Here is a 57671-nt window from a genome sequence, read left to right on the forward strand (position 1 = left end):
AACGATTAAGCGGTCAATGCGCCCATAAATGCGACAGCTTTGGCATCTGCTCGCAAAGGTTGAGTACTTAATTGGATTGCCTTAGAGTTTTGTAATAAGTTAATGTAGATTCTATCTTTACAGCATTAATGCATTGGTTGTACACAAAAAGAGCTATCCGCGCCGGAGTGTTCGGATCGACCCATACCAGCAGGAAAATAACAGTGACTACAGACACCGCTGAGCGTTTTAACCCCTCCTCTTTAAAGCTAGTGCAAAATGAGCTGGTGGCGACTATTGAGTCGGCGGCCAATCGGCTTGAGCGCTTTGCCAGCGACCCTAACGATGGTGAGTTGCTGCAAAACTGCATTGATGACATTAAACAAATTCGCGGCACTTTAAATCTACTTCAGCTGAGGGGCGTTGACACCCTGGCGAGCGAGCTGGTTGAACATATTACCGATATCCCCTTGGGCGATGGCGCCGCAACTCACGAAAAACTTGAACGCATCACCTCGGTGTTTTTTATCCTGCCGCGTTATTTAGAGTACTGCACCCAGACAGGCCGCAGTATGGCGGTACTCTTGATTCCCCATATTAACGACTTGCGCGCGGCACGGCGCGAGCCGCTGCTGCCCATGAGCTACTATTTTCAAGTCGATTTAGAGCACTGCCAGCGACCCGAGCAGCCCGCCGCCGATATCCCCGAAGACTTTCGCCACTTTGTCCGCCGCATCCGCCATATGTATCAGGTGGCCATGCTTAGTGTGTTACAAGGCAAGCAAGTAAAGCCTTCTCTGGGGATGATGGTGCGCGCCTTAGAGCGCCTCGATAGCGTCACAGCTGGTCGCCCCATGGCCCAACTGTGGTGGGTGGGCGCCGAGATGATTGGCGCCATTGCCGAAGGTAAACTGCAGCTTAATAAGTCACGCAAGATGCTGCTAGGCGCCATCGACCGCGAGTTCAAGCGGGTGCAGTTTGAAGGCGATGCGGTGCTAGATCGCGCGGCTGCCCCAGCGCTGTTAAAAGAGTTGGTTTATTTGGTGGCGCTGGCGCATCGCGACAGCTCTAAAACAGATGTGATTTTAAAAGCCTATAACGTCAGCCGGCTGGCGTATAGTGAGGTAGAGCTGCTACGAGAACAGGAATACCTAAAAGGACCCAGTGCTACCACGGTAACCTCCATGACTGCCGTGCTCCAGGAGGAGTTACGCGCGAGTAAAAACATCTTAGAGCGCGCCGCTCAGGGCGGTATCGAGATGCTTAAAGAGACCCCCGAGTTACCCGAAACGTTAAAAAAGATTGCCGAAATACTCTCGGTGGTCGGTCTGGTGGCCCCAAGCAACTCGTTACGTACAGAAATTGAAAAAATATCCGGCTGGCAAAATGAAACTATCGAGGCAAGCCCCGATGACCTGCTCGGTGTTGCCGACACACTACTGTATATCGAAAGCACCGTAAGTGGCTTGGCGCGAATGAACCTGTCAGAAGAAAAGTTGGCAGCGCTCAATGCGTTATCCCGCGAAGAGGTTTTGTCGAACAGCCAAATTCACGAGGCCGAAACGCTGGTGATCGAGGAGGCCGAGTCGGGTCTGGCGATGATCAAGCGTGCGCTTAATAGCTATTCAGAGTCTAACTACGACATAGGCCACATCAAAAACGTCTCATCAACACTCTCTACCGTGCGCGGTGGAATGTTAGTGTTGGCGCTGCCTCGCGCCGCTAAAGTGGTCGCCGCGTGCGAGGCGTTTGTCAACGAGGCGCTGCTGGGCGGCGAGCAGTTGCCCGCAGTGCAGCATTTGCTAGAAACCTTTGCCGATGCCGTGATTAGCCTTGAGTACTACTTGGACGCGATTAAATCGGAGAAGGGTGCCGATACCAGTGTGTTGCAAATCGCCGAAGAAAGCTTACAAGCGCTAGGCTACCCCGTCGCCCCATGAGAGGGCCGCGATAGTTGTGAGCCTGAATAGCTCTGCTGCCACTGATTACTATTGGCCGGTTAGCGGCGGTCAGCTATGGCTGCCCGCGGGCCGGCCTAGTCAGGTAAAGCCTGGCGGCACTAGTGCGTGCTTTCGGATCGATTTGCCCGAAACCGACAGCGCGGCAAAGCACTGGATTGCACTTTCAGATGCACCAGAATGGTTAGCGAAAGAGCACTGGATCAGCCTCCGGGAGCTGCTTGATGAGCTTGACTCCGACGCTCTGTTTTGGGCGAGTCGGGCGCTACAGATTGGACACTGGTGGCAACGTCATCGGTTTTGTTCTTGTTGCGGTGCCGAGCTGCCTGCACCGCAGTCAGAGCTGCTGGCCAAAGGCGAGCTCGTACGTATTTGCGCGGTTTGCCATATTCGTTATTACCCGGCCCAAACTCCCTGTATCATTGTCTTGGTCACCAAGGGTGAATACTGTCTGTTGGCTCAGCACCAGCGTTCGCGTACCGGCACCTATACCGCATTGGCAGGGTTTGTTGAGGCGGGCGAGAGAATCGAGCAAACCGTTGTCAGAGAAGTGCAGGAAGAGGTTGGCTTAAACGTCACTCAGCTCACCTATATGAACAGTCAGAGCTGGCCGTTTCCCGCACAATTAATGCTGGGTTTTTACGCCCACTACAATAGCGGTAGTATTGTGCCGCAGCCGGATGAAATTAAAGAGGCGCACTGGTATCACTATCGTGATTTGCCCAAGGTGCCGCCCGTCGGGACGATTGCACGCCAACTCATCGATGGTTTTGTACAACGCTGTGAGATGTCAGCGGATGATAAAGCCCGCTAGCGTATTGGCTAAAGGAGGCCAGTCACTATGGTTTATAGCGTAATTGCGGTTGCGGCGGCGCTGTGCTGCTTGCTCGTGGCCTATTCGGCGGCCAAATTGCTGTTTAAGGACTCATGGGTTCTTGGCTGGTTGCGCGGCATGTTTGGCTTAGCACTGCTAGGGCTGGCGGTTTTGTTTGCTTTTGTTGCTTTGGATATTTTTAGTTATCGGCAAATACAAAAGGAGCATATGGTGGCCACTTTAAGCTTCGAAAAGGTTAAAGATGCGCTGTTCAATGTGACCGTTGCCGACGAAGAAGGCAATGAGCAAAAGTACCAAATTGCCGGCGATCAATGGCAGCTAGACGCGCGCATCATTAAGTGGACTGGTATTGTCGCTAATTGGGGCGTAAAGCCGGGGTATCGGCTCGATCGTCTCAGTGGCCGCTACTACTCATTAGAGCAAGAGCGCAACGCCGACCGAACCGTATACTCGTTTCACGAAAGCCGTTATGGCGTCGACGTATGGCGCTGGTTGCGCGAAGGCAGAGACGCTTTGCCTATTGTCGATGCGGTGTACGGCAGTGCTACTTATTTGCCCATGGCAGATGGCGCTTTATTTGAGGTGAGTTTATCGGGCACCGGCCTGGTTACCCGCCCCATGAATGACTCCGCGCGCGAGGCTGTGGGCGCTTGGCGCTAACGCGTAGGTTAATAACACTGAGAAAGACAAACACGATTGATTTGGGGAGTAAAATTTTTGGAATTTTTAGCAGATTACGGAATGTTTTTAGCAAAAGCTGTCACCATTGTGGTGGCTTTTGCTATTGTTTTAGCGCTTATTGTGAGCAGCAAGCAGCGCGGCCGAGGCTCAGATAAAGGCCACATTGAAGTTACTAAGCTCAATGACACCTACGATGAGTACTCTGACATTATTAAAGCTGAGGTGCTTGATTCGGCGGCTATTAAGTTAGAGCAAAAACTTAAAAAGAAAAAAGAAAAATTACTGCAAAAAGACAAAAAGCGAGAACAAAAAAACGCCGACAGCAAAGCGATCGAAGAGGCGGCCAACACACCAAAACGCCTGTTTGTTTTAAATTTTGATGGCGATATTAAAGCGTCGGCCAATGGCAGTTTACGCGAGGAAATTACCGCGATCTTAGGTGTCGCAACCGAGCGCGATGAAGTTGTGGTAAAGCTCGAAAGTGGTGGGGGCATGGTGCACAGTTACGGCCTGGCAGCGAGCCAGCTGACGCGTATTACTGAGCGCAACATACCGTTAACGGTTTGTGTCGACAAAGTCGCGGCCAGCGGTGGCTATATGATGGCTTGTGTGGCCGACAAAATTGTCGCAGCGCCATTTGCCGTACTTGGCTCGATAGGTGTGGTCGCGCAGCTGCCTAACTTCCATCGTCTGCTAAAAAAGAACGATATTGATTACGAGATGTTTACCGCCGGCGAATACAAACGCACGGTAACCATGTTTGGTGAAAACACTGAGAAGGGGCGTGAAAAGTTTACTGACGACTTAGAGCAAACCCATGTGCTATTTAAGGCGTTTGTTGGTGAACATCGGCCCGCTGTCGATGTCGATAAAGTAGCCACCGGTGAAATCTGGTATGGTTCTAAGGCGCTAGAGATGCAGCTGATTGATCACATTCAAACCAGTGATGGCTATTTGTGGTCCCAATACCCCGACACCGATATTTTTGCCGTAGAGTTTACCCACAAAAAGTCATTACCCGAACGTCTCGGCATAGCTGCCGAGAGTTCAGTAGACCGTTTGTTTAGTCGCTGGATTACCCGTATGCAACCAAAGCGTTGGTTTTAAGCTAACGCTTTACTTGACCCTTACCCCGGGTCAAGTAAGAGCTTTGGGCATGAGGCACAAAACTTAGTGCTGGCGGCGGCTTAACGATGGACCTTAATCGCGAGAGAGAACCGCTATGCAAGATTACCGTGCCTTTAGAATTCATCGTGGCGACGATAACGACTTTAGTGTCGCCGTTGAGTCAGTTCCTGCAAGCACGTTGCCAGATGGCGATATTCTGGTTCGTGTGCATTACAGCGATTTAAACTACAAAGACGCGCTGGGTGCCATCGGCAACCCGGGCGTTAGCCGTAACTTTCCTCATACGCCCGGCATTGACGCCGCCGGAGAAGTCGTCTCAGACAGTACCAATCAGTATCGGCCGGGCGACCGGGTGCTTATCAGCGGCTACGATTTTGGCATGAATACCCCCGGCGGCCTGGCTCAGTATTGCCGCGTGCCGCTGCAGTGGGTGTGTCCGTGCCCACCGCAGTTAGATTTACCTGAGGCAATGATCTTTGGTACCGCGGGGCTCACCGCCGCCATGTGTCTCGATAAGCTGGCGCGCCTGCAGCATAAAGCCATTAGCGATACCCGCTTGCTGGTTAGTGGGGCATCGGGTGGGGTTGGCTCGCTTGCCACCGCGATGGCGGCAAAGCTTGGCTTTCAAGTCATTGCCATGAGCGGTAAAACTCAGGCGCACGATAGCTTAAGGGCGCTGGGGGCAACCGAGGTGATTTCATCGGCCGAATGGCTAGAACCCAACAAGAAAGCGCTGTTAAAACCCCAGTGGGACTGCGCGATCGACACCTTAGGCGGCGATGCGCTGTTTAATATTATTAAAGCGACCGAGCGCGAGGGTGCCGTAGCAGCGTGTGGCTTGGCCTCCGGCGCGGACTTTGCGGCAACCGTGTATCCGTTTATTTTACGGGGGGTCGCGTTGCTGGGTGTGGATTCGGCCGAGCAAGCCAACGATTATAAACGTAAGTTGTGGCTGCATCTTGCGACCGATCTTAAACCTGCATCGCTTAGAAGCATGTGTGAAGAAATCACCCTCGAGCAGGTTCCCGATGTGCTTGCTAGTATGCGCGCCGGGCGTTCTCGTGGGCGCTACCTCGTGCGTGTTGATTAACAACCCGTCAGCTAAAAAACAATTTCTTTTGGAGGATTGCCGTGTTTCAAAATCGCCAAAAATCGATAATGCCGTCACCTGAAAATGCACTACCCGGACGTGACCAACCTATCACCGTATCGCCGACACACGCGGTAAACGGCACCAGTATCAAACCGCCGTTTCCTGCCGGATATGAACAACTGGTGGTCGGACTTGGTTGCTTTTGGGGCGCTGAACGTTTGTTTTGGCAAACGGCCGGCGTTTACACCACTGCGGTCGGGTATGCCGGAGGGTACACGCCAAACCCGACCTATGAAGAGGTTTGCAGCGGCATGACTGGGCATAACGAAGTTGTGCTGGTGGTGTTTGACCCTGCCAAGGTGAGCTTTGAAGCGTTGCTTAAAGTGTTCTGGGAGGCTCACGACCCCACTCAGGGTATGCGACAGGGCAACGACAGTGGCACTCAGTATCGCTCGGGCCTGTACCTTTCCAGTGAGGCGCAACGCGCCGCTGCAGAGCAAAGTCGGCAAGCCTACCAGGACGCGCTTACAGCGGCAGTGCGGGGCGATATCACCACAGAAATAAAGGTCGGTGTCGAGTTTTATTATGCCGAAACTTATCACCAACAGTATTTGGCGAAAAACCCCAACGGCTATTGTGGCTTGGCCGGCACCGGGGTTAGTTGCCCCGGTTAGGCATCTAGAACCTCTAGCACTAACTTGTAGTAGACCGTGTAGATTTTTGCGGCGCGGTTATCTTCTTGCACAATAAAAAACGGCGCGCGGTCTACGTTATATTCGCGCGCTAGCTTCATGCCCTCACTGTTTGGGTCGGTCTCATCGGCAATCACAATCTTATCAATACGCTCGATATGGCCGCTTTGCTCAAGCTTAGCCATGACGTCAGCACATTTACGGCAAGGCGAGCCGTCGGCGAGTACTTTTTTGACCATGGTTATCGTCACAGAGTTAAGGCCTCTCGGTTAAGCTGCTGACATTATGACTAAGGTCACTGTTATCACCGTCTGAGATGTTGTTGGCGTGCAAGCCGCACTCTTTTTTGGTGGCTTCTTCCCACCACCAACGGCCTTCGCGCTCGTGCTGACCTGGGCCGACAGGGCGGGTGCAGGGTTCACAGCCGATGGAAATATATCCCCGATCATGCAATGGATTGTAGGGCGCCTCGTACATGCGAATATAATTCCAGACCTCCTCTGAGCTCCAGTTTGCCAGCGGATTAAACTTGGTTAATTTCGCGCCGGGGCGAGCAAACGCTAAATCATTCTGTATGACCGGGATGTCGGCGCGGGTACCGGGGCTTTGATCTTTACGTTGTCCGGTAATCCACGCGTCTACCTCTAACAATTTCTTGCGTAGAGGGGCAATTTTGCGAATACCGCAGCATTCTTTGTGCGTATCTTGGTAAAAACTAAACAGACCTTTTTCTTTTACCAGCGCGCGCACTGCCTCGCCATCGGGCGAGATAACGTCAATATCAATGCCGTAATGTTTTCGCACTGTCTCGATAAATTGGTAGGTTTCGGCGTGTAAGCGGCCGGTATCAAGGCAAAACACTTGGAGGTCGGGGCGAATACGGCTTGCCATATCGATCAGGGCCACATCTTCGGCACCACTAAAGGAGATCGCTATATTTTCAAACTGCTCAAGCGCGTAGCGCATAATGCGGTAGGGGCTTTGCCCTTGCAGTTCGGTCTCGACGTTGACGATATCAATGCTTTCGCTCATGTGCTGGCCTTTATTTACATCTCGGTTGCAGGCAGTTGCCCAAGGGGACTACCTGTTTGTTGTGAGTCTTTTAATGCAGCGAAGGATACCAGAGCCTTTAACAGCTGCCCAATAGCGCTCAAGCATTAACTTATAACCAATGATTACCACTTCGTGGAACAGTGTGCAAAACTCGCCCGAAAAGCTTTAAAAATAACCACACCTATGGTGTCTGCATAGCTATTGGCACTACATGTAGGATTTTTGTCTGCATAATTGCTGAGTTGTAGGCGGCTAAGGGGGGCGATGTCCGGTATGTTTTGGTTATATCTAGGGTTGTCGCCTTGTAAATTCGTACTATGTTCCACGTGAAAACCCATCGTGTTCAATTGCTTTTATGCGCGTGACGGGTTAGATTCGCGTTTTTTCTTTGACTGTATGCTGGAGGCGGCTAGTGGAAATCGCGTGCTTGGATCTTGAAGGGGTTTTGGTCCCTGAAATTTGGATTAAATTTGCAGAGAAAACCGGTATCGAGGCGCTAAAAGCAACGACCCGTGATATTCCCGATTACGACGTTTTGATGCGTCAACGCCTGAAAATTCTGGAGGAGAACAACCTCGGCCTTAATGAAATTCAGGAGGTCATCGCAACTCTAGAGCCCCTCGAAGGCGCGGTTGAGTTTGTCGATTGGCTGCGCGAGCGCTTTCAGGTCATTATTTTGTCGGACACTTTTTACGAGTTTTCGCAACCGCTGATGCGTCAATTAGGGTTCCCGACACTGTTGTGCCACCGCTTAGAAACCGACGAAAAGGGTAAGGTAATTAATTACCATTTGCGCCAAAAAGACCCTAAGCGTCAATCAGTGCTCGCCTTAAAAACCTTGTACTACCGGATTATTGCCGCCGGAGATTCCTACAACGATACTACGATGCTCGGCGAAGCTGATGCCGGCATCCTGTTTCATGCCCCGCAGAATGTTATCGATGAGTTTCCACAGTTTCCCGCTGCGCACACTTATGAGGCACTGAAGCATGAGTTTCTTAAAGCGAGTAATCGCGATTTAACGCTTTAATTACTGCTTATTGCAAAGCAAGGCGCATCTAAAAAACCGGCCACTTGGCCGGTTTTTTTATGGGCTTAAAGAATGTGCCCCGTTTTAATGCATTGACGAAAAAATGAATAATGTGTCAATTTTATTTCGCTCTGTCCGCGGTTAGTGTTAACTGCTATGGTAAAAAAGCAAAAGTGAGAGATCGCTTATTAGCGAGAGTCCGTTTAACGGATTTTTTAAACGACGTTTTCTCAAGCTGTCTTGCTAATAACAATAAAAAGAGGGATTCATGGAGGACGCGTTGCCACGCATAAAAAGGAGTAACACATGGAAAAAACGAATCAACCTGGCAAAAAGTTTCGACGCGGGTATTTGCCTAAGCAGGTTTTGTTAGGCTCATTATTTGTCAGTAGTAGTTTGTTAGTATCGCCATCATTTGCCGCTCAGTCGGTTATTGAGGAAGTGCTGATCACGGCGCAAAAGCGCGAGCAGGACTTGCAAGATGTATCGGTTGCGGTTAGCGCGTTTTCTGGTGATGCCATTGAAAAAATGGGCTTTGAAGAGGGGTTGGATATCACTCAGCAAGTGCCCAACATGAACTTCTTTGCCATATTCGGTGAAGCATCTAGCCCCTCTGTTAGTTTACGCGGCATTAGTCTGGTTAACTTTTCCGACTCTTGGGAGTCACCGGTTTCTATTTATGTTGACGACGTCTATCGTGGCAACCCGGCGGGTTCAGCCATTCAGCTGTTTGACCTACAGCGGGTAGAGGTTTTGCGTGGCCCGCAGGGGACTCTGTATGGTAGAAACACAACTGGCGGCCTGGTGCATTACATCTCGAGAAAACCTACCGACACACTGGATGCCAGCGCCAGCATCAGTTACGGAAGCTACGACGAGACGGTTGTCGAGGGCATGCTGAGTGGCCCGTTAAGCGATAATGTGCGCGGCCGTGTCGCACTTAAAAAAACAGATAATGACGGCTGGCAAACCAACACTGTTACCGGGGAAAAGCTTAATGACACCGATAGCTTTGGCTACCGGGCGCAACTTGATATCGATTTAAATGCAGACGCAGGTTTGTTGTTAAATATTCATGGCAGCGAAGCTGATCAACAGTCCGTGGGTTTTGCTCACATGGGCTACCTTGAATCCGTAGGGGAGGGCGCGGCGACTTGCTCGATTGATCGAATTCAAAATGGTCTGTGCACCAGCAACAGTTTTGAGATGACCGGGGCCGAGGCCGTTAACGGTCAGTTTGATCCTGAGCATGTTGCCAGTGGTGCTAAAGATGGCTTGCAAACAACAATCGATACCTTTGGGGTTTCTGCAACGCTAGACTGGGAGCTTGACCCATTCACTGTCACCTCCATTACCGCTTATGAAGAGCTGGATAAATTTCTCCAAGATGACGGTGATGGCACCGAAGTTGTGTTTTTTGATGAGCAGTATAGTGTTGATGCCGAGCAATACACGCAGGAGCTGCGTTTAAACGGCAGCACTAACGCAAGCAAGTGGGTCGGTGGCGTATATTACTACAAAGACGATCGCGGCTTAATGACTCAGGCGCCCACTACCGCTGATGGTTTGTGGCACCAGGAGATTGTCTCGCTTGACTCTGAGTCTTGGGCTGTATTTGGCCAATATGAATACGACATTCTCCCCGAGTGGACTTTAATTCTGGGGGCACGCTATACCGAGGAAGACCGCGATTTTGTGCAAGACTCTGGCCCTTCATTTTACGATGAGATTGATGTAACTCGTGACTTTAGCGACGATGCTATTACCGGTCGTATTGGTCTAGACTGGCGCCCTACAGATTACTCGCTAGCCTACATAAGTTTGTCTACGGGTTTTAAAAGTGGCGGTTTTTCGGGCAGCTACAACGCCTCTGTCGAGGCTACACTACCGGTCAGCTCGGAGGATGTTACTAATTTAGAGCTCGGCTACAAAACCAGCTTTGCCGATGGCCGTATCAAACTTAATGCCGCCGCCTTTACTTACGAGGTCGAAGGCTATCAGGCGCAGGTATTTTTGACAGTGGCAGACGGTAGCGTAATCACTAACGCAGGGGATGTGACCGGTACCGGCGCCGAGTTTGAAGTTACCGCACAGGTAAGTGATAACTTTGAGCTAATTGGTGGTTTGGGGCTGCTAAAAACTGAGTTCGATTCGGATCAGATTTTTCTTGTGGCAGGCGATGAGTATACCTTGGATGGTAACGAACTGCCTTCGGCACCCGCACTTACTTATAATCTTGTGGGGCGCTACTATATTCCCTTGGGCGATGCCGGTGAAATTGCGCTGCAAGCGGATTACGCATGGCAAGATGATCATTATCTACAGATTGAAAACGATCCTTACTCTAAACATAGTGCGTACGGGATCGCCAACGCGAAAGTTAGTTGGTTATCAGCCTCTGAGCGGCTAACGGTCGAAGCGTTTGTCAAAAACGCCACCGACGAAGAGTACTTCACTTACCAAAATACCCTAGGTAGCGACTGGGGTTACGGTGTGTGGGGGCTACCACGTACGGCAGGCGTTAAAGTGAGCTGGAAGATGTAGCCCGTCTCGCATATGCCAAGGTCTACCCTCAAAGGGGTAGGCCTTGGTGTTTTGGGCAGGTTTACGTTTCATGGCTATGTTTAAGGCTGTGGTGTTGATTTTACCCTAACGCTTGACGTTAAAAGCCGCTATTATTGCTTTACACAGAGCACGGCCAAAAGGAACGCCGCCGTCATGCAATCTAAAAAGTCATCGCATTTTACATTGTCCATTCGGGTTATCGTACTGGCTTTGGTTGCCTTAGCCGTCTTGCTAACGGCGGCATGCGCGATATCCTTGCAATATTATTTCAGTCGCCAAATGGCGATCGAGCATGGGGTAGAGCGGTATCAAAAGGCGGCCGTAAGCGCCGGGGGCTTTATCGAAGCCATCGAGCGCCGCGCAGAGCAGGTCAGCTCATTATTGACCCGCTATCCATCTCTATTAAAAGTTGACTCCCCCTCCGAGGTGGCCAAGGTCCGCAACTTGTTTGCTGAGGTGCTCGGTAACAATGAGCTTTTTTACAGCATATACCTTGGCTTTCCTAACGGCGATTTCTTTGAGGTGGTCAATTTAGATACCGATGCCTCACTTCGCAGCGCGGTTAAAGCGACTAAGGATGACCGCTGGTTGGTCAACCGGGTTCGAGAGTCAGCGCAAGGCCGTATTCGCGAGTTTTACTACTTCGACAAAGATTTTAACCTGCGTGCCGAAAGGCAAGAGCCCAGCCGTTATGATGTACGTCAACGGCGGTGGTTTAATGAATCAACCAGCGTTGAGGTTTTAAAATCGGAGCCTTATGTATTTCAATATATTCAAGCGCCAGGACAAACTTATTCGGTTCGCTTTCCTGATAGCGATGTCGTTTTAGGCATCGACATTACTCTACAGTCTTTTTCGCAATACCTACGCGACCAAAACTTAGGCGATAACGCAGAGCTGTTTGTTTACGATGACTCGGGGGAGGTGCTCGGGTCCAATTTGCTCAGTGGCAATAGCAGCAGCAACGCCAACACTGCGCCGATTTCGTTAAGCAAGCGCGACCGCGCCTACCTTGATTCCCTAGGGCCAATACGGGTCTCAAATGAGCTGGACTGGGCTCCCATCGATTTTTCAGAGGCGGGTCGCCCAAAAGGTTATAGTATTGACCTGTTGCGGTTATTGGCACAGAAACTTCAATTAAACCTGCAGTTCATCAATGGCTACCGATGGCAGGAGCTAGTCGAGAAGTTTTCTGCTGGCGAGCTGGATGTCTTGCAACCGCTGTTTTCCTCTAGCGCCAACCGACGTTTAGGGCTTTTTAGTGATGCTTTAGCTGAGCTGCCTTACGCCGTGGTGAGTAAGTCCGGGAGCGCGCCCATTACCAACGTGATGGATCTTAAATCGTTAAAAGTGGCGGCCCCTAGCGGCTGGACTATCACTCACTTTTTACGTCAGAGCATAGGTGTAAAGAATATTGTCGAGGTCGAGGACACCCAAGAGGCATTGTTGGCAGTACAGTCTGGTCGCGCGGATGCCACCATTGATTACGACGCTGTATTACGCCATACGGCAGGAAAATTATTTTTAAACAGCTTGCAGTTTGGTCCCCAGCTAACCGATCAGAGACTGCCCCAAACGCTCTATTTAGCGGTTCACCCATCGCAAGAGCGACTTTTAGGGCTGATTAATTTGGCCTTGATGTCAGTCACAGACGACGAGTGGTTGCAGCTCGAAAATAAATGGCTCGGGAGTGACGCTAACCCTGATAGCGATCTTGCCCGCGTGCCGTACCCGTTTTTACTTGGGGTAGGGCAAGAGGTGCGTTTAAAAGAAAAAATGATTAAACGAAAAGTGCACGGCGTTGATCACTTTGTGCTTATTACCCCGATAGGTTCAGGCGCGGGAAAACAGAGCTACTTTGCCGCCGTCATTCCGGTTAAAGAGGTTCTGGCCAGCACGTTGAATCGGGTTCGTACGGCGATATGGATTACCGCGCTGTGTTTATTGTTGTTACTGCCATTCGTATGGCTTTTGGCGCGGCCAATTGTCAGGCCGATTTTAGCGCTTGCAGAAAAAAGCAATCTGGTCAAAGAGCGCCGCTTTGATCACGTCATTTATACCCGCTCACGAGTTACGGAGTTAAATGAGTTGGCCATCTCGATGACCAATATGGCCGATTCCATTTGCGCGCACGAGGAAATCCAACGCACGCTAATGGACTCTTTTATCCAGCTTATTGCGGAGGCTATTGACGAGAAGTCTCCCTATACTGGTGGTCATTGCGCCCGCGTGCCCGAGCTGGGGTTAATGTTAGCGGATGCTGCACACGCCTCATCGGCGCCCGCTTTTGCCGATTTTCAGTTTAAGAATAAAGAGCAATGGCGAGAATTTAAAATTGCGGCATGGCTGCACGATTGCGGAAAAATTACCGTCCCCGAGTATGTTGTCGATAAATCCGTAAAGTTAGAAACGATCTACAATCGTATTCACGAGGTGCGGACCCGGTTTGAAGTGCTTTTGCGCGATGCCGAGATTGACTATTGGCAGGCGCGGGCGCAGGGCCTGTATAGCGAAGTCGAGCTGCAAGCGCAGCGTGATGGACGCGTAGCACAGCTGCACGAGGACTTTGCGTTTGTTGCCAAGGCGAATATTGGCGGCGAATTTATGGATCAGGACGACATCGACCGGTTGACGCAAATTGGCGCGCAAACGTGGCAGCGCCATTTTGATCGCAACTTGGGTATTAGTGCCGCCGAGCAAGCGCGTGTTGAGCGCCTCCCTCAAGAGCTGCCCGCTACGGAGAAGCTGCTTGACGACAGGCCCGAGCATATTGTCTTGCGTACCCGCAGTGTGGATTATGAACCGTATTTAGAGATCGATATGGAGGTTCCCGAGTACCTGTACAACCGTGGCGAGCTTTACAACTTGTCGATCGCACGTGGCACTTTAACGCGAGAAGAGCGCTTTAAAATTAACGAGCACATGATTAGCACCATAAGAATGCTCGACCGCTTGCCTTTCCCGCCCGAGTTGGCGCGCGTACCGCGCTATGCCTCGACCCATCACGAGGCGGTAAACGGCACCGGCTACCCCAGAAAGCTAAAAGGCGATCAGTTGTCGGTGCCCGAAAAGGTATTGGTTGTCGCCGACATTTTTGAGGCGTTAACTGCTGCTGATCGCCCCTACAAAGAGGCGAAATCCATTGCCGCGGCCATCGATATTATGGCGGGAATGGTGGATCGAGGGCATATTGATGGCGCGGTGTTCGAGCTGTTCCTAACCAGCGGGGTGTACCTAAAATACGCCCGAGAGTACCTGTCGCCGGTGCAAATCGTCGATGTTAACATCCAGCAATATATAGGCGATCGCTAAGCGGTTAACCTAGTTCGCAGCTCGCCCCTATTGGGCCGGCGCCGCTTCGTGTAAGCTTGGCCGTTTGCTCTAGTGGTAGGTTTTATGTCTCCCTCCGTAATAGGCACTACCTTGTTGGCCATGTTGGCGTTTGCGGGCAACTCGGTGCTGTGCCGGCTCGCTTTGTCGCCCGACAGCTCGGCCATAATTGACCCTGCAAGCTTCAGTGCGATCCGCTTGCTTAGTGGCGCCGTCACTCTGATACTGATTGTACTTTGGCGAGAGCGCCGCTTGCCGCCCATGGCGGGGTCCTGGGGCGGTGCGGCTTCTCTGTTTGTGTATTTGTTGGGGTTCTCTTACGCCTACGTGCAGCTCGATACCGGTGTTGGCGCTCTTATTCTGTTTGGCGTGGTGCAGCTGGTTATGTTGTTTGCAGCTTTGCGGGCAGGCCACCGGTTACAGCTTGCCGAGATCGCCGGGCTGATGCTGGCACTGGTTGGTTTGCTGCTGCTATTGCTACCCGGTGCGACGCGCCCCAATTTGCCTGGCGTTTTGTTAATGGCGTTGGCGGGCGCTGGTTGGGCGCTATACAGTCTGGCCGGGCGCGATGCGGGCGCACCGTTATTAGCCACATGGGGAAACTTTATGCGAGCCTTGCCGCTACTGGGGTTGCTACTGGTGGTTCCCGTATTTTTGCCCGATCAGCCGTTGCGGTTCAATACCGCTGGGGTGTGGCTGGCTTTGGCCTCCGGCAGTGTCACCTCGGCACTGGGGTATGCCATTTGGTACCGGGCACTGGCTGGGCTCGAAGTAACGCAGGCCGGCGTTGTACAGCTGTCAGTTCCGGTGCTGGCAGCGCTCGGCGGGGTGTGGTTTGTGGGCGAGGCGTTAAGCCTTCGCCTGCTCTTTAGCGGCGCCTTAGTACTTGGTGGAATTTATTGCGTTTTACAGGTGCGTGAGCGCCGCCAAGCTTAACTTTAAACCCCTAATGTGTAACGAATTTGCAACCTTTTGCTCTGTGCTAAATTACAAGCATATTTATAGTTGACAAGGCTAAGCAGGGGTATATACTCGATATTGCTTGAAAGTAAGTCCTATATTTATGCCACACCAAAGTATCGGTACGCCTTTAGTTCTGGTCCGTTTAGTCATAAGTAATAGCAACACTTTTAGCGCACAACCGCCTCACAAGAGGCTTACTCATTGATTGAACAGGATTGACACTATGTCTACTACAACAGGTACCGTTAAGTGGTTTAACGAAGCAAAAGGTTTTGGCTTTATCGAGCAAGAATCTGGTCCAGACGTTTTTGCCCACTTCAGCGCTATTGTTGGTTCAGGTTTTAAAACCTTGACCGAAGGCCAAAAAGTTGAGTTCACCGTAACTCAAGGCCAAAAAGGTCCTCAGGCTGAGAACATCGTAGGCCTGTAAGGCTTAGATTTCGAAGTCTCAGACCTCTGAGTCTAAAGACTCGCTGCCACGGCAGCTACTTGCTCTAAAAGGGTAGGTAAAAAAAGGGTAGGGCATTTGTCCTGCCCTTTTTTATTGCCGGTCTGTTTTGGGTTGCGCAGTAAATCTCGAGTCTATAATTGACGCGCCAGCGCACAACGCAAACGAATTGATAGGTAAATGCATTGCAAGAATTGAAATTTTCCAGCCTAGCGCTGCGCCCCGAGCTGCTGCAGAGCGTTGCCTCGCTGGGCTACAGCGCCATGACGGCGATTCAGGCCGAAAGCTTGCCCCCCGTGCTGGCGGGTAAAGATGTTATCGCTCAGGGTAAAACCGGCTCGGGTAAAACAGTGGCCTTTGCGCTGGGCTTACTGGCGCGGCTAAACGTTAAACGCTTTGCCGTACAATCGCTGGTGTTGTGCCCGACGCGCGAACTGGCCGATCAAGTCGCCAAAGAGATTCGTAAGCTGGCCCGCAGTATCCACAATATTAAAGTACTGACCCTGTGCGGTGGTATGCCATTTGGCCCTCAGGTAGGCTCGCTGGCGCACGGCGCGCACATTGTGGTGGGCACGCCGGGACGCATTTCCGATCACTTGCGAAAGGGCAATTTGCAGCTCTCTGAAGTCCACTCGCTGGTGCTGGACGAAGCCGATCGCATGCTCGATATGGGCTTTGCCGAAACACTGGATGAGATCGTTGCTGAAATTCCTGTCAGCCGTCAAACGCTGCTGTTTAGCGCCACTTACCCAGACACAATTGCCAAAGTGGCCAGTCGCGTTATGCGCGATCCGGTGATGGTCACCGTTAAAAGTACACACGATACCTCAAGTATCGAGCAGCATTTTTACAGTATTAACGACGCAAACCGCGATCAGGCGGTCATGCAGCTATTGCGCGATCACCGGCCAGACTCGGCGGTCATTTTTTGCAATACCAAGCGTGAAACTGCGGCATTGGCCGAGCTATTGCGTAACAAAGGCTTTAGCGCTGCAGCGCTACACGGCGATTTAGAGCAGCGCGATCGCGACCGGACGCTGGTGATGTTTGCCAACAAAAGCTTAACCGTATTGGTGGCGACGGACGTCGCGGCGCGAGGCTTGGATATCGATGCGTTGGATGCGGTGATTAATTACCAGCCCGCGCGCGATAGCGAAGTACACGTACACCGTATTGGCCGTACTGGCCGCGCGGGCAATAGCGGCTTAGCGGTCACTTTGGTGGGCGAGAAAGAGGCGTTTAAGGTTGCGCGTATCGGCCAGTATGCCGGGCAGGAGTATCACTGCGAGCCGTTACCCGGCGCCGGTGGCGATAGCTCAAGCTATTTGCCGCCAATGATAACCCTACAGATTGATGGTGGTAAAAAGCAGAAAGTACGGCCGGGAGATATCTTGGGCGCGCTCACCGGCGCTGACGGCATTGCCGGCACCGACGTGGGTAAAATTCAAATCTTTGATCAAAGTGCGTTTGTCGCGGTAAGGCGCAAAGCGAGTGATGAAGCGCTGCGTAAGTTATCCGCCGGAAAACTCAAAGGACGCAGCTTTCGGGCGCGACGCGTCACCAAATAAACTTGCTGGCTAAATCGCTTAGTGGCACCGTCATGGCTGCCACCAAGCGGGTGTTTTAGTTAATTAACGATTACCGCTGGGCCGGGGTGAACGATTAGCCGGTGCTTTTTTCTTGGCAAAAGGGCCGCTTTTCGCTTCAACATTTTTACCTGCGCCGGATCGCCCGCCACCGGGTTTGCCGCTGCGAGGTGAGCCGTCACGGCGCTGGCGACCACCGCCTGGGCGCTTAGGGGCTGCCCCCTGAGGTTTTTTGGGCTTGGGAGCGCGGCGCGTCAAGCTAGACTCGGGCACGTCGTGGGTTGGCTCAAAACCATCGACAATCTGGCGGTCCAGTAAGGTTTTGGTCAAGTGCTCGATATCGCTTAGCTGCTTAAACTCGTCGGCACTTACCAGCGATACTGCTTGTCCTGTCGAGCCCGCGCGACCGGTACGGCCGATACGGTGAACGTAATCTTCCGGGACGTTTGGCAGGTCAAAGTTCACCACTTGTGGTAGCTGGTCAATGTCTAGCCCGCGAGCGGCAATGTCCGTCGCAACCAATACCCGAATCGCACCCGCTTTAAAGTCGGCCAGCGCTTTGGTACGCGCGCCCTGACTTTTGTTGCCGTGAATCGCGGCAGCGCGAATATGTGCCGCCTCGAGCTGCTTGGTAAGCTTGTTGGCGCCGTGTTTGGTGCGGCTAAACACCAGCACTTGCTCCCATTGGTTATCCATAATCAGGCGGATTAACAAGTCGGGCTTTTGCTTTTTGTCTACCGGGCATATCCACTGCTTAACCGTGGGCGCTGTGCGGTTGCGTGGGGTCACGGATATTTCCACCGGCTCGTGCACCAAGCCTTTGGCTAGGGCGCGAATCTCTTCAGAGAAGGTGGCCGAAAACAACAAGTTCTGCCGTTTTTTGGGTAGCACCGCCAAGATCTTCTTAATATCGTGGATAAATCCCATATCCAGCATACGGTCCGCTTCGTCCAACACCAGCACTTCTAAGTGGTCAAACTTAACGGCGCGCTGATTGTACAAATCCAGCAGGCGACCGGGGGTGGCGACCAATACGTCGACGCCGCCGCGCAGCTTCATCATTTGCGGGTTGATCTTAACCCCGCCAAACACAACGGTAGAGCGCAACTGCAAGTATTTGCCGTAGGTGGCAACGCTCTCGCTCACCTGGGCGGCCAGCTCACGGGTGGGGGTAAGCACCAGCACGCGGGCTTGGTTGGCACCGGCTGATTTACCTTGGCTGAGCTTTTCCAGGATCGGCAGAGTAAAGCCTGCGGTTTTACCCGTTCCCGTTTGCGCCGCCGCCATCACGTCACGGCCCGACAATACCGCCGGTATTGCTTGCGCCTGAATAGGCGACGGCTCGGTATAGCCTTTTTCATCAATGGCTTTAAGGATTGGGGCGGATAGGCCCAACTGGGTAAAACTCATAGGTGGTAAATCCTGTGGTGTGACCGGTACGCAGATGCGAATGCTCGCCATTGCGTGAAGTATGGAGTGGCCGCGCATATTACAGTATCTCCCCGCCGTGCGCTATGCTTAACAGCCTGCCACCCTTAACTGTTAACCCGAAGCGAGACCGGTACCCCAATGAATATCGACCAGCTCAAAGCAACGATTACCACGATCCCTGATTACCCCAAGCCAGACATTAATTTTCGCGATGTAACCAGCTTGCTGCAAGTACCGGAGGCGCTGCGTGAAACTATACGGCTAATGTGCGAGCCAAACCGCGACTCGGGCATTGATAAAATCGTCGCCATCGAGGCGCGAGGGTTTGTGTTTGGCGCCGCCATGGCGCTGGAGCTTGGCTGTGGCCTAGTGTTGGCCCGCAAACCGGGCAAGCTGCCAAGGGCCACTCGCGCGGCCGCTTACACGTTGGAGTATGGTGAGAATACTCTGCATATTCATACCGATGCGATACACGCGGGCGAGCGGGTGCTATTGGTGGATGATTTGATCGCTACGGGAGGCACGGCAGAAGCTGCCGTCGAGCTAATAAAGGGCTTTGAGGCCACCTTGGTGGGAGCCGCTTTTGCGGTAGCTTTGGTAGATTTACCCGGGTTGGCTAAACTTTCAGCATTGAGCGTTAAAGTACACCATGTCATTGAATTCGAAGGAGATTAACAGTGAGTAGGTTAAAGAGTGTGGCTTTCTTAACGTTGCTAGTCGCGGTGCAAGCAGCCTGCACCAAACAAGCGGTGTACGAGAGTGCTCGCAATGAGTCGCGCTGGGACTGCGGCAAATTACCGCTCAGTCAGCAAGCAGAGTGTCGCGAACAAAGCTCTGTAAGTTACCAAGAGTACGAACGTGAGCGGCAGGCGCTGCTTAAAAGTCAGGCGCCCTCAACGGAGCAATAGAGTTGGTCGCGGGCGTGGTTTTGAGTATGATACGCAGCCCCAGCCGCTAATAGCGAGGAGCTGGCGGTCAACTATGAGGTCGGTATGGCGGTAATTATTGGGTTAATCGTTGTTTATATTCTGTGCATTGTGTTTGTGCGTACGCGCAACCGGGCAACCTTTCCTTTAACTCGGCAACTGTCTGATTTCTCGACCTTTATGGTGCCTTTTAACTTGCCGGCTTACGGCTTGTCTAAAGTGCCCACCACGCCGCGCGTTAGTATCGAGAACTTCCCTGAGTTGGCGATTATTCAAGATAACTGGGAGGTAATTCGCGACGAGGCGCTGGCCCTGTACGAAGGTGGCAACATTACTGCCAAAGAAGACTTGCCCGCCAGCAGCTTTTACAAAGATAACCGCTGGACCAGTTTTTACTTAAAACTCTATGACCACCGAATTCCCTCGGCCTACGACTTGGCGCCCAAAACGATGGCACTGTTAGAGCAGGTCCCTTACTTAAACTTGGCGCTGTTTGCGGTATTAAACCCCGGTAAAAAGCTCAACCAGCACCACGACCCATTTGCCTACACCTTGCGCTACTCTTTGGGTTTGAGTACACCCAATAGCGACAAATGCGGTTTGCAAGTAGATGATTTTCACTACGTTTGGCGCGATGGCGACAGCATTATTTTTGACGAGACTTACCTGCACTCGGCTTATAACGAGACTGATACGCCACGTATTATTTTAATGACGGACATTGATCGCCCCCTTAAACTCGGTTTTGTGCAAAAAGGGTATTGGTATTTTGGTCGCTTTTTTAACCGTCTTTTTATGATCGATAATGTCGACGCGACTAACTCAGGTATTGGCAATAAGTTGGGCAAGGGCTTGCTGGGCTATCAAAAACTACTAAAGTCTATCAAGCGCAAAAACCGTACGGCTTACTATGCTGGCAAGTGGGTGGTGATAGGCGCCTTACTATTGCTGATCGCCAGCGCCATCTGGTAAACAGCTTAGTGGTAAGTGGCTTATAGCCTGCCAAACTCCCGCTCCAAGGTGCGCAGCAGTAATGCCACCTTGGTGATGCTCTCTTGATATTCACTCTCGGCATCGGAATCAGCCACAATGCCGCCGCCACCGTAACAGTGCATCCGCCCCTGATCGCAGATAACCGTGCGAATCGCAATATTGCTGTCCATGCGCCCGCAGGTGCTAATATACCCAAGGCTGCCGCAGTAGGGGCCGCGTCGATAGGGCTCAAGCTCATCAATGATGCTCATGGCGCGCACCTTTGGCGCACCGGTAATCGAGCCACCGGGAAACGCCGCGCGCAATACATCCAGAGAGCTAACTCCGGGGCGCAGGCGGCCGGTGATGGTGCTGACCAAATGGTGAACGTTAGCAAAACTCTGTAGCTCAAACAGTGTCGGGGTTTTTACCTCACGGCAGGTTTTGCTTAAATCGTTACGCAGCAAATCGACAATCATCAGGTTTTCGGCGCGATCTTTATCGCTGTTGCTCAGTGTTACCTGATGTTTTTTATCTTCCTCCGGTGTGCGGCCTCTCGCGATCGTCCCTTTGATGGGGCTGGTGGTTGCGATGCCATCGTCACAGGCGATAAACCGCTCGGGCGATAAACACAGCAATGCGCCGTTTTCTAAGGGCACATAGCCGGCAAAAGGTGAGGGCAGTTGGGCGCGCAATGCCAGGTAGCCGGCGAGTGGGTCGCCTTGGTAAGTGGCGCTGAAGCGCTGGGCAAAGTTAACTTGGTAGCAGTCGCCCTCTAGGATGTGCTTTTGGATAGTATCGAATTTTTGAAAGTAATGCTGTTTATCAGAACATCCTTCGAAGTCACTGATATTAAGCGATTTACTGTCGTATTCTAGAATTAACTTTAAGTCATGCAGGGCGGTAAGACGCGCTAAAACAGGGCGGGTGTCCACCTCAGGCTGTGCCACCAACACACTTTTTTGCCGTTGGTGATCACTAATTACCGCCCACGAATAAAGGCCAAAGTGCATATCGGGCAGCGACAAATCTGCCTCGGCGTGAGCCGGAATTGACTCCAGCCGGCGGCCTAGATCGTAGCCAAAATAGCCCAGAGCACCGCCACAAAACGGGAGTGCTTCGCCATCGAGCACAGCGGCTTCGCACGGCGTGGGCAACAGTTGCTCGAGTAGCCTAAAAGGGTCTTCCTGGCTTTGGCTGGTGTCGCCGTGCCGCACGATCGTGGTGATATCGCCCCGCGTGGTAATCCGACTGTGGGGAGCCGCTGAGAGAATATCGTAGCGGCCTTGTTGGCTCATGGGCTGGCAACTGTCGAGCCAAATGGGGTCGGGCAGGGATTTTAGCGCGGTAAAAAAAACCACGCTATCGCGCTGGTACGGGAGTTCTACTACCTGAGGTTGGTCGAGCATGTCAGCGGCAATTACCTAAGCGTGGCATCAATAAGGCAGGCATTGTAGCCCCGTGACCGCCGCTGGCCAACCGGCCATCCATATTACTCCGTAGTGGCAAGTGAGTCGGGTGACGGGGCGGCGGTGCCCGCCTCGCTGGCCAGCGCTTGCATCATATAGTCTTGTAGCACGCGGGGCGACTGCTGCAGCAGCAAATCGATGTTGCGATTATTGCCGCAAAGCCCCTCCGTTGCCTCGGACCAAAGCCTCGCGGCCTCTTCAAGCAAGCGGCTAAAAACTACCGGTCGGTCAAAGAAAGCCTTAGGATTGTTTTGGCAAAATAGCGTGAAGCAATGCAACGCCTCTACCACCGCACTTTTGTAATAGCTCGGGTGTAACGACTGGGTTAAGTGGTCGATAAGCTGGGCAAAGCTCTCCTCGCCAGAGGTCATAGAACTGCGGATCAGCTCGCAATCAAGCGAGTATTCATCGCTGTCACTGTCGCCAAACACTAATGTATTGGCACTCGCCAAGCTCTGCCAAATCGCCTGTAAAAACTCGTCGTCAAAGCGCGTAATAAAACCTCTTGCCAAGCGCCACTCAAACCAATCGGCGCCCACCGCGTTGGCGGCAATGGCGTCACTCCCTTGCAGTAAGGACGACTGCTCGTGGCCCAAGTGAAAGCTATGGTTAACGCCCTGGGAAAACACCTTGCGCTGAGAGTCGAGTACTTTGCGCAGTTTGTTGTAGAGGTACGATGGTGACTGAGTGGCGAGCCACTCAATGGGGGAGAGCGCTTCGTTATCGTAGTGCGAGCACAGTAAAATAAAATTGTGCAACGCAATAGAGCGCAGCCCCTCAAATAAGTAGGGTCGGGTGCGCAGTAAGCCGCCGATGGCGATGATGGCCTCTTGCGCAAGGGCGCGCTCTAACGGGTGCGATAAAACCTTAACCAAACCGTCGATAATCTCATCATTGGTTAGTTGCGAGCTAATGGTCAGCTCACTGTCGTTATCCTCACCAATGGTGATTTTTAAGTGGCGTGCCGCCAGTAAGGTAAGGCTGTTGGCCAGATCATTATGGCCGTGTTGCAAATACGCAAAGCAGATACGCGCGAGCGCCCAGCGGTTGGTCTGCTGGGCATAATGAGACAGCGCGGTAAACATTTCGCGCAAGCTCAGGGTGCCATCGTCACTGGCGATGTCGCTTAAGTTGCGCCCGGTCATGGCGCTCTCAAACGCCTGAGTAAGCGTATTAGGATCATCGCTGTTAACGCTTTCCATAAGCTGACGGGCGCTCGCCGTTAACTGTTGATTGCTAAAAGGCAGCTCAGTTATTACCGGCGTGTGCTGTGTTTTGATGGGCGTTAAACAAATGTCGGGCAATGCAAATTTAGTCGCGCGCGAAGCTCGCAGCGCCAAACTTGCCGATGCGTTGCCGACATGCTCGTGAGTCGTGCGCAACTGCAAGTCTTTGAGTGCTTTAAACAACACGTCTGCATTGGGTACGGCGCATAAGTCGGCGCTAATTTTAAGAGTAAATACCGCCACCTCCGGGTCAATCCAGTGCTTGCGAATATGGTTGATCTCAGAGATTAAGCACTCGGTAAAAAACTCGGCATCAAACAAACGGTAATCGTTTTCTTCGCTTTGTAACCAAGACAAACACAGACACGATTTATTGTTGATGCGAAATGTATGCGATGTCGCCAAGCTTTGTAAGCGCCGGCGCGGCCGACCGGTTAGACCTAACGCATCGTTGGCGCCAACGCGGGTGTAAACCTCCACTAAATGCGGCGCTGTTAGCACAGTGATGGGTTTAATATCCTCCAGCGACTCGGCAATGACTCCATTTTTAGCCAGGGTGCTTTTAACTTGATCGCTCTCGGCCAGTACCACCAAAGCGATTTGGGCCTGAGAAAAGCGCGTCGAGCGGCGCCGGATATACAGCGGATCTAGGTCTTCGGTGTTGAGGTAGCCTTCATCTAAGAGCAAACCGGTATAGTAGAGGCTTTGCGCCCATACCAGCGGAATGTTCTCATTGGGTTGCCTAGGTTGCGAACGAGGTTGTTTCTTCTCGGCGGCAACGTGCTCCTGCTCTAAGTAATAGAGCTCAGGTATCAAGCCAATACCGTCTTTGGTCACCATCAAAGATTCGATTTTTTTGCGGTAGTGAGCCGCCGTAGTGCCCAGTTCATCAAACAGGGCGTTGATGTACAAGTAGGTATAAAACAACGGCCATTCCGATTCGATATGTTCAAATTCGGCCAGCTCGGAATGTTCGTAATAAAGCCGCGAATTTTCCTCGATTGCGGTTTGGTGGCCATCCCACAAAAATCGTTTACAACCGTAATTGCCACCTAGCTTGGATAAAATAGTGTCGCGTGTTTTGGTCAGTAGCTCGACCCGGCCCACCGCAAACGCGGGAAAACCAATCACCGATAACAGCGCGCTATCGACTTCTTTAGACAAAGACTCACGCGGGAGCAGGGCGCCCAACGTATTACGTGCCAACGATACCGCGTCGGGTACCACATGGATAACCGCGCGACGGGTTGCGTGTGGGCCAAATAAATTCAGACCATCCAGTGCTTGCAAAGCCGCTTTAGCCATACCCACAGAGCTGGCGTTTATCTCAGTTAGACCGTTGTTGATTTTATTGCCACGCTCCCAAATACCAAAGTCCGGGGTCCGGTAAGCGCTGGATATGTAATAGACCAAATTTTGTACAAAATCGACTTCGCTGCCGGTGCAGACAATACGCAAACCTGTGGCCGACATCTGTGCGAGCATTAGCAAAAAAATCGAGGTCGCGTCGATCTGCAAGTGTCCCCAGGCGTCATCGGCCACCACGGGTAAGCCCGTCGCTGTGTCGTATTTGGCGTGGAGCGAATCAAAGGGGTCTAGGGTGTGTTTAAACTTTTCGACTTTCTCCGCTTGGCGCATCATAGATTGCAACAAACCACGCATCAGCTTAATGGTGGATTGCTGCAGCAAATCGCAGCGGTTTTTTTGCCCAGCGCGATCCATGGCGATACTGAGCGCCCAGACACTAATAATCGAATAGACGTTGTCCCGTACCCAGGCGTCGGTGTAATCGCCGTGATGGGTTGATGCGGTGCTGGCGGGCAGCAGCCCGGTAACCGGGTGCTGGCGTGCCAGAATAACCGTTTTTATTTCGCGATAAATGCGCTCTAGTGTCTCGTTTTGCCGTTTCATTTACATCTCTTCTGTCGTCAATACACGGAATGGTCTGTGCGAGTCATCGATCACGGGTTGGCGCCGCAAGTGTCGGCTGTGCAATCGGCAAGCCAATCAAACTCGTAAGACAGCCCCTGTTGAGTGTAATGTGAGTATCTGTCGCGATTGTGACGAAAAGAAAGGTATTGCGACCAGTTGCTTGAGTATAACGCCGGACTACCACACGGGTGCAAGTGTCATCGGCCTAGAAACGGCACTTTTTGACGCGGTTGCACATCCGTTATTGGCATCTCGTTACCCAGTGCACAGCGCCCGTGCAGGTCGCGATATTGTGGGGCGTGAGGGGTTACCCTTAAAGCGCCTCGGTTAGCGACTTGTCACACTGCTTGATACGGTTTTTCAGTTGCGTGTTTTCTTGCCGGAGTCGCTTTAGCTCACTTCGTAAGGCATCTATCGCATCAATGCTATGCACCATAAACTCGCGCCGCCAGCGGTAGATGTTAGACTCGCGAATATTCTGTTGTCGCGCCACCTCGGCGGGCGTCAAGCCGCTGTCGAGCAGTGCCAATGTCTGGCGTTTGAAGTCACAGGTGTAATGTTTGCGTTTTTTCGGTTTACTGAGTAGTCCCACGTGGCATCATCCCTGTGTTGGTGAGTGTTCTTGGATAAATATAAAGCGGCAAAGACGGTATTCTAGCAATAATACGAGTGATAACCACTATCGTTGTTTGATGTAATTAACAAAAACTCGCTATGCTGCCGTCAGGGAGGGGTGCCGTTAATAAGAGTGCATAATCTGAGCTTGTGATAACCACGTGGGCTGCTGTAGGACTGGAGATACACAATTTAACATAATATACATTATGCGCATAATAGGTTTTGAATGCTGGGGTTGGCATTCGGCAAATTTTGGTTAAAATCGAGCCTTGGCATTATTAGATGCAAATACAATAACAGCAGCACATTATGTTGGTACCCCAGTAAGGTAAGGAAGCACACATTTGAACTATTGGACTATTCTCGAGATCTCGCCCACCAACGACCAAAAAGTTGTCAAGGCCGCTTATTCTCGTCTTTTAAAGCAAATCCGCCCAGATCAAGATCCCGATGGTTATCAGCGCTTGCGCGAGGCGTTTGATTGGGCGCGAAGCCAGTGCAAACGTATGACGGCTGAACCGCACAATCAGAATAATAGCACCGTCACGACAGAATCCACAGAATCGCGACATTCACCGCCAGAGCGGCCATCGCCATCAACGCACCGGGATATTGCGAAACAAATGGCCCATAACCTTCGGGAACGGGACGGCTCTGTTGATGCTGACGCAGCCACGGCGCAGGCCGTGCATCTGCGCCAGGAACAAGAGCAGACTGCACATGACGAAGCCAGCGCGCTGGCTTCGCATTTATTTAATTTGCCATCTGCCGACGCTAAGCTCGCCTATTTTGAATCCCTCATCGAAGGGACCCGATTACTTCACTTAAAAACCCGGTCATATTTTGAAGTCATGCTCGCCAACGGACTTTGTTCGTATCGCGGTGTCGACATGCCCTATGCGCTTGTCCAGTCGGCGGCAACGGAATTTAGGTGGTTTGACGAGCAACACTCAGACCCGGATAAGCGCGCCAAACTGGGCTACCTTGCGGCACGTTTAAATACCTATCGCCACTATTATAATCATCTGATTCTCCAGCCTAGCCAAGGTCGCGGAGAAGAGCTTCCGGCCTCCAAGCTTTTACTCGGAAATTACCGGCCGCGGTATTTTGAGTTTATGCGTTTTCTGGGGCTCCATAACCGCCCCACTCGGGTTTTTACCCGCCAGTTTGCGCACGCAGTTGACAGCGACATGTGCCCCGAGCTCGATACCGATAGTTTTCACTGGTGGCGCGTCCAGTTGGAGAAAACTCGGTTCTCGGTCATTCATATCGTCGTGGCACTTGCTGTTCAATTTTTCTTAATGCCATGGACAACAAGCGTCTCGTTAGAAACTTATCAGCCTTATCTTACGTTGAGCCTCTGGGGTGTTACCTCTGTGGCAGTGTGGGCGTTAGATCGACTTTATCATCGTTACCGACAGAGCCTTGCGCAACGCTGGAACAGCCTAAAAGAAAAACGCAGCACCAATGTTGCCATTTCAATTGCCTTTGTATTATCTGTGTATTGCTATCGCCACACATCGACGCTGGAGATGCAAGAGCTGACCTTGGCGCTGGTTGCGTTCGCCCTACTGCTCGGTTTTTTGAGGTTTGGTGTTCAGGGCTTACTGTTACTGATTTGGGCCAGTGCCATATACTCATTTAGCTTTGTACTGCTGGGTTTTGAAGAGCAAAATCCACACCTTGGAGGTTACGCATTAATTTTGGGGTTTGTTTCTGTCAATGTATGTTTAGCATTAATGGATTATTTGCCCGAGAGAGTATCGGACTTTATCGCTAAAAAGGGATTCACTATTTTCCTGTTTGGCACGTTAGTGTCATTTGTAACCTCTTTTGCGTATTTAAAACTTATCACTCTTATATAGTCAGGGGACGACATGGCCTTAATTGGTATAGACCTTGGTACAACAAACAGCTTAGTTGCCTACTGGATCGCCGAAACTGGCGAGGCAAAGCTAATACGAAATGCATTAAATAAAACCATGACGCCGTCGGTTGTAGGACTCGACGATCAGCAGCGTATTATTGTGGGCGACATTGCCAAGCACCGTTTAATTACGCACCCCAACCTGACGGTGTCGGAGTTCAAACGATATATGGGTACCGACAAGGAGTTTACGCTGGGCGCTAAAAAGTTTCGCGCTGAGGAGCTCTCTGCCCTACTCTTAAAAAGTCTAATCGCCGATGCCCAGACACATTTAACAGAGAAAATTGACAGTGCCGTCATCAGTGTGCCGGCCTATTTTAGTGATGCACAGCGCAAGGCAACGAGAGATGCCGGGCGCCTGGCGGGAATTGAGGTTAAGCGCCTAATTAATGAGCCAACCGCGGCCGCTATTGCTTACGGACTACACAACAACGAAGACGATACGACCTTTTTGATATTTGATATCGGTGGCGGTACGTTTGATGTGTCAATTCTCGAGTTATTTGATGGCGTCATGCAGGTCAATGCAACAGCTGGAGATAACCGCTTGGGCGGCGAAGACTTTGTCGACGCATTGCTCAGTCATTTTTTACAGAAGAAAGATATTGTGCGCTCCGACTTGTCGGCAAAACAGATCGCTCAGTTGCGATCACAATGCGAACAGGCCATGAAGCAGCTCTCCACCGAACACAATACCTGCATTGAATTTTTTGTAGGTGAAGAGCCCCTCCAACTGACACTAACTCGCGATTCTATTGAGACTTGCTGTGTGGATTTACTGCGCCGCCTTAGGCTCCCTCTAGAGCGATCACTCCGCGACGCCAATTTGCAAGGCGATGACTTAGACGCGGTGGTGTTGGTAGGCGGCGCATCGCGTATGCCAGCAATTCGCTCGATGGTGTCAAAAATGCTGGGTAAAATTCCTCAGTCGCACATCAACCCCGATGAGACAGTCGCCCTTGGCGCTGCAATTCAGGCCGCCTTAATTGAGGGGGATGCCTCGCTATCTGAGGTGGTTTTGACGGATGTTGCGCCTTACACCCTAGGCGTTGGCGTAGTGAATGAACAGGGATTTTTTGATAGTGGCGAATTGTTCCATCCTATTATTGATCGCAATAGCCCGGTCCCCGTAAGTCGAATGGACCGTCTGGTGACCGTGCGCGATAATCAAACCACACTACATATCGTGATATATCAAGGCGAAGCGCGCTTAGTAAAAGATAACATCAAACTCGGCGAACTCTCTTTGGCCGTGCCTCCTGCCGCTGCCGGAGAAGAGTCGGTAGAAATTCGCTTTACCTATGACATCAGCGGCTTACTGCAGGTAGAGGCAGAGGTCACGTCAACCGGCGATAAGCAGCAAGCGATTATCGAAGGTAACCCTGGAACCTTAACGGAAGCGGAGATTAAAACCCGGCTCGCCGAGCTTGCGTCCCTTAAGATTCATCCGCGCGAGAACGAGCGCAATGCTTTATTAGTTGCCCGCGGCGAGCGCCTTTACGAACTCGCTCTTGGAGGCCTGCGGGAGTACATAAAAGATATGCTGGGAAACTTTGAGCAAATTCTACACGGCCAAAATATCTCGGAAATTGACGCGGCCGCTAAAGAGCTAACGATTATTTTTGATCAAATAGAAAGAGAGTCGCCACTGTACTAGCGCGCTTTTGCCGCGAGTTCAGTGGCGCAGTGCGATGCGAAGGACGCTAAGCTTATTATTAATAAGCCTCGGAAAAAGTACTTTTGAACGTGCAACCGTACGGTACCCGGTAGTACCCTAACGGTTGCAAGGTGATGTTGTAAGTAATGACATGATCGCTATCGAGGTTCGCATATTCTTTATAAGATTCGGTTTTAGAGTACCTGAACTGCTCACCACTGTTAGAAAGTGTGATCTCATCCGAGGTTTCCCTCCACTCCAGAGCTGCCAGTTTGGCCTTGCCGATCGGCAAGCTAAAATCGCTGGCGACTAGACTGCCATCTTCAAACAGCTCATATACGTACTCCGTGTCACAGTCGGTACTGACAAACTCAAAATCGGTTACCGTTATGGGAAAGACAGCTCTAACCCTGTTGCTCGTTGATGCATTGGCAGTGACGCCTTCGGGCACAAGGTAGAGCCCAATATTGCCTGCGGTGTATTCGTGTTTGCCAAGCTTATCGGTGTAGACGGAGTAATTGTGTTCAGCCCATAACCCGTTCGCGTCTAATACCGCATCGATTGCTTGCAAGTCGGCGTCAATGCCGTCGTGGGGATAATAAAGAATAGCGTTATTGTTAGACGGCGGCTCATTATCTCGCATTTTGACCGAGAAGCCTCGCGCTTCAAGACCTGTGCGAATGGCTTCCTGCTCAACGTCGGGAAGGTTTTTGGCGTGTAGATGAACAGTCGTACTGGAGCACCCCACTAAAACACTAAGGGCGATCAATGCACAGACTTTTAATACCGCCATAACAGTGTCCTAAACTCAGTATGTGATGTGTTTAGCCTGAATAAATCAACACTCGGTGCCTATTTTTTACATAAGCTCCATATTAACAAGCTTTTGTTTTAAGTGATCGAGCGCGTATTTGGCTCTTGCCGATAACGGCCATTCGGCGCGATGAATTAACCATAGCGTATCCATAGCTGTGTAATCAAATTCCGCTACACTTATCGCTTCGTTACGGACAAACGCTTTGCGTGCGTATCTGGGTAACACGGTAAAGCCTAGGCCACGCGCCACTGGCTCGAGAATCAAGCCGACTTGGTTAATAAACCCATGCACTGGTATATCGCGAATACCGCCGGCATTTGGGTAGGCACGGCTCAGTATACGGGTTGCCATACTGCGCCCGTCGGGGTGATCAATAAAGCCAAGCCGCTGTAAATCTTGCCACGAGTTGACAGTAGCCCCCGCTGGTGTCACGAGTTCAAGCGGCTCTTGTGCAAAGTGACTTACCGCTACGTGTGGATTGTCAGGTTTAGTGCTGAGCAAACCAATTTCATACTCGTTGTTTAAAACCGCGTTTAGTACATCGGTATCGGGAGCAAACTTGTGATGAATCGCAAGTCCAGGATGTGCGCTTTGTAGCTCTAGCAATAGCGGGTATAAAAACAAACCGCTACTACCCGGAGTAACTAGGCTCACCTGCCCTTTACTTTGCTCCCCACCGGACAATCGCAACGTTAGTCGCTGCCCTGCTTGTTCTAGTTCAGCACAGTATGCCAACAAAGAGTGTCCGGCCGGCGTGAGGTCTATCTGGCGGGTACGGCGAATCAACAAAGGGCCGAGCTGTTGCTCCAAATGGTTGATGTGCTGGCTAACGGCCGCTTGAGTGAGTTTTAACTGCTCTGCGGTACGGGTAAAGCTACCCACCTCAGCAAGTACAGTAAAGGAGCGGAGCCATTGCGGATTCAGCATAAAAATAACTTATCAAGGCTATAAGTGGTTGATGGTTTTCATTATAGCTTATTGAGCCTAAGCTTAGGTTACTTTATCCCTAACCACCAAATTTGGAGAGTCGGCATGACCTACCCCCGCAGCTTTTCTCATATCGGTTTATCGGTCACTGACCTGGAAGCCGCCGTAAAATTTTATACCGACGTATTAGGTTGGTACCTGATTATGCCCCCAACCACTATTGAAGAAGACGATAGCGCCGTAGGGGTTATGTGTACGGATGTGTTCGGCGCGGGGTGGGGCTCGCTTAAAATTGCACACCTGTCTACCGGGGATCGTATCGGCGTTGAGATATTTCAGTTTAACAACGCCGAGAGGCCGGACAATAATTTTGAATATTGGAAGACAGGAGTGTTCCACTTTTGTGTGCAAGACCCAGACGTAGAAGGTTTAGCCGAGAAAATTGTCGCCGCCGGCGGTAAGCAAAGAATGCCAGTGCGTGAATACTTCCCCGGCGAGAAGCCCTACCGCATGGTTTATATGGAAGACCCTTTTGGCAATATTTTAGAAATTTACAGCCATAGCTATGAGTTAACCTACTCGGCCGGTGCTTACGGTTAAAGGCATGAGCGGACTATTGGCATTGCCTTTAGCGGCGATGCCAATAGTTTTAATACTCGATTACATCGTTGTCTCTAACGCTACTTAACTCGAGCACCTTATTGTTTTGGAGTGTTTTAGGCCAGTCATCTTCTGGAGCGCATGAATTGTTACCGATTGAGCTTCTTTCTCGAAAAGGGCTGAATTGATAAATACGTTCCGCTGCGCCACAACCACTCTAGGGGGCCGTATAAATAGTGTTTAAGCCATATATAGCTAAAAATACCCTGAGCGATATAAATTACTAATCCCAGAATGACGAGAGCGAATGCCCCCCAATCGCTAAAGGTATAGCCCAGCGCCCAAGGAGCAAACAAGATACAGCCGATCACTCCCTGCATAATGTAATTGGTCAGGGCCACCCTGCCATAAGGCGCGAGTAATTGCAGATAACGGCTGATGCGCTCGGAGTAGTAAAGTGCGAGGAAGCCACTTACCAGAGCGCCTGAAAATGTGATTAAACTGAGGTCATTAAGCGTCTGAGCCAGAACAAGCCCTCCTGACAAATGGACGCCCTCGGCCCTAAAAAACACGCGTGTGTTTTGCTCAGGCATTACTGCGTGCAATGCGGTTATGGCGGCTGTGGCCGCGGTGAAGCCCAGAAATATCAGTAGTAGTTGCCTTCTGTGGTACTGCGCTCGTTCCAGGAACCGGCTGCGCCCTACCAATAACCCCAAAATAAACAACGCGAAGGTCACGTAGCCTCTGCCAATAAAGCCAAACTGGTAGTTAAGCTTTCCCTCTAAACGTTCGGCATAGTTGTGCTTAGCTGAATTGATAAAAGAAGGGTTGGCGATGTGCTCGGGCGGAGATCTTCTCGCCTGTGGCTCAGTGTCGGTAGCGCGCTCCGTTAGGCTAGTCTGCTCGGGAAGTTGTTGGTTGTGATGGTAGACCTGAGCGATGCGAGGCGCTCCCAAGACGAGTGCGGCACACAATAGCAGCAATACCCATGACTTTACCCGGTAAAGTGTTAGTAGGAGTATGCCAAACAGCCCATAAACAGAAATAATTTCAACGCTGTAAAAGGAATGGCACAGCAGGCCGAAAAACATTAAAAGCAGCATTCGCCACACAAAACGACCACGAAAATCTATGCCTTTTTGGGCAGCCTTATCCATTTGAATAAACAAGCTCATGCCAAATAGAAAAGCAAAAATATTGATAAAGCGGCCCATGACGAGATTACTTCCTATCCACTGCACCGCGGCATCCATGTGTGGATAATGAAGGATCTCCTCCGCTGACGGGGCCAGTCTGTAGCCAAATTGTTGCAGCATATGCATAACAATAATGCCAAGTAAGGCAAAGCCACGCAGCGCATCTAATGCACTGATACGCTTTAGGGGAGAGGATAAAGATTCGGACATAGATGTTTCGCTCATGGAAAATTTACAGTGTTTAATGAATGGTGTTGAGAAGTTTTTGCGCGCCTTGCGCGGACTGCTCGCTTAGGCGTGCCCCATTGTCGCGTTTGCCCTCCCCCTTCAATAGCAACTACGTATTGACCGTTAGGGTGAATATGCCAGTTGCTTCGGCCTTAGCCGAAAAGCTAATCACCGCAGGAGCCGCATCGTCAGCAGAAGGTATCACGGGAAATCGAATGCTCCTGAGGGCTCTATGAGGCCTGATGTCGTTTTGCGTAAGGTTGCAGGTACTGCCGCTCGCCTAGCAGTTGGTAAAGGGCATTGGCCAGCGCCGGGAATACCGGTGGGAATGGCGGCTCACCCAGTCCGGTTGGGTCTATTGAGTTTTCGACAAAGTGGACATCAATATTGTCGGGGATTTCGTTTATGCGAATGATGCGATAGCGGTCAAAATTTTTCTTATCTGGTACGCCGTCGGTAAACGTCATCTCACCAAACAAGGCATTGCCTATGCCATCAATAACGGCACCCTCGACCATATTGATGGCGGAATCTTTATTGACGACGATGCCGCAATCGAGCGCGCTGTATACCTTATCTACTTTAGGCTCGCCCTCCCCTTGCTTAACGGTAATAACCTGTGCGGCGTAAGAGTTGTGACAAAAATACGCTGCGACACCCTTGTGGGTTGTGCCGGGCATGGCGTCCCAGCCAGACTTTTCGCGTACCAGCTTTAGTACGCCGGCATAACGCGCCGGATCATAGTCGTTGTTGTCGCCCACTGGGTTGTTTTTTGCTCGATCAAGCAGAGCTAGGCGAAAGTCGATAGGGTCTACACCGGCGGCCTCAGCTAGCTCGTCTAAGAACGATTGCTCGGCTGACGCCATAAAGTTCGAGCGCGGGGCACGAAAAGCTCCAGTGGTGATATTGGAGTCAATGGCCTTTGCCTCCGCCAGGTAATTATCGACCGCGCCGGCGGGAAACCGATTTTCATGCACGCAGTGCTCGGACAGCCCCCCCCCTTTTACCTGATAAGCGACGAGTTTTTTGTCTTTGTCTAAAGCGGCTTTAATACGCACCGTATAGCTTGGGCGATAGATGCCCATGGTCATATCGTCTTCACGGGAATAAATCAGTTTCACAGGTGCCTTTACCTGTTTTGCGATGACGGCGGCCTCGACTAAATAGTGCGAGTAGGCGCGCCGACCAAAACCGCCGCCCATACGGGTGAATTCGATGTGGATTTTCTTTTTGGCAATACCCAAACGACTCGCCAGAGTGTCTTGAATAAACACCGGCGCCTGTAAAGGGCCTGCCACATGCACTCCGTCACCATTGATTTGTGCGAAGAAGTTCATCGGCTCCAGGGTGTTATGCGCCAGATAAGGTGAACGATAGGTTCTCTCTATAACCGTTGCCGCTGAATCAAAGGCGCTTATCACGTCACCATCCTCGCGCAGAGTATTCAGCTCACCCGCCAAAGCCTGATCCATTTTCTTACGATGATCAGTGGTGTTTTCGAGCCCCCCGGGGGTGGTCACACTCACCTCGCGGCCGAAGGCGTTCATGGTTTCCGTACGAGAGGGAAGGTTTTTCCATTGCGGCTTTAACGCTTTTTTGGCTTTCATAACCTGCCAGGTTTTTTCGCCAACGATGGCAATCAAGCGTGGAAAGGCGTTGGTGTCAAAATAGTTTTTTTGCTGTTCGGGGCTTATTGACTCAAAAATAAAGGCATCTACAATGCCCGGCATTTTCTTGATCTCATCGAGATTGGCAGATTCTACGGTCTGACCAAAAGCCGGTGGGTGTTCGATCATGGCGATTTTCATGCCCTCGGCTTGATAGTCAATACCAAACAGTGGCTGGCCGGTAACGATTTTTTGCCCTTCTTGATTGTGACGTGACTTACCAATCAACTCAAAACTGCTTTTGTCTTTTAAGCTGACTTCGTCCGGCGTGGGCATTTGCGATGCGGCGGCTGCCATCGCACCGTAACTGCTCTGTTTGTCGTTTTTAGTGTGGGTTAACGTACTATTTTTAGCGATAATTTCGCTAGCAGGTACTTGCCACTGCTGCGCGGCGGCTTGTATTAACATATGCCTTGCGCTGGCCCCAGCCATGCGTAGACTTTGCCAGGCGCGACGTATAGATTGGCTGCCACCGGTGAATTGTCGCTCGTAGGCACGGGCATCATAGTTGGCTTGTTTGGCGGTAATGCTTTGCCAGTCAGCGTCCAACTCTTCTGCCAAAATCATAGGCATAGAGGTCATTAAGTTTTGGCCAAATTCCGGGTTCGGCACCATGGCGGTAATTTCGCCTGATGAGGCGATCAACAAGTAGGCGTTAAGCTCGAAGGGTTGATCGGGAACCATTCCGGCCGCCGCATCACCGGCACCGGTGGGCGCAACGCCCCAGCTAAAATTAATCATTAAACCACCACCGGCGGCGGCACTGGCCTGTAAAAAGCGGCGACGGCCTAGCGAGGTCTTTATTTTATTTGCAAGGTTTCCTGTTGCGCTGTTCATCTGTACCCCTAGCTTTTAGCGGCTGTTTTGATGGCTGATTTAATACGCCCATAGGTACCGCAGCGGCAAATGTTGCCTGACATGGCGTTGTTGATGGCCGCGTCATCGGGGTTGGCGTTTTGCGCCAGTAGTGCAGCAGCCGACATGATTTGGCCGGCCTGGCAGTAGCCGCACTGCGCCACATCGTGTTCTAGCCATGCCTGTTGCACCGGATGATCCCCGTCCTCCGACAAACCTTCAATCGTTGTTACTTTACTCTCGCCGATCGCTGAAATAGGAAACGAACAAGATCTGACGGCACTGCCGTTAACGTGAACTGTACAGGCGCCACATTGAGCGATACCGCAACCAAATTTAGTGCCCACCAACTGGAGTTCGTCACGCAGCACCCACAGTAAAGGTGTGTCGGCATCGGCCTCGATGTTTCTTTGTTGTCTATTAATCGTCACGGTGTAAGTTGGCATAGCGTGTTCCTCTGGTTGACGCTAATTGAAGTTGCAAGCTTTTAAAGTCGTCCTGTGTATCAATGTCGCGGCATACTCCTGAATCCTCTACCGCAATTGTTTGGTAAGTCGCGTGATAATGTTTGAGTATTTTCGCGGCGCCCTTGTCGCCGTGCAGCTCGGCAAGCTCGGGCCAAAAGCGGCGACCAAAAAACACGGGGTGACCTATTTGATCGGCCCAGATTGGCCGAATAATATTGTCTGGGTTTGCTTTACAAGACAATTGCGTCAAGGTGCTTGGGGTAATATGAGGTATGTCGCCGAGCCAAACCGCGGCGCTCTGAACATTGGCTAGTGCGTCATCCGTTAGCAGTGCCTTAAAGCCGTCTGCCATACTGGCCCCCTGCCCCTGTCGGGCATGCTGTGTGCGGCACACCGGCGTCTCCGGCGCCAGACCCAGTGCGCGGATATCATCATCGTCACGAATAAGCACGCGGCAGTTGGTAAAAAAACGTGCCGCACTGGCGTAGCTCGCAGCCAGTAACGTCTGATGTTTATCGAGCTTGGCGGATCGTTTATCGGCGCTGCCAAAGCGGTTTGAAAACCCCGCCGCGACGATGAGCGCTACTAAGTGGTCGCTGTGAGTGACCCATTGATCAAAGCTCATGACGCGCTTTACCCCGTTGCACTCGCAGTATGTCGGCCATAATTGCCAGTGCAATTTCGGCGGGCGTTTTGCTGCCAAGCGCCAAACCAATAGGCATGTGAATGCGCGCGATGTCTTTTGCCGTTAAGCCGCCGGTACGTTGTAACCGCTCGGCACGAGCTTGCGATGTTTTATGAGAGCCCATCACACCAATATAAAAAGCCGGGGTGTGGATAGCTTCCATTACCGCTAAGTCATCGATTCGAGGATCGTGGGTTAAACCAACAATAGCTGTCGCGCGGTGGCAGGTGTCGGGCGCGGCGATAAACAGCGATGGGAGCATATATTCAGCGCGTATCCCCGGAACGTTAACGTTGGCCCAGGCTTCTTCGCGTGGATCACAAACGACCACTTCAAACCCCATCGCCAACGCAAACTCGGCGCAATAGATCGACACGCTTGAGACACCGGCGATAATCAGACGCGATACGGGACCCACGCGAACATCCACAAACCGATCATCCGGGTCTAACCAGACGCGCGCGCCTTGGGGTTCATCGTGCAGTAACTGTGCGCCTAAACTTTGTGGTGAATTATCAAGCGCAATTCGGCGCGTTTTAACCGTTTGTCCATCAAGAGTCGTTAGTACGTTTTCCAGATGGTTGATGTTTTCCGGTACGGGGGCAAGCTGCTCGATCAACACATCCAGGCTACCGCCACAGGGTAAGGTAACCCGGTGGTTGCCCATATTGCCTTCTGCTCCGTAGCGAATACGCTCGACCGCCTTTTGGAAACGTCCATCACCGAGCTGCTGGAGAAAGTCCTCCTCCACACAACCACCTGAGAGCGAACCCACGTGTTGGCCATCCGCTTTGGCGGCCATTAACGAGCCTGGCTCGCGAGGTGACGAGCCAAAGGTGGCGAGGACAGTGCAGAGCCATGTGGATTCACCGCTGCGCAGCCATTGTAGTGCCTGTGAAATAACGTGTTTATCAAGATTTTGCATGGGTGTTTTCGCGTTGGTTGGCGTTGGCGCTCAACGACGAGAGCCATGAATTTACGTGATTCATGGTATCCCTTTCTTGGTCGCACTCTTGTGAATAAGCATCAAGAATCGTTGCTCTAGGTGCGAGCTGCTTAAGTACTGTGACGCTGTCGCCCAAACCGTATTTACCGTGGGTAATAAAAGGCGCAACGGTTTTATCGGTTAAATCATGCTGCGCCATAAATGATCGAATCACCGGTGGTGCGGTCATTCCCCAGATTGGAAATCCGATAAATACTTGTTCATAACCCATAAGGTCGGGAACCCGTTGCTCGAGTGGCGGTTGATAGCCCGCATCGCGCTCACGACGGGCTTGTTCGACAGTGGCCTCGTAGTCGGCGGGGTATGGCGTTGCGGGCGCAATCACGAATAAATCGGCGTCGAGCGTTCGTGCAAGCTGCTCGGCCACCACCCGAGTGTTACCCGAGCGGCTAAAGTAGGTAATTAACACAGTGCTTTGGCGCGGCTTGGCGTTGCCCGCACGTTCAGGCACAGCCTTGGTTTTGTTGGCCAGAGTACCCAGTGTGCCCAATAGGGGTAGCGACATCAGCCGTGTTAATAGTTGCCGTCGTGGTAGCACCATTGGCTCCTCTTAAAGCATTTAAGAGATAGTAGAAGCCAAGGCGGTAACAGACAAGATCAAAAATAGGGATACGTTGTTGAGTAAAACTCATTAATGCGAGTTGCCACTGTATAATGATTACTCTTTGTGGCGTAACGCTTCAACAATGATAGGAAAAGCCCCAGAGGCTTGTTTTCGGTTGGGGTAATAAAGATGATAACCGGTATAGGGTATACACCACTCGTCTAGTGTACGCACCAATCGCCCGGCTTTTATATGCTCCAGTACGGTATCCTCCGGTACATAGGCCAGGCCCTGTCCGGCCAGCGCCGCGCGCACAATGGGGCTGACACTGTTGTAAATCCACTGCCCGGAGACCTTCACCTTGAATTCTCGTCGGTCTTTATCATCAAAAACCCAAGGCAAAAGTCCGCCGTGGGTGGGCAAGCGAAGGTTGATACAGCTGTGCTCGGTCAGCTGATAAGGGGTGGTAGGTTTCGGGTGTTTGGCAAAATACTCCGGCGAGCCCACGACGGCAATGCGTTGATCGGGCCCAATACGCACCGCGATCATGTCTTTGTCCAGTTCATCTCCCAGCCGAACACCCGCGTCAAAACGCTCGGCGGCGATGTCTGTACGGGCAAAGTTTACCGAGACTTCAACGGTAATGTCCGGGTATAGGGGTAAAATTTTTGCAAGTTTGGGCCAGATAATGCTGTTGGCGGCGTGCTCGGCGGTGGTAATACGTACCGTGCCGGCAGGTTTTTCACGCTGCTCGCGCACGGCCTCCAGGCCTAAATCAATTTCATCAAAGTGCGGGGCGATCCGCTGGTACAGACGCTCGCCCGCCTCGGTGGTCGAGACGCTGCGGGTAGTGCGGGTTAGTAGGCGAACTTCCAAACGTGTTTCCAGCGCTCGAATGGCATGGCTGAGTGCTGATGTGGAAATTCCCATCTTCGCGGCGGCGCGGGTAAAGCTACCCTCCCGTGCTATTTCGACGAATGCGAGTAACTCGCTGTAACTATTTTTTGAGGCCATTGTTGAATAATACTCATTATTTTGAGTTTATTATACAGGTCTCTCAGGTTCTTCTGCGCGCTAAGCTTATAGCCGCCTTGGGTCTCAGGGCGGGGCCTCCCCTACCCTAAGTCGCGCAGTAACGTGCTTTTAGCCCATCACCATTTCTGGCGTCATGGGTAGTTGTCGCAAACGTTTGCCGGTGGCGTTGTAGATTGCGTTGCTTACTGCGGCGGCCACCCCGGTGATACCTATTTCGCCGATACCTTTGGCACCGATGGGCGATGCGTTAAAGTCCGGGGTGTCGATCCACATTACATCGATATCGGGCACATCGGCGTTCACGGGTATGTGGTATTCGGCTAAGTTATCGTTGGTGATTCGGCCATAGCGATGATCCCAATGGGTGGCCTCTTGCAGTGCGTGGCCAAGCCCCATAACCATCCCGCCAATAAACTGGCTGCGCCCGGTGCGGGCATTAAGAATAGTACCGCAGGCGTAACAACCCAGCATACGACGTACTCGGACTAACCCCAGCGCCTCATCCACCGCAACTTCAACAAACGTTGCACCGTATGAGTGAGCTGAATACTTTTGTTCCTCTGGGCCTTTAAAGCTACCGCGAGCCGTAAGGTTCGGTTTGCCGGCTTGCTCTAGTAAATCTTCCATGGGCAACCGTGTTTGGCCGTCCGTTACGGCTCCTTGGACAAAATGGATATCATCGAGGGATGCGTTTTTAAATTCATCTTGCTGCTGTGCAAGGGTCAATAGCTGTTCTTTTAGTTTTTCGACGGCATTGCGAATCGCGCCGCCGACACTTGCCGTCGTCGCGCTGCCGCCAGAGATTCCGCCCGGCGGTAATGCGGTATCGCCTAAGCGCATGTTCACTTTTTTAATCGGTAAGCCAAGCATGTCGGCCGTGAGTTGGCTTTGTGCGGTGCGAGTGCCAGTACCTAGCTCTTGCGTGCAACAGGCGATGTCCGCCGTACCATTTTCATTTAGGGTTACGTCTACCTGGGTGGGAAACACATTGTGTGGATACGTGGCTGACGCGACGCCCATGCCAATTAACCAGTGGCCATCTTTTTGGCTGCGCGGCTTGGCGGAGCGATTGCGCCAACCAAAGCGCTCTGCCCCTTGACGCAGGCAGTCGACTAATAAGCGGCTGCTAAACGGTTTGCCGGTGTGCTGGTCCACCTCTGGCTCGTTTTTAATGCGTAGCTCGATTGGGTCCATTGCTAATTCTGTTGCCAGCTCATCCACTGTAGCTTCCAGCGCGTACAAGCCGGGTGTTTCTGGCGGCGCGCGCATAAAGGTGGGCAACTGAGTGTCTAGCCTGCAGCGGCTCTGCTCTAAGTGCAGTGACTCTGTGCTATACATCATCCGGGTCGCCATGGTAAAGGCTTCGTTGTAAACGTCTTTGCGCGATGTACTGGCGATACCGCTGTGGATGATGGACTGAATGTTTCCGTCTTTATCGGCGCCAAGAGCCACACGCTGACGAAAAGGAGAGCGGTGCCCTGTCCCGCCGTACATTTGTTGCCGGGTTGCCACTAGTTTGACCGGCGCATCAACCAGCTTTGCACATAAACAGGCTAATACCGACTGTGGCCACATGGCGCCTTTGGAGCCAAACGCTCCGCCCACATAGGGGCATATGACTTGTACCTGCTCGGGGGCAAGGTCAAATAGTGCTGCATAAGTAGCCTGCCCCGGGGCTAAGCTTTGCGTGGTATCGTAAACGGTTAAAAAAGGTTTACCGTTCTTTTTGCCAAAGTGCGCAATGGTGGCATGTGGTTCAATAGGGTTGTGATGGTTGCCATACAGCCGATAATCCGCGTCGACTTTCACGGTACTTGCTTGCCATGCGTGTTGCGCGTCCTCGCCTTTGGTAATAACGGCGGGTGCACCCATGAGGCTTTCTGGGCGCTCGTTTGCCGGTGCGTTATCGATGTTGGTGACATGTGATTGGGTGTCATACGTAACCTTCACCAGCAGTGCGGCATCACGCGCAGTCTCAAAGGTATCGGCGATCACGGCAGCCACGTATTGGCCGGCGTAAAATATCTCTGTCTCGGCCGCCGGGAAAACGTTACTGGCCAATGAATGCTTCATGCCAGAGTCATTAAAGGTTTTAATACGCTTAAAGGACGGTACGTTGTCGGGCAGTAATATTGCACGCACGCCCGGGAGGTTTTTTGCCGCACGGGTGTCGATAGATTTGATTTTACCGCGTGCGATATTGCTGGTAACGGCTACCGCATGCAGCATCCGCTCTGTCTGGTTCTCGGCGGTAAAAGTTGCAGCGCCGGTGACTTTCTCCCGGCCGCTTTTACGTACCAGCGATTTGCCGACGGGGCCGCTGTAGTCGATGGATTTAAACGTCATGTCTATGCTCCCCGTTGCGTTGGTTGCGTGTCTGAGCGGCCGTGTTGCATGGCCCAGAGTGCGTCATCATCCAATGGCCCGTCATCACGTAGGGTTTGCAACGCGCGCTCCAGTGTGCGCTGGGCGAGTGTCACCTTGTACTCTAGCCCTGCAGGCGGTTGCGCACTGGCAAGTGCCGCTTGCGCTGCCGCGCGAAACACATCATCAGTGGGGGCTTGGCCCGTTAAGGCTTGCTCTGCGGCTGCGCTGTGCCAGGGGATGGAGCCCAGCCCGCCGATACCGACGTTGGCGCGGCGGATTATTCCGTTTTGTATGTCCAACCCGACCGCCGCGCTGGCGAGTGCAAAGGCGTAGCTGCTTCGCTCGCGAATTTTAAAGTAGTAACTGTTTTTTAAGCTGGCCGATACTGGAAAAATAACGCCGGTTATCACTTCATTGGGTTTTAGTTTGGTTGAGTACTGAAACTCTTTTTGCTGCGGCACTTGATAAAACTCACGCGCATTGACGCGGCGATTTGTCTCGCCGTTGCTTAGCTCCAGCTGCGCATCAAAAGCGACGGCACTGATGGCAAAGTCGCCGGGATACATTCCTACCAGCCGGCCACTATTGCCAAGCACGGCGAGCATTGCGGTGTCGACGCCCTCGCCATGGTTTGTTATGGCATGACCGTCAATGGGCATATCGGGGTGACGGTAGTAAGGCGACCGTGTGCGCTGAAGGAGGTTGCCGCCAATGGTGGCCATGTTGCGTATTTGCGGCGACGCGGCCAGGATAAGTGATTGGCGGATGACGGGAAACGCTCGTCCCCCTTTTTCGGCGTCGGCAAGCTCAGCCATCGTCGTTGCGGCGCCAATGTGTAACACTTGATCGTCAGATGACACACCCGAGGGTAGCGCGTCGCGTACATGCACTAAGGAAGCCGGTGTTAATACATTGAGCTTCATGAGATCGATCAGGGTGGTGCCCCCGGCGATGGCTTGCACTGAGCGGTGATCGATAAGTGCGGCCGCCTCTTTTACGGTTTGCGCATTGTGATAGTCAAAGGGAATCATGAGGTTTGCTCCGCAGGGTCGCTGGCAGGCTCGGCGCCGGAGGTTTGTCTAACGGCGGCTAAAATATTCGGGTAGGCGCTGCAGCGGCACAAGTTGCCGCTCATCCATTCGCGAGTTTCTTCGGCCGATCCGTTCCCGTGCCCTTCCTCAATACAAGCTACGCCCGACATAATTTGTCCAGGGGTACAGTAACCGCACTGATAGCCATCGCAGCGTAAAAAAGCCTCTTGCATTGGGTGCAGCTCGTCGCCGTCGGCGAGCCCCTCAATGGTAGTAACGTCAGCGCCATCGATGGTGGCCGCCAGTGTTAAACAAGACAACACCCGTTGACCATTGACGTGCACGGTACAAGCCCCACAAGTGCCGTGGTCACAGCCTTTTTTGGTGCCGGTCATGGCCAGGTGCTCGCGTAACAGATCGACCAGTGTGGTGCGGTTATCGATAGGCTGAGTTATTTTTTGTTTGTTAATGGTGAGCGTGATTTCACGCTGGGTGGGTGTGGCTGATGAGTGCTCGGTCTGTTGAGATGCCGTGGCCGCCGAGGCCGACGTGGTAGCTGCAGCGCCCGCGGCAAGGCCGACACCTTTGAGAAAATCGCGTCTCGGCCAGACGCCAACGGCGCCTGAAGAGCCACTGGCCTTTTTATCATCGCGGTTCATAAGCACTCCAAATAGTTAGCGGGTGTTGATCCATTTTTACCAACATCATATTTCGCTTGTACAATTTTCAATCTCACTAGCCGAGTTTGTAACTTCCGCAAAGGTTTCAGTCTTGTGGTGCTAGCGGGGCTCAGAGAACGTGCAGCGTCATTAAGTAAGCAAGCGCCGCACAAGCACGCAAACGTTGGTGTCTCGACGTCAGTGGCTGGGTCAGTAAAATTTGATGTGGCTAGAGTGCGCTCCAAATAGCCCCGTAACAAACCTCAGCGATAGGTTGTGAGCAAGGAGTGTTCCAGTAAAATGGAAAGGGTATTCACGGCGCCGTATTGACGTTTTCATGCCGTAAAAACGTTAGGGGTCGCTTAACGCAAGACCTTTTCCTTTCTTTTCTCTTCCCGGTAGCAATGGCCTGTATAATTGTGCTTCTTTTTGGGTGTATTGAGTAACTCGATACGCTGGTACTGTGCTGGAATCATTGTCTATGACACCCCCTGCCGCCTCTCCTGTTAGGCACATGTTGTTAACCTTACTCGGATTGATGTTGGTGGCGCTGAATTTGCGCCCGGCGTTAACCAGTGTTTCACCTGTGCTGCGGCGCATCGGTGAGGATCTGGCGCTAACCACCACGGGTCAGGGCGTGCTCACCACCCTGCCGGTCTTGTTTTTAGGGCTGGCGGCGCCTTTGGCGCCTCTTGTGGCTCGCCGATTAGGCATGGAGCGAACCGTATTGCTGGCGGTGGCGCTACTGGCGCTGTCACTTCTGGCCCGCCCCTATTTGGGTGTCACAGGTTTGTTTGTAGGCTCGGCGACAGCGGGGGCTTGCATCGGAGTCATGGGAGTTCTTCTCCCCGGAATCGTTAAGCGCGACTTCCCCAACTCAGTCAGTTTGCTTACCGGACTTTATACGGCGGTACTGTGTTTTGGAGCATCGATTGCGGCCGGCGCTACCGAGCCATTGCGGTTGTTGTTTAGCAATGACTGGCGCCCCGCCCTAGGCTTTTGGCTGGTGCCCGCCGCTATTGCCGCACTTGTTTGGTGGTCACAGCAAGGCGCCAAGCACTTTCCCAAGTCTGTTAGCGCCCCGAAAAAATCTTTGTACCGCGATTCGTTAGCGTGGCAAGTGACTATTTACATGGGGCTGCAATCGGCACTGGCGTACACCGTATTTGGCTGGTTGCCGACCATCTTACAAGATCGAGGGGTCGATGCCGTTACCGCCGGGTTGGCGTTATCAGTGTCAATTATGGTACAGGTAATTACCGCCATTGCCGCACCTTGGATTGCCAGCCACATGCGCGACCAGCGGTTTATGATTGTGCTGGTGGTATCGCTGACGTTGTTAGGCTTGGCCGGCTGCATATACGCGCCGCTAAGCTTGCTGTGGTTATCGGCCGTTGTGTTAGGCCTTGGCCAAGGCGGCACCTTTAGTATGGCGTTAACACTGTTAGCGGTCAGAGCGCGCGATGCCGATACGGCCGCGCGTTTGTCCGGCATGGCGCAAGGAGTCGGCTATACCCTTGCCGCATTTGGGCCGCTATTGACCGGTGTTTTGCACGATATATTTCACGGCTGGCAAGTGACCGGAATTTTTCTGGGTTTGATTGGCATGGTGGCGATTATCGCCGGCCTTGGCGCCGGGCGAAAATTGTATGTGCTGGATGATCGAAACCCGACCGCCTAAATTGGCTTTAAGTAAGCGGGCAATACTTCACTTAACGTTCAGTTAGGTGTTGCCCTTCCTTTCTGATAACGAGAATTGTTATTAAGAACGCTAGCGGTTATCATAAATCGCCCGTTTTAGTAGAGGATTCTCGGATGGCTCGGCCTCCCACCCTGTTTAGTGCCCCCAAAGCCCGCTTGCTCGCTTGCATCCTAGGCGTGCTTGTTACTGCGACGCTGATCACCGCTGGCGGGGCAACTTATCTGCCGTTTAATGAGATCGACCGTATCGGCGTGCCTATCTTGCTGTTCCCGCTAACCTGGAGCTTACTGTTTTTATATTCGGCTATGGCCAACAGCCTATGGCGGGTGTGGGCAGTACTTAGTGTTTTATCTGTGGTCCATGCGGGCCTTATTTATCAGCATTTGGCCGGGTAACGTTATGCAGCGCGATACAACAAAAAAGTATTACATTATTCACAGCTGGCTGGGTGTGGTTACGGGCATCTTGCTCTTTATTGTGGCCTATACCGGGGCATTTTCAGTGTTTGGCCATAACGAACTTAAAGTGTGGGCTAATGAAGGTGTTCGCGGTGGCGTCACCCACGACTATGGTGCGGTTGAAGATTTAGTAAAGCAGCACGCCAGTGACGTAGGAGAAGATTACCTCGATCATATCCGCATCATGCTGCCGGGCGAAAGCAGCTTTACGCGATTGCAAATTGGTTTTGAAAAAGAGGTGGTGTTAGAGAGCGGCCGCCACGAGCATCACGTTATTGTGTTTAGCCACAACCCTAAAACGTTAGCTCTTGAGGACACGTTTAAAGGCTCGCTAAATGACTGGTTTTTAAATAGGCCACAGGACATGGCCGATTTTATGGTGACCTTTCACGCCGACTTGCACTTGGGTAACCCGTGGGGATTGGTGTTAACCGGTTTGCTGGGTTTAACGCTCTTCGCCTCAGTGATTACCGGTGTGATAATTCACCGAAAAATTCTGCGCGAGCTATTTAGTTTTCGGCCGTTGCGCAGCCTTAGGTTGCTTTTTACTGACACCCATAAAGTGCTTGGGGTGTGGGGGCTGTTGTTTCACGGCACGATTGCCTTTACCGGTGCGTTTTTGGGTTTGGTGTTGGTGCTGCTGGTGCCGGCGGCAGCGTTTGTAAGCTTCTCTGGAGATCAAGAAAAGCTCGTGGAAACTTTTTTGCCAGAAATCGAACCGGCAATAACCGGGGTACCAGCAGAGCCACGCCCCGGTGATATTCTTACGCAGTTTCGCGAGAATAATCCCCACGTCATGCTGATTGATGCCAACATTCATGGTTGGGGCGATGAATCGGCGATTATGGCGATTACCACGTTAGGTGGTGATACGCTGGCGGCCAGTGAAACCTTTGAGTTAAGTGCGGTAACCGGAGAACTGCAAAAAAGTTACAGCACCTTTGGCAAACACGACAGTGTGACCGGGGTATTTTTGGATGCCATGTACCCATTGCATTTTGGTAACTTTGGTGGGGTTTTTGTCAAAGTTATTTGGAGCTTATTGGGCGTTGGCACTGCCCTGCTTGCGGTAACCGGCATGATGATTTGGATCGAGCGCCGAGCCTATGGCCCCGAGGGCAACCTCTCCAAAGCCGCGTACCACCGCATAAGCCGTTTTACGGTGGGTAGCTGCATGGGGCTAGTTGTGGCAAGCCTGACGTTGTTTTACAGTCAATTATTATTGCGGGTAGACGCGGCAGCATTAACCTATTGGCTGGGAGTCGTGTTCTTTTCCAGCTGGGCATTGGTTATTTTCTACGCCCTGTTTATTAAAAACAGTTACCAAAGCATAAAAACACTCTTTTTACTGTGCGGTTTATTGGCCGTTGGCGTTCCCGTACTAAACGCTGTGATTACCGGCGATATTTTGTCGTTAACGCTGTTTAATGGCAAAACGATTACAGCGGGTGTTGATGCAACACTTTTAGTGTGTGGTTTATTTTGTATTTGGGCTTCTCGAAAACTACCCGCCAAGCGCCCTGATAACGACTCACTGAATGTGAGCAACCGTAGCATTCCAGCGGAGGATGTGGCATGAGCGCCGTCATTATTATTTTTGCTTTAGTCGCCAATATAGCCACGATTGTTTTGTGGCGCACCCAGCGAAGTAAACAAGGGGCTATACGGCTTTTGATTGTAGCGTTAGGTGTTATCGCGTTTTTAACCAGCTGTGTGTTATTAGCCATACCATACGCTTGGACGCGTGCGCCGTTTATTGCACTGGGAGTACTTGGACTTAGTGGTTGGCTTTGCGTCTTTGGCGGCGCGCTATTGCCCACGCCTAAAGTGACCGGTTAACAAAGGTATGAAACAAAAAATGGCAGCTTATTCGCTGCCGTTTTTTTGTTAGTACATATTGTATGACGCAATATGTTTAAAATCGATAATCTACGCTGACACCCAACTGACGCGGTGCGCCTAAAGTAATGGATGGCGGCGTACCGGTATTGGCAAGCTCCACATATTCTTCGTCTAGCAAGTTAGTGGCCGTGGCATAAATCGCCAGTTGATCCCACTCGTAACCCACTTTAAGGTTAACCAGTGTGCGGGCATCATTTTCTGGGTCAAAACCCTCGTCGCCCTCTATCAGCCCATTGCTGTATGGGTTTACCACCACACTTGAGCTATCGGCATAGTTGGCGTTAATGTTGGCAAACCAACCTTGGTGCGCGCGATAAGTAGCGCCCATGCTGGCGGTTAACTCCGGTGCCCGCGGAAAAACGCGGCCCGACAAATCAAAAGTTTGCGTCGGCTGCACAATTAAAAATTCATCAAACTCAGTTTTAGAGTAACCCACACCACCGTAAAATTGTAAGGATTCACTGGCCGCGTAATTTAGCTCTACCTCAAAACCTTTAACGGTTGAGCTACCGGCGTTTTGAGTTTCGGTATCATACGAGTTACCCGACAACTGAACCGCAATTTGCTGATCTTGCCAATCGATAAAAAACGCATTGGCATTGGCGGTTAAGGCGCCATCGAACCAGCTGGTGCGTAACGCTAACTCGTAGTTATCAGTAAACTCGGGCTCGTAAGTAAATATAACGCCTTGCCCCACATTGGTACCCACCCCGCCCGAGCGATACCCTTGCTGAAAGGTAAAGCTCAGATTCACGTCATCGGTAAAATGGTAGGTAGTGCCTATTTTAGGAAGCACTTCGTCAAAGCTGGCATCGGCCGGTGGCTCGGTGCCCGAGGCGTTATCAACCAATTGATACAGCTGGGCATTAATACCGGTTAGCAAAGCCGCCATTGGCGGGTTAGCCGCGTAATCGCCTGGGTTGGGCAGTAACTGGGCGTTATCAATGGTGTAAAGCGTATCGCTGCTGTTTTCTTGCTTTTCTTCGTCCCAGCGCAAGCCGGCAAAAATATCCCAGCGGTCTGTCATTTTAAACGTAAGGTCGGCAAATAGCGCCTGGGTGGTGACCGCTTGGGTGACCTTTGAGTAAGTGCCGAGCTGCACCGGATCGATGGGCTCGTACAGTGATAGCACCGCTGCTGCCGTTTGCTCATCAAGGCCAATGCCGCCGTATTCGGGTGGTGTCACCAGCAGCGTGGGCAGGCCGGTCTCTGTCAAGGTCAGTCCGCGTTGACCACTGGCGACATCTTCGACATCAAGGTCCGAGTAGTAGCCGCCAATAATACCGCTTAGACGATCATAATCGAGCACAAACCGAAACTCTTGGCTTACTGTTTCATCGGTGCGATCATCCACTAAAATTGACAGCGGCTGCGCCGTAGCATCACCATCCCACTCATAGGCGTATTGTGAATCCGAGTAACTACTGATAGACGTGAACTGCCAGTTTTTGTTTAACGTGTAATCGAGCTTTAAGATGGCAATGTCGGCGTCGTTACTTTCAAAGGTAGGGTCGTTAAACGTGGTAATCCGGTGATCAAAATGATTGCCGTCGGCGGCGGGCTCTGTCCAGCGCACCCCTATTTCGGTTTCAGTGTGGGTATAGCTTAGTAACGCCGAGAAATCTTCGGTGGGTTCAAACAATAATTTACCGCGAAAGGTTTCGTTGTTGTCAAAGTCAGAGTGGTCGTCGCGGGTGATATTGTCGTTAAAACCGTCGAAATCGTTTTTTTCCGCGCTAACGCGAAACGCCAATACGTCGTCAACAATAGCGCCACCGCCGGCAAACGCCAGTTGTTGTTTGCCGTACTCACCGGCGCCAACTCGCAGCTTACCCTCCCACTCGTAGGTTGGGTCTTGGGTGTTGACGATAACGGCGCCGGCTAAAGCGTTACGCCCTTGCAACGTCGATTGCGGGCCCCGCAAGACCTCCACCTGAGCAACATCCCAGGTAAAGAAACCACCCTTTTGAATGGCGCGATACGGCATGGGCGCCCCATCCACATAGACACTGGCCAAATAGCTGTTGCCGCCGCCCGATACGTTAAAGGTGTATGTAAGTGAGGTATTTGTATTGGGTGAGCGCGATATTTAGTGGGAAGAGCCGGGATTATACGGTATTTAGTGGGACAGAAATGGAAGGGTGTTGCGCAGTGTGGAACCCGAGAGGCCCAGAGAAAACGAGGTTAGAATAGCTTGATTTGAGTGCGGTCGACATGGCGCTGGCGCGCACGTTTGACGACAGAGTAAACCGCTCGAGCTGACATTTTGTATTCGCGCGCCAACTCCGCGTGGTTGTTGCCGGTGAACTTGGCCATCATTTCATCGTCACGCTTAGTAATGTGGTACTTGCGCTCTTTCGGTATTGTGAACTGCTGGCCGCCCCAATCCTCCATTAGATAGTCAGCGACGTGCCAGCCCAGCTGCTCGGCTTTGTCCACATCAAACCCAAAGTCGCCAGCGAGCCGCTTTACATGGGCCGCAACGCCTTGCATTAGCTCGTGGCGCTGCTCAGCGTTGCTCATCTCTATGCTCTCCCTTGGCCCGCTTCTCGTTCGCTACACGTCCCATCCAGCCTTTGAGATGCTCGATTACTTTACTTGCCTGGTCGCTGGTCAGCCACTGAAGAGCCTCAATTTTTACCATACGGCAAACGAAGTGAGCCAGCGCTGTCTCTGAGCGATCGCGCACAACGCCGTCGTCCGCCAGTTGAAGCCATAGGTGCCGAATTAGCTTGGATTGAGAATCATCAGCTAGCGTGCGGCTTTGCGGCTTGGCCTTAGAACGGATTTTAAACCCCTTGGCTTTTAGCGAGTCCAGCACCAGACGCAGGCCGCGAATGGATAGGTCAGCGCTGCTGGTGCGGCCGCCTAGTGCTGGCATGCTGGCCAGCATCATGCGGTAGCTCTCGTCGTCCATCCCGATTTCGCGGCGGCCGACGTGTATTAAGCGTATCAATGTGGTGCGCTCGTTACTTTTCTTGGGAACTGCCACGATTAACCCTCCCACCTGATGAGATGACCACAGAAATCTTTTGCATCAGTCTCAGCCTGCCCCTCAAAATAATCAAAAAAGCTTTCTATCGAGCTGAAACCATCAACCGCCGCCAGCTTCTGGAGCGATTCAGTCGAATCTAGAATCATCCGTTGCGGACTACCTGGATCCATCTGCAGTACAACCTCACCGAAGGCAGGTCTAATCTCAATTTCTAAGACACTGATGCAAGTTACCCGCTTTAATAAACGGCATGATCGGGTGCGCATCCCTGTATATAGTTGTAGCTGAGCACCAACTACTGGTGGTTGCCGCTTTCCACGCTTACGTATAGTTTGTTGCTTTTCGCCAGATTCTACAGAGCCCGCAAATTGAGCAGCAAAGTTATAAGCAACCATGCTCACACCCCCGCGATATCAAGCGGAATTTGCTTGTAGCTATCGGTTTTACCCACCCGCTCATATACGCGTATATAGCTCTTGCTGCCCACCACCTGCAGGGCATCGCTGATAGCCTCCATGGCCTGTATCCAGCGCGGGTCGTTGATGTCATGGCGACGCAACGCGAGTACCCGGTTGGTTCGTAGCTCGCCATGGCGATCGGTTCTGAACGCATCGTTTACCAATGCAACCAAGCCAGGGTGCGCGCCAGCGCTCCACTCCTGCAAGCACTCATCAATCAACGCTTTAGCGGCTTGCAGGCGCTCATCGAACACAACATCATCAGCGTTTGCCCGCACCACTCTGTACCTGCCGTCAAAACTTGTTAGCGTGACATTGCCTTTAGCTCCACCAGCCTTAACACCATATTTTTCCGCTGAAATATCCACAAAAGCCTCAATGTCGCCAAAGACTTCGGCTTTCACCTTTTTCAACGTCTCGCGGGTTGCCAAGGCCTTCTCAACGGTCTCCATAACAATTTGGTCGCGTAGCACATCGATCTCTTTGATCGTGTCCTCGCGTACTAAATCGCCCCGAGCGTTTTCACGGTAGCCTTCTGGAACTTGTTGAACATTCATAACCTGCTCCTAAATCGGTAAAAAGTAAGTGACGGCCACATCAGTTTTAAAACCCTGCGATATAGCCGCTGATCGTTTCTCGCTCAACAACCTACGAAACGCCTCTAACGCCCGCAGCTTGTCTTGTATTGATTGCGCACCCGCCATGTCCGGTACACTAAACGTAGCCGCCGAGCCCGCCGGCTCGGCATTACGCTCTATTAAAAGCCGCACATGCGGCGCGTGACCCCGCGCCAGTGGTAACGCATCTTTGGGCAAGTCCGCACCAAACCGAATCAGGCCCGAGCATGTGCTATACGCGTGCAACTCGCTCATTGCGGCCCCCATCGCGCTCGCGGATTACCATTGCTGCAGCCAAATTGCTGCCGTGGTCGGCATCTTCTTTGATCGCTCTAAAAGCGCTCTCACAGTTGTGCCACTCGCCGGCGGCACAAGCGGCCTGAAGCTTTGCCAGATGCAGCTGCATCATATTGACCGCCGACCCCACGTCCGCGCCATTACAGTACGCAACCATTAGTGAACCCTCCGTAACAGATCGGGCGGCACCATCACGTCGTTGTCTTTTACAGCCCAACGCACGTGCACACGCACACCACTAACCTTACTAATGCGCTCATACCAGCGCACCAACCCTTGTGCCGAGTGTTCAAACCCGCATGTCTCGCCACCAATGCGCTGGTTATCATCATGTGGCCGTAAAAAAACAAAAACCTCGGTGTTAGTGGTGTGCACATTAGCCACCGGATGACGCTCTTTGCGCATCTCAGTCACCACCTGGTTAAGCGCGTTCAGGCGCTTAGCTAGCGGTACCGTAAAATCAGTAACATTAGCCATATCAGTCATCCCCCAATGCTTTCTGAAACGCCTGAGTAAGCGCGTTTGGTTCGCTCGCCGGTGTGAGGTGGCTCACATGAATTTTTTCTCTACGGCCGTTGCCTTTCTTCACAGTAGCCACGTCATCGGTTACCTCCAGTACAGTGACGTCTCTAACAGTCATCCGGCAATTTCCCCGGCGGCAAATCGAATGTACATAGGTAGCCTTGTCGCCTGGCTTAAATGAATTAGCCACTACGCCACCTCCCGGATAACATCCGCATCAATAATCGGTGCACCAATTTCAGCGGCCAAATTCATCGCCGCGACAATAAAGTTACCCACCGCAAGCGGGAATAGATGCGTGTTCCCGTTAGAGTCTGTTAGGCGGTTCACCAACTCAGTCACGCCGCTTTCATCAATTACACTTGCAATTTTTTTATCTGCGCGGGATAAACGGTGTGCTATAAAGCCGTGGATATCACTTACCGCAATGGGTTGCAGTTTTGTAATCTCGCAGCGTTGCACCACCTCACGCACGCCCGCTGAGCGCTGTGACAGCTTAGAGTGCAGCTCAGGTTGGCCCACTAAAATAACGCTAACAAGCTTGGTAAAGCCTACCTCCAGCTCTAAAAACCGCTTTAAATGCTTAAGCGTTGGCAGCGGTAACGAGTGTGCCTCTTCAATTAAAATGCAATGGCGGTAGCCGCTCTCGCTGCTTTCTTTAAGCGCTTTGTGTAACGCATCAAAGCGGTTTTGTGCAGATTGCGGCCGCGATTTATGCGGTGCCACCGCGTTAAAAATAGCGTCTGCGATATCACTCGCCTTTAACGTTTTCCCTTTGTTGTCGTTATCTTCAGCCGCCAAAACATACGGCTGAATCAACACCACCGGCAGTGATTCAATCTCTATGCGCTGCTCCAAGTCGCGACGCAACGTGCTTTTACCCGCGCCGCTTTCACCGATGATCGCTAAAAACCCGCCGTTCTTTGCCGTGTGCACCATATGCTCGCGAATATAACGGATATCCTGGCTCAGCCACATATCATCCGTGCAACGTAAATCCCCAAACGGATCGGCTAAAACACCAAATTGTTTTTTTGCCTCTGGTGTTAACGTCTGACGTCGTAGTAACATATTCTCGTCCTCCTCGGACAATGGGTTGTCATAAGTCTCGGTGCTGGCGCACCGGGGCTTAATTTTTTCAAACAGTAAATCGCTTGCTTTTACATCGTAATCAGCACACCACGCTAAAATCCGTGCGCGTAACCGTGTTGCCAATTTCAGCCTCCGTGGCCAAATTCCGTGGTTTAACAACTGCGCCATTGACGCAGGGCTTACATCGCATACAGCAGCCAACTCCGACTGTGTGATGCATAACCGATTTAACTCAGCCTTTAACTTAAGCATTTCACCGCTCCACGGTTGTTATTGAATAAGCCGCAACGGCGTTGCGACGTTTTCTACAGGCTCGGTCAACTGAGCCGCAATACCATCCAGCGCCTGCTCTGGCACGCCATCGGGATACTGCTGTTTTAACCAGGTAAAATGCTCGGCACCGCTCCACTGCTTACCCAAGCGCGCAGCGAGCTTTTTAGCGGCTTCAACCGGGGTTAAATTGCGCAGCTCAACCTTGGGGGCAATCACATCTAAATCGGTGCCGCGCTTGCGGATGTACTCGGGTAAAGGGGTATCGGTAATCGGCTTCATCGCATCGATGCTGCCGCCAAACGGCACCGCCTTTTTCTTACGTGCGGCCGCCGCTTCGTCGTCGGTCGCCGCGTTCATAACGATGCGCTCAACGTTTTTACGCTCGGTATCAATGCGCGTATCGGGCTTGGCTTTAAACTCGTCACCGATCGTAGCCGCGCCCTCGTTAAAGCCAAACTCGTCTACTTTTTGCGCCTCAACCACCTGGATAACGTTGCGGCCCTCGGCATCCTTGTACACCACCTGGGCACTGTTATCGTCGCGCCAAGGGTTGCGGGTCATCATCACTTTTTCACCAATCGCAACCTCGGGCACATCGCTTACATCGTAGGTATTACCCTTAAAGCTCACAGTTAAATGCACGCTCACCTTGCGGCTTTCTGGCGCGCTTACCGCCAGCTCGCGCAGCACGCTTGCCTCTGGTGCTACACGCAATTGCTCGGCGGTAATTTTTAGCCACACGTTAAAGCGCGTGTTTTTAGTCCGGCTGTGTTTTTGCGTCGCGTTGTACCAGCGCATCCACGCCCAGCCGTATTGGTTAATCTCATCTAGGCTAGTGGGCGGGTTTTCAAAAAAGCGCATACGGTGCTCAAAATCGCACTCCACAATGTTGTTGGCATTTTCCACTTGCCCTTTAGCCCAAGGCTGTCCGGGCTGGTTTACCTGCATATGCACGCCCAGTGCGCGGCACAAATTTTTAAATACCGCACCGGTGTTGGCACTGCCGGGGTCAACCATCACTATCAGCGGCACCCCGTGCACCGGGTCTTGCGGGTGGCGTTTTTGCATCGCATTAATAAACGCATCGCTCAGATTTTGGCCGCTCTCGGCGCCCAACACGTAGTGAACGTAAATCCAACCGCTCGCGTGGTCAGTAATCACGTAGCGCCACACGCGCTCCTTCTCAATGCGCCTAATATTGGCCGGCTTGTTTTTGTAAAACTCTTTTTCACTCATCACCTGCAGCGCCAAGCCCGCTTTGGTCGGCAGGTAATACAGCACACACAACGACGGGTCGATTTGCCAAACATGGTTAGGGTGCTTGCTTGCCAGCTGCGTTTTAGGCGTTGGGCGCGCCAGTTGGTCTGGGTGTAAGCCATTGTTGGTCAGCGCACGGCTTACCGCGCTAACGCTCATGGGTACAAGTTCGCCGGTGGCTTCATCCAAGCGCTCGGCTTTTACGCGGCCATCGGCCCGCAGTATTTCTAGCGCGCGCTCAAAGCCCGCCAGCCGCTTGCCCTGGCCACGCATGCTGCTCATTAAATAACCACTTATAATGCGCAGCTCTTCAACCGGAATACTGCAGCTGCCGGCATCGCTGCGGCGTTTACGGGGCTTTTGCATAGCCACCTCTTTGAGTTTGCGTTGTAACGTGGGCACGCTAATGCCCATCTCATCGGCTGCCCCTTGATAGACAGCCATCTTCTTGCCGTGGCCCGCTGCCTCGGCAGCGCGGGCAACGGCTTGCAGCTTTTCTATCAGTGCCGGGTTCATTTCGAGGGGTCAAACTCCAGTGGTGAATTAACCGTGCGCTCTATGCCAAGCTCGGCGCGCAGCGTTAGCAGTGCGTCGTCTAATAAATCAAGGCGCGACTCTAAATAGCCCAGCTGCTCGTTATCTAGGTGGGGGTTATCGTCATTCGTGGTGCCGTGGTAAAACACCGTGGTAAACGCCGCACGCAGCTGTGTGCGTATACGCTCTTCAACGGCATCGGCGTGGGTACTTGCCTCGGCGCGCAACTCGGCGCCGTCTTGGTCGGCGGGTAGGTTTTTAATGCGAGCGTTTTTTTCCATTAACTCATCAATGGTTTGCTGCTTCGCGCCGGCTACGGCATCTTTAGCGGCAATCGATTCGCGGGCTTCACGCAGTTTTTTGCGCAGCTCGCTGCAACTCATTTTTTCAACGTCGTCTAGGTCAATCCCTGCAACCGTTTTACCGTCGCCAAGTTGCTCCAGTTCATCGTCATCCAACACAAGCAGCTCTAGCGCTTTGGTTTTACTGCCGGCGGATTCCAGCACTTTTTGGCTCCCTGGGCTGGATAGATATTTAACCGCCGCCTGCATCATTTTTTGCGCTGCGCGAGCAGGCAACCCAATACGCGTAATTGATTCCACCCACTCGCCGTGCTCTACGTGCTCTTTAATCACCACCAAGTGCCTGCCGGCATCAACCATGGCGCGGGCGCCGCGCTCTAATGCCTCGCGCACTTTGCTTTCGGCCAAATGCAACGCAAAAAAGTTCTCACCATCGCCGTACTGGTCGAGTATTTTTAGTGAGTGCTCAGCCATTTGGGTGCTGGTGGTGTTCACCTCGTCCACCCAATCTTCATTTGTTTCGGTGTGCTCAATCGTGGTAGCCGTGTTTGCTTTTCTAGCCATGCTATTCCCCTTGGTAATTGCGTCGGAGTCCGACGTTTTTAATGTGTACGACTCAAAAGCGCCGTCAAACGGCGCTTTTGGTTAATGTGCCCCAGCGGCCACCCGCTGAGTCAGTTCGTTAATGCGGCCTTGCGATCGGGCCATCTCGTTGGCGTGCGCTTGCGCTATTTGCAGCAGCTTCACGCTGTGGGCAAAGCGGCCGCTGTCTAGGCGTATCGCAAAACCCGCTTCTATTAAGGTGTTAAGTACCCGGTTAACCGTGGCGGGGCTTTCGCCCAAGGCTTTGGCCAGCTCGCCATTGCTTACGCCGGTTAGGCTGTGGCCCTTTAAAGCATCCAGTACGCGCAACACGCGGGTGCCGCTTTGGCTGGTTTTGCTGCGTGCGGCGGCGCTCATTGCTGCACCGCCTTGTTGTTAACCGTATTTCTCAGCAGGTGGCCGTTCTCGCTGCTTACACCCGCTGGCAGCTGGGTAATGCTGTTGCCGTTGCCAAGCCATGCGGCTAGCTGGTGCTCAATCTCGGCGCGCTCGGCGGCGCGGTGTTCGGGGCGTGTGTCGGCATTAATCATCTGAGCGATCTCCCAGTTCGAGTTGTGGTTGTTGGTGTTGCTGTACGTTGCCTCGGTGCCAGGCTAAATCCTGTATGCCCCGGCTTACGTCGGCGATGGTTTCGTCGGCTTCGGTATCGCCACGGTAAAAGCGCATCAGGCTGTTAACCGTGTCTAGCAAGGTTTGCTGCAGGTCGGGTATGTCGGTCTCTTTAAGGGCGCGGCCGGTGGGTACTTCAATCACCAAGCGGCCACCACGGGTCGCCAGCCAGCGCGATACAAAATCAATGCCGCAGGCCGCCTCAAAAGCCGGTATCAGCACCGCCGGCATACGGCTGGTCTGAAAGTACTTGTACAGAGTGAAGTGGTCGCTAAGGCCCATTACCTCGGCAATGCGCTCTACGCTGCGGTTGTGCACCTCGCGGGCGTGGTCTTTACACAGCTCCATCGCGTGGCGCAGGCTGCGCGGGCTAACCTTCTTCCAATTACGGCGTCTCACTGGAACCCCCAAAAATTCGGCTTTCCAAACAAAAATGGTTTTTGCATCTGTGCAAACTCGTTTCACCC

54 protein-coding genes and 1 pseudogene (1 of these 55 only partly in view) are annotated in these 57671 nt (G+C 52.2%); 22 read left to right on the forward strand and 33 right to left on the reverse strand.

The genetic code is table 11. The features are described 5' to 3' along the window. The 7 genes from dnaQ to msrA form a co-directional block, all read left to right on the forward strand. A protein-coding gene (gene dnaQ / locus AACY82_RS02450; protein ID WP_339615168.1) for a DNA polymerase III subunit epsilon crosses the window boundary here: on the forward strand, positions 1 to 9 show its end. The gene continues 768 nt to the left of window position 1, outside the view; only the last 9 of its 777 coding nucleotides appear in the window; the start codon falls outside the window, past its left edge; its stop codon occupies positions 7 to 9. A gap of 194 nt (positions 10 to 203) precedes the next feature. Continuing rightward, on the forward strand, positions 204 to 1919 hold the full coding sequence (locus tag AACY82_RS02455; protein WP_339615169.1) for a pilus assembly protein: 1716 nt from the start codon (positions 204 to 206) through the stop codon (positions 1917 to 1919). Between the two features lie 16 nt (positions 1920 to 1935). After that, positions 1936 to 2751 carry an NAD(+) diphosphatase gene (nudC, locus tag AACY82_RS02460; RefSeq protein ID WP_339615170.1) on the forward strand — a complete coding sequence of 272 codons (816 nt, stop codon included), beginning with the start codon at positions 1936 to 1938 and terminating at the stop codon, positions 2749 to 2751. Positions 2752 to 2778: 27 nt separating this feature from the next. Further along, positions 2779 to 3432 carry a cation/multidrug efflux pump gene (locus AACY82_RS02465; RefSeq protein ID WP_339615171.1) on the forward strand — a complete coding sequence of 218 codons (654 nt, stop codon included), beginning with the start codon at positions 2779 to 2781 and terminating at the stop codon, positions 3430 to 3432. Between the two features lie 57 nt (positions 3433 to 3489). Continuing rightward, positions 3490 to 4560 carry a protease SohB gene (sohB, locus tag AACY82_RS02470; RefSeq protein ID WP_339615172.1) on the forward strand — a complete coding sequence of 357 codons (1071 nt, stop codon included), beginning with the start codon at positions 3490 to 3492 and terminating at the stop codon, positions 4558 to 4560. A gap of 115 nt (positions 4561 to 4675) precedes the next feature. Then, positions 4676 to 5671: a YhdH/YhfP family quinone oxidoreductase gene (locus tag AACY82_RS02475; protein ID WP_339615173.1), complete on the forward strand. Its 996-nt coding sequence runs from the start codon at positions 4676 to 4678 to the stop codon at positions 5669 to 5671. Positions 5672 to 5739: 68 nt separating this feature from the next. After that, positions 5740 to 6348, forward strand: a complete 609-nt coding sequence (gene msrA, locus AACY82_RS02480; protein ID WP_339615593.1) for a peptide-methionine (S)-S-oxide reductase MsrA — start codon at positions 5740 to 5742, stop codon at positions 6346 to 6348. Here the strand turns inward: msrA and AACY82_RS02485 are convergent. Both AACY82_RS02485 and AACY82_RS02490 read right to left on the reverse strand, forming a co-directional pair. Further along, positions 6345 to 6617 carry a hypothetical protein gene (locus tag AACY82_RS02485; RefSeq protein ID WP_339615174.1) on the reverse strand — a complete coding sequence of 91 codons (273 nt, stop codon included), beginning with the start codon at positions 6615 to 6617 and terminating at the stop codon, positions 6345 to 6347. The genes msrA and AACY82_RS02485 overlap by 4 nt on opposite strands. Positions 6618 to 6621: 4 nt before the next feature. Further along, a pseudogene (locus AACY82_RS02490) lies at positions 6622 to 7401 on the reverse strand (phosphoadenylyl-sulfate reductase); the annotation flags it as partial. 430 nt (positions 7402 to 7831) lie between these two features. Between AACY82_RS02490 and thrH the strand changes: the two are divergent. The 6 genes from thrH (at position 7832) to dbpA (ending at position 17323) form a co-directional block, all read left to right on the forward strand. Then, entirely contained in the window at positions 7832 to 8449 is a 618-nt protein-coding gene (gene thrH, locus AACY82_RS02495; protein WP_339615175.1) for a bifunctional phosphoserine phosphatase/homoserine phosphotransferase ThrH, read from the forward strand. A 306-nt stretch (positions 8450 to 8755) separates the two neighbouring features. Next, entirely contained in the window at positions 8756 to 10993 is a 2238-nt protein-coding gene (locus AACY82_RS02500; RefSeq protein WP_339615176.1) for a TonB-dependent receptor, read from the forward strand. A 174-nt stretch (positions 10994 to 11167) separates the two neighbouring features. After that, positions 11168 to 14326, forward strand: a complete 3159-nt coding sequence (locus AACY82_RS02505; protein WP_339615177.1) for an HD domain-containing phosphohydrolase — start codon at positions 11168 to 11170, stop codon at positions 14324 to 14326. Between the two features lie 84 nt (positions 14327 to 14410). Continuing rightward, positions 14411 to 15280 (forward strand): DMT family transporter, encoded by an 870-nt coding sequence (locus tag AACY82_RS02510; protein ID WP_339615178.1) that lies wholly within the window; start codon positions 14411 to 14413, stop codon positions 15278 to 15280. 250 nt (positions 15281 to 15530) lie between these two features. Next, positions 15531 to 15737: a cold-shock protein gene (locus tag AACY82_RS02515; RefSeq protein ID WP_041523209.1), complete on the forward strand. Its 207-nt coding sequence runs from the start codon at positions 15531 to 15533 to the stop codon at positions 15735 to 15737. 203 nt (positions 15738 to 15940) lie between these two features. Continuing rightward, positions 15941 to 17323 (forward strand): ATP-dependent RNA helicase DbpA, encoded by a 1383-nt coding sequence (gene dbpA / locus AACY82_RS02520; protein ID WP_339615179.1) that lies wholly within the window; start codon positions 15941 to 15943, stop codon positions 17321 to 17323. Between the two features lie 63 nt (positions 17324 to 17386). Here dbpA and AACY82_RS02525 read toward each other — a convergent pair whose 3' ends face one another. Next, positions 17387 to 18751, reverse strand: coding sequence for a DEAD/DEAH box helicase (locus AACY82_RS02525; protein ID WP_339615180.1), 1365 nt, complete (start codon positions 18749 to 18751; stop codon positions 17387 to 17389). Between the two features lie 159 nt (positions 18752 to 18910). On the opposite strand from AACY82_RS02525, the gene AACY82_RS02530 reads away from it, so the two are divergent. From AACY82_RS02530 to AACY82_RS02540, 3 genes are all read left to right on the forward strand, one after another. Next, positions 18911 to 19447: an adenine phosphoribosyltransferase gene (locus AACY82_RS02530; RefSeq protein ID WP_339615181.1), complete on the forward strand. Its 537-nt coding sequence runs from the start codon at positions 18911 to 18913 to the stop codon at positions 19445 to 19447. A 2-nt stretch (positions 19448 to 19449) separates the two neighbouring features. Continuing rightward, the gene (locus tag AACY82_RS02535; RefSeq protein ID WP_339615182.1) at positions 19450 to 19680 is read left to right on the forward strand and encodes a hypothetical protein; all 231 of its coding nucleotides are present in this window, start codon (positions 19450 to 19452) and stop codon (positions 19678 to 19680) included. A gap of 84 nt (positions 19681 to 19764) precedes the next feature. Further along, positions 19765 to 20670, forward strand: a complete 906-nt coding sequence (locus tag AACY82_RS02540) for an aspartyl/asparaginyl beta-hydroxylase domain-containing protein (protein ID WP_339615183.1) — start codon at positions 19765 to 19767, stop codon at positions 20668 to 20670. A gap of 20 nt (positions 20671 to 20690) precedes the next feature. On the opposite strand, the gene pabB is transcribed toward AACY82_RS02540, so the two are convergent. The 3 genes from pabB to AACY82_RS02555 all read right to left on the reverse strand — a co-directional run bounded on the left by pabB (position 20691) and on the right by AACY82_RS02555 (position 25889). Beyond that, on the reverse strand, positions 20691 to 22079 hold the full coding sequence (pabB, locus tag AACY82_RS02545; RefSeq protein ID WP_339615184.1) for an aminodeoxychorismate synthase component I: 1389 nt from the start codon (positions 22077 to 22079) through the stop codon (positions 20691 to 20693). An 83-nt stretch (positions 22080 to 22162) separates the two neighbouring features. Then, positions 22163 to 25276, reverse strand: a complete 3114-nt coding sequence (locus AACY82_RS02550) for a glycoside hydrolase family 15 protein (RefSeq protein ID WP_339615185.1) — start codon at positions 25274 to 25276, stop codon at positions 22163 to 22165. A 334-nt stretch (positions 25277 to 25610) separates the two neighbouring features. Then, positions 25611 to 25889 (reverse strand): transposase, encoded by a 279-nt coding sequence (locus tag AACY82_RS02555; protein ID WP_339615186.1) that lies wholly within the window; start codon positions 25887 to 25889, stop codon positions 25611 to 25613. A 532-nt stretch (positions 25890 to 26421) separates the two neighbouring features. Here AACY82_RS02555 and AACY82_RS02560 point away from each other — a divergent pair. Continuing rightward, entirely contained in the window at positions 26422 to 27780 is a 1359-nt protein-coding gene (locus AACY82_RS02560; RefSeq protein WP_339615187.1) for a hypothetical protein, read from the forward strand. A 12-nt stretch (positions 27781 to 27792) separates the two neighbouring features. Beyond that, a complete protein-coding gene (locus tag AACY82_RS02565) occupies positions 27793 to 29499 on the forward strand; it encodes an Hsp70 family protein (RefSeq protein WP_339615188.1) in 1707 nt (568 codons plus the stop codon). A gap of 58 nt (positions 29500 to 29557) precedes the next feature. Here AACY82_RS02565 and AACY82_RS02570 read toward each other — a convergent pair whose 3' ends face one another. Then, a complete protein-coding gene (locus AACY82_RS02570; protein ID WP_339615189.1) occupies positions 29558 to 30292 on the reverse strand; it encodes a hypothetical protein in 735 nt (244 codons plus the stop codon). Positions 30293 to 30358: 66 nt separating this feature from the next. Beyond that, positions 30359 to 31243, reverse strand: a complete 885-nt coding sequence (locus AACY82_RS02575) for a LysR family transcriptional regulator (RefSeq protein WP_339615190.1) — start codon at positions 31241 to 31243, stop codon at positions 30359 to 30361. 105 nt (positions 31244 to 31348) lie between these two features. Here AACY82_RS02575 and AACY82_RS02580 point away from each other — a divergent pair, with 105 nt between their 5' ends. Further along, on the forward strand, positions 31349 to 31843 hold the full coding sequence (locus tag AACY82_RS02580; RefSeq protein ID WP_339615191.1) for a lactoylglutathione lyase family protein: 495 nt from the start codon (positions 31349 to 31351) through the stop codon (positions 31841 to 31843). A 149-nt stretch (positions 31844 to 31992) separates the two neighbouring features. Here the strand turns inward: AACY82_RS02580 and AACY82_RS02585 are convergent, their stop codons facing one another. The 10 genes from AACY82_RS02585 to AACY82_RS02630 form a co-directional block, all read right to left on the reverse strand. Next, entirely contained in the window at positions 31993 to 33249 is a 1257-nt protein-coding gene (locus AACY82_RS02585) for a DUF418 domain-containing protein (protein ID WP_339615192.1), read from the reverse strand. 248 nt (positions 33250 to 33497) lie between these two features. After that, positions 33498 to 35771 carry a molybdopterin cofactor-binding domain-containing protein gene (locus tag AACY82_RS02590; RefSeq protein WP_339615193.1) on the reverse strand — a complete coding sequence of 758 codons (2274 nt, stop codon included), beginning with the start codon at positions 35769 to 35771 and terminating at the stop codon, positions 33498 to 33500. Between the two features lie 8 nt (positions 35772 to 35779). Beyond that, positions 35780 to 36235, reverse strand: coding sequence for a (2Fe-2S)-binding protein (locus AACY82_RS02595; protein ID WP_339615194.1), 456 nt, complete (start codon positions 36233 to 36235; stop codon positions 35780 to 35782). After that, positions 36210 to 36881 carry an NTP transferase domain-containing protein gene (locus AACY82_RS02600; RefSeq protein ID WP_339615195.1) on the reverse strand — a complete coding sequence of 224 codons (672 nt, stop codon included), beginning with the start codon at positions 36879 to 36881 and terminating at the stop codon, positions 36210 to 36212. The genes AACY82_RS02595 and AACY82_RS02600 overlap by 26 nt, the downstream gene beginning before the upstream one ends. Further along, the gene (locus AACY82_RS02605) at positions 36871 to 37866 is read right to left on the reverse strand and encodes an XdhC family protein (RefSeq protein ID WP_339615196.1); all 996 of its coding nucleotides are present in this window, start codon (positions 37864 to 37866) and stop codon (positions 36871 to 36873) included. Before AACY82_RS02605 ends, AACY82_RS02600 begins: the two co-directional genes overlap by 11 nt. After that, the gene (locus AACY82_RS02610; protein WP_339615197.1) at positions 37853 to 38488 is read right to left on the reverse strand and encodes a flavodoxin; all 636 of its coding nucleotides are present in this window, start codon (positions 38486 to 38488) and stop codon (positions 37853 to 37855) included. Before AACY82_RS02610 ends, AACY82_RS02605 begins: the two co-directional genes overlap by 14 nt. A gap of 117 nt (positions 38489 to 38605) precedes the next feature. Next, a complete protein-coding gene (locus AACY82_RS02615) occupies positions 38606 to 39505 on the reverse strand; it encodes a LysR family transcriptional regulator (RefSeq protein WP_339615198.1) in 900 nt (299 codons plus the stop codon). 129 nt (positions 39506 to 39634) lie between these two features. Further along, positions 39635 to 41872, reverse strand: a complete 2238-nt coding sequence (locus AACY82_RS02620; RefSeq protein WP_339615199.1) for a xanthine dehydrogenase family protein molybdopterin-binding subunit — start codon at positions 41870 to 41872, stop codon at positions 39635 to 39637. 2 nt (positions 41873 to 41874) lie between these two features. Continuing rightward, positions 41875 to 42924, reverse strand: coding sequence for an FAD binding domain-containing protein (locus AACY82_RS02625; protein ID WP_339615200.1), 1050 nt, complete (start codon positions 42922 to 42924; stop codon positions 41875 to 41877). Continuing rightward, positions 42921 to 43583, reverse strand: a complete 663-nt coding sequence (locus tag AACY82_RS02630; RefSeq protein WP_339615201.1) for a (2Fe-2S)-binding protein — start codon at positions 43581 to 43583, stop codon at positions 42921 to 42923. Before AACY82_RS02630 ends, AACY82_RS02625 begins: the two co-directional genes overlap by 4 nt. Before the next feature lie 481 nt (positions 43584 to 44064). Here AACY82_RS02630 and AACY82_RS02635 point away from each other — a divergent pair, with 481 nt between their 5' ends. The 3 genes from AACY82_RS02635 (at position 44065) to AACY82_RS02645 (ending at position 47322) form a co-directional block, all read left to right on the forward strand. Further along, positions 44065 to 45264: an MFS transporter gene (locus AACY82_RS02635; protein WP_339615202.1), complete on the forward strand. Its 1200-nt coding sequence runs from the start codon at positions 44065 to 44067 to the stop codon at positions 45262 to 45264. A gap of 134 nt (positions 45265 to 45398) precedes the next feature. Continuing rightward, positions 45399 to 45680 (forward strand): hypothetical protein, encoded by a 282-nt coding sequence (locus tag AACY82_RS02640; RefSeq protein ID WP_339615204.1) that lies wholly within the window; start codon positions 45399 to 45401, stop codon positions 45678 to 45680. A 4-nt stretch (positions 45681 to 45684) separates the two neighbouring features. Beyond that, positions 45685 to 47322 (forward strand): PepSY-associated TM helix domain-containing protein, encoded by a 1638-nt coding sequence (locus tag AACY82_RS02645; RefSeq protein ID WP_339615205.1) that lies wholly within the window; start codon positions 45685 to 45687, stop codon positions 47320 to 47322. Between the two features lie 336 nt (positions 47323 to 47658). Here AACY82_RS02645 and AACY82_RS02650 read toward each other — a convergent pair whose 3' ends face one another. The 15 genes from AACY82_RS02650 to AACY82_RS02720 all read right to left on the reverse strand — a co-directional run bounded on the left by AACY82_RS02650 (position 47659) and on the right by AACY82_RS02720 (position 57603). Beyond that, entirely contained in the window at positions 47659 to 49734 is a 2076-nt protein-coding gene (locus AACY82_RS02650; protein ID WP_339615594.1) for a TonB-dependent receptor, read from the reverse strand. A gap of 95 nt (positions 49735 to 49829) precedes the next feature. Beyond that, positions 49830 to 50168 carry a Mor transcription activator family protein gene (locus AACY82_RS02655; RefSeq protein WP_339615206.1) on the reverse strand — a complete coding sequence of 113 codons (339 nt, stop codon included), beginning with the start codon at positions 50166 to 50168 and terminating at the stop codon, positions 49830 to 49832. After that, complete coding sequence (locus tag AACY82_RS02660) at positions 50155 to 50637, reverse strand: regulatory protein GemA (RefSeq protein ID WP_339615207.1); 483 nt, start codon at positions 50635 to 50637, stop codon at positions 50155 to 50157. Before AACY82_RS02660 ends, AACY82_RS02655 begins: the two co-directional genes overlap by 14 nt. Positions 50638 to 50639: 2 nt before the next feature. Next, positions 50640 to 51035, reverse strand: a complete 396-nt coding sequence (locus AACY82_RS02665; RefSeq protein WP_339615208.1) for a hypothetical protein — start codon at positions 51033 to 51035, stop codon at positions 50640 to 50642. Positions 51036 to 51037: 2 nt separating this feature from the next. Beyond that, positions 51038 to 51655: a DUF3164 family protein gene (locus tag AACY82_RS02670; RefSeq protein WP_339615209.1), complete on the reverse strand. Its 618-nt coding sequence runs from the start codon at positions 51653 to 51655 to the stop codon at positions 51038 to 51040. Between the two features lie 9 nt (positions 51656 to 51664). Further along, positions 51665 to 51970, reverse strand: coding sequence for a hypothetical protein (locus tag AACY82_RS02675; protein ID WP_339615210.1), 306 nt, complete (start codon positions 51968 to 51970; stop codon positions 51665 to 51667). After that, complete coding sequence (locus AACY82_RS02680; RefSeq protein ID WP_339615211.1) at positions 51948 to 52169, reverse strand: hypothetical protein; 222 nt, start codon at positions 52167 to 52169, stop codon at positions 51948 to 51950. Before AACY82_RS02680 ends, AACY82_RS02675 begins: the two co-directional genes overlap by 23 nt. Beyond that, positions 52169 to 52489 carry a hypothetical protein gene (locus AACY82_RS02685; protein WP_339615212.1) on the reverse strand — a complete coding sequence of 107 codons (321 nt, stop codon included), beginning with the start codon at positions 52487 to 52489 and terminating at the stop codon, positions 52169 to 52171. Before AACY82_RS02685 ends, AACY82_RS02680 begins: the two co-directional genes overlap by 1 nt. A gap of 1 nt (position 52490) precedes the next feature. Beyond that, on the reverse strand, positions 52491 to 52652 hold the full coding sequence (locus AACY82_RS02690; RefSeq protein WP_339615213.1) for a hypothetical protein: 162 nt from the start codon (positions 52650 to 52652) through the stop codon (positions 52491 to 52493). Positions 52653 to 52723: 71 nt separating this feature from the next. Further along, entirely contained in the window at positions 52724 to 53749 is a 1026-nt protein-coding gene (locus tag AACY82_RS02695; protein WP_339615214.1) for an AAA family ATPase, read from the reverse strand. 147 nt (positions 53750 to 53896) lie between these two features. After that, positions 53897 to 55672, reverse strand: coding sequence for a hypothetical protein (locus tag AACY82_RS02700; protein ID WP_339615215.1), 1776 nt, complete (start codon positions 55670 to 55672; stop codon positions 53897 to 53899). Next, the gene (locus AACY82_RS02705; RefSeq protein WP_339615216.1) at positions 55669 to 56556 is read right to left on the reverse strand and encodes a DUF3102 domain-containing protein; all 888 of its coding nucleotides are present in this window, start codon (positions 56554 to 56556) and stop codon (positions 55669 to 55671) included. The genes AACY82_RS02700 and AACY82_RS02705 overlap by 4 nt, the downstream gene beginning before the upstream one ends. An 81-nt stretch (positions 56557 to 56637) precedes the next feature. After that, complete coding sequence (locus AACY82_RS02710) at positions 56638 to 56952, reverse strand: helix-turn-helix domain-containing protein (protein ID WP_339615217.1); 315 nt, start codon at positions 56950 to 56952, stop codon at positions 56638 to 56640. Then, on the reverse strand, positions 56949 to 57125 hold the full coding sequence (locus AACY82_RS02715) for a hypothetical protein (RefSeq protein WP_339615218.1): 177 nt from the start codon (positions 57123 to 57125) through the stop codon (positions 56949 to 56951). The genes AACY82_RS02710 and AACY82_RS02715 overlap by 4 nt, the downstream gene beginning before the upstream one ends. Then, a complete protein-coding gene (locus tag AACY82_RS02720) occupies positions 57118 to 57603 on the reverse strand; it encodes a hypothetical protein (RefSeq protein WP_339615219.1) in 486 nt (161 codons plus the stop codon). The genes AACY82_RS02715 and AACY82_RS02720 overlap by 8 nt, the downstream gene beginning before the upstream one ends. Between the last annotated feature and the right edge of the window lie 68 nt (positions 57604 to 57671).

It is taken from the genome of uncultured Gilvimarinus sp., from assembly GCF_963972205.1.
Taxonomy (GTDB): Bacteria; Pseudomonadota; Gammaproteobacteria; order Pseudomonadales; family Cellvibrionaceae; genus Gilvimarinus; species Gilvimarinus japonicus.

Bases quoted from the DNA above. Each gene is read 5' to 3' on its own strand.
- AACY82_RS02465 (WP_339615171.1), top strand. From the start codon at position 2,779: ATGGTTTATAGCGTAATTGCGGTTGCGGCGGCGCTGTGCTGCTTGCTC.
- AACY82_RS02475 (WP_339615173.1), top strand. From the start codon at position 4,676: ATGCAAGATTACCGTGCCTTTAGAATTCATCGTGGCGACGATAACGAC.
- msrA (WP_339615593.1), top strand. From the start codon at position 5,740: ATGCCGTCACCTGAAAATGCACTACCCGGACGTGACCAACCTATCACC.
- AACY82_RS02500 (WP_339615176.1), top strand. From the start codon at position 8,756: ATGGAAAAAACGAATCAACCTGGCAAAAAGTTTCGACGCGGGTATTTG.
- AACY82_RS02505 (WP_339615177.1), top strand. From the start codon at position 11,168: ATGCAATCTAAAAAGTCATCGCATTTTACATTGTCCATTCGGGTTATC.
- AACY82_RS02510 (WP_339615178.1), top strand. From the start codon at position 14,411: ATGTCTCCCTCCGTAATAGGCACTACCTTGTTGGCCATGTTGGCGTTT.
- AACY82_RS02515 (WP_041523209.1), top strand. From the start codon at position 15,531: ATGTCTACTACAACAGGTACCGTTAAGTGGTTTAACGAAGCAAAAGGT.
- AACY82_RS02525 (WP_339615180.1), bottom strand. From the start codon at position 18,751: ATGAGTTTTACCCAGTTGGGCCTATCCGCCCCAATCCTTAAAGCCATT.
- AACY82_RS02530 (WP_339615181.1), top strand. From the start codon at position 18,911: ATGAATATCGACCAGCTCAAAGCAACGATTACCACGATCCCTGATTAC.
- AACY82_RS02540 (WP_339615183.1), top strand. From the start codon at position 19,765: ATGGCGGTAATTATTGGGTTAATCGTTGTTTATATTCTGTGCATTGTG.
- pabB (WP_339615184.1), bottom strand. From the start codon at position 22,079: ATGCTCGACCAACCTCAGGTAGTAGAACTCCCGTACCAGCGCGATAGC.
- AACY82_RS02550 (WP_339615185.1), bottom strand. From the start codon at position 25,276: ATGAAACGGCAAAACGAGACACTAGAGCGCATTTATCGCGAAATAAAA.
- AACY82_RS02560 (WP_339615187.1), top strand. From the start codon at position 26,422: ATGACGGCTGAACCGCACAATCAGAATAATAGCACCGTCACGACAGAA.
- AACY82_RS02565 (WP_339615188.1), top strand. From the start codon at position 27,793: ATGGCCTTAATTGGTATAGACCTTGGTACAACAAACAGCTTAGTTGCC.
- AACY82_RS02570 (WP_339615189.1), bottom strand. From the start codon at position 30,292: ATGGCGGTATTAAAAGTCTGTGCATTGATCGCCCTTAGTGTTTTAGTG.
- AACY82_RS02575 (WP_339615190.1), bottom strand. From the start codon at position 31,243: ATGCTGAATCCGCAATGGCTCCGCTCCTTTACTGTACTTGCTGAGGTG.
- AACY82_RS02580 (WP_339615191.1), top strand. From the start codon at position 31,349: ATGACCTACCCCCGCAGCTTTTCTCATATCGGTTTATCGGTCACTGAC.
- AACY82_RS02585 (WP_339615192.1), bottom strand. From the start codon at position 33,249: ATGTCCGAATCTTTATCCTCTCCCCTAAAGCGTATCAGTGCATTAGAT.
- AACY82_RS02590 (WP_339615193.1), bottom strand. From the start codon at position 35,771: ATGAACAGCGCAACAGGAAACCTTGCAAATAAAATAAAGACCTCGCTA.
- AACY82_RS02595 (WP_339615194.1), bottom strand. From the start codon at position 36,235: ATGCCAACTTACACCGTGACGATTAATAGACAACAAAGAAACATCGAG.
- AACY82_RS02600 (WP_339615195.1), bottom strand. From the start codon at position 36,881: ATGAGCTTTGATCAATGGGTCACTCACAGCGACCACTTAGTAGCGCTC.
- AACY82_RS02605 (WP_339615196.1), bottom strand. From the start codon at position 37,866: ATGCAAAATCTTGATAAACACGTTATTTCACAGGCACTACAATGGCTG.
- AACY82_RS02610 (WP_339615197.1), bottom strand. From the start codon at position 38,488: ATGGTGCTACCACGACGGCAACTATTAACACGGCTGATGTCGCTACCC.
- AACY82_RS02615 (WP_339615198.1), bottom strand. From the start codon at position 39,505: ATGGCCTCAAAAAATAGTTACAGCGAGTTACTCGCATTCGTCGAAATA.
- AACY82_RS02620 (WP_339615199.1), bottom strand. From the start codon at position 41,872: ATGACGTTTAAATCCATCGACTACAGCGGCCCCGTCGGCAAATCGCTG.
- AACY82_RS02625 (WP_339615200.1), bottom strand. From the start codon at position 42,924: ATGATTCCCTTTGACTATCACAATGCGCAAACCGTAAAAGAGGCGGCC.
- AACY82_RS02630 (WP_339615201.1), bottom strand. From the start codon at position 43,583: ATGAACCGCGATGATAAAAAGGCCAGTGGCTCTTCAGGCGCCGTTGGC.
- AACY82_RS02635 (WP_339615202.1), top strand. From the start codon at position 44,065: ATGACACCCCCTGCCGCCTCTCCTGTTAGGCACATGTTGTTAACCTTA.
- AACY82_RS02640 (WP_339615204.1), top strand. From the start codon at position 45,399: ATGGCTCGGCCTCCCACCCTGTTTAGTGCCCCCAAAGCCCGCTTGCTC.
- AACY82_RS02645 (WP_339615205.1), top strand. From the start codon at position 45,685: ATGCAGCGCGATACAACAAAAAAGTATTACATTATTCACAGCTGGCTG.
- AACY82_RS02655 (WP_339615206.1), bottom strand. From the start codon at position 50,168: ATGAGCAACGCTGAGCAGCGCCACGAGCTAATGCAAGGCGTTGCGGCC.
- AACY82_RS02665 (WP_339615208.1), bottom strand. From the start codon at position 51,035: ATGGTTGCTTATAACTTTGCTGCTCAATTTGCGGGCTCTGTAGAATCT.
- AACY82_RS02670 (WP_339615209.1), bottom strand. From the start codon at position 51,655: ATGAATGTTCAACAAGTTCCAGAAGGCTACCGTGAAAACGCTCGGGGC.
- AACY82_RS02675 (WP_339615210.1), bottom strand. From the start codon at position 51,970: ATGAGCGAGTTGCACGCGTATAGCACATGCTCGGGCCTGATTCGGTTT.
- AACY82_RS02680 (WP_339615211.1), bottom strand. From the start codon at position 52,169: ATGGTTGCGTACTGTAATGGCGCGGACGTGGGGTCGGCGGTCAATATG.
- AACY82_RS02685 (WP_339615212.1), bottom strand. From the start codon at position 52,489: ATGGCTAATGTTACTGATTTTACGGTACCGCTAGCTAAGCGCCTGAAC.
- AACY82_RS02690 (WP_339615213.1), bottom strand. From the start codon at position 52,652: ATGACTGTTAGAGACGTCACTGTACTGGAGGTAACCGATGACGTGGCT.
- AACY82_RS02700 (WP_339615215.1), bottom strand. From the start codon at position 55,672: ATGAACCCGGCACTGATAGAAAAGCTGCAAGCCGTTGCCCGCGCTGCC.
- AACY82_RS02705 (WP_339615216.1), bottom strand. From the start codon at position 56,556: ATGGCTAGAAAAGCAAACACGGCTACCACGATTGAGCACACCGAAACA.
- AACY82_RS02710 (WP_339615217.1), bottom strand. From the start codon at position 56,952: ATGAGCGCCGCCGCACGCAGCAAAACCAGCCAAAGCGGCACCCGCGTG.
- AACY82_RS02715 (WP_339615218.1), bottom strand. From the start codon at position 57,125: ATGATTAATGCCGACACACGCCCCGAACACCGCGCCGCCGAGCGCGCC.